The sequence below is a fragment of the Streptomyces sp. DT224 genome (assembly GCF_049844595.1).
Taxonomy (GTDB): domain Bacteria; phylum Actinomycetota; class Actinomycetes; order Streptomycetales; family Streptomycetaceae; genus Streptomyces.
This window is the reverse complement of sequence record NZ_JBNCLI010000008.1, coordinates 387,695-442,847: the sequence shown is the minus strand read 5'-3', so window position 1 is coordinate 442,847 and position 55,153 is coordinate 387,695. Positions and strand designations below refer to the sequence as shown.

Annotated in this window: 42 protein-coding genes and 4 pseudogenes (1 of these 46 only partly in view); 21 read left to right on the top strand and 25 right to left on the bottom strand. The window is 70.7% G+C overall.

Features of this window, described 5'->3' with window-relative positions; all coding sequences use genetic code 11:
- Positions 1-122: 122 nt before the first annotated feature.
- From ACLQ2N_RS22485 to ACLQ2N_RS22460, 6 genes are all read right to left on the bottom strand, one after another.
- Positions 123-413, bottom strand: coding sequence for a hypothetical protein (locus ACLQ2N_RS22485; protein ID WP_425815752.1), 291 nt, complete (start codon positions 411-413; stop codon positions 123-125).
- 353 nt (positions 414-766) lie between these two features.
- Positions 767-1,636 (bottom strand): AfsR/SARP family transcriptional regulator, encoded by an 870-nt coding sequence (locus ACLQ2N_RS22480; RefSeq protein ID WP_425815750.1) that lies wholly within the window; start codon positions 1,634-1,636, stop codon positions 767-769.
- Positions 1,637-2,123: 487 nt separating this feature from the next.
- Positions 2,124-2,585, bottom strand: coding sequence for a ScbR family autoregulator-binding transcription factor (locus ACLQ2N_RS22475; RefSeq protein WP_425815748.1), 462 nt, complete (start codon positions 2,583-2,585; stop codon positions 2,124-2,126).
- A complete protein-coding gene (locus ACLQ2N_RS22470) occupies positions 2,582-2,704 on the bottom strand; it encodes a hypothetical protein (RefSeq protein WP_425815746.1) in 123 nt (40 codons plus the stop codon). The genes ACLQ2N_RS22475 and ACLQ2N_RS22470 overlap by 4 nt, the downstream gene beginning before the upstream one ends.
- Positions 2,705-2,965: 261 nt before the next feature.
- Positions 2,966-3,247: a hypothetical protein gene (locus ACLQ2N_RS22465; protein ID WP_425815744.1), complete on the bottom strand. Its 282-nt coding sequence runs from the start codon at positions 3,245-3,247 to the stop codon at positions 2,966-2,968.
- A gap of 301 nt (positions 3,248-3,548) precedes the next feature.
- Positions 3,549-4,220 (bottom strand): ScbR family autoregulator-binding transcription factor, encoded by a 672-nt coding sequence (locus ACLQ2N_RS22460; RefSeq protein WP_425815742.1) that lies wholly within the window; start codon positions 4,218-4,220, stop codon positions 3,549-3,551.
- 124 nt (positions 4,221-4,344) lie between these two features.
- Here ACLQ2N_RS22460 and ACLQ2N_RS22455 point away from each other — a divergent pair.
- The 3 genes and pseudogenes from ACLQ2N_RS22455 to ACLQ2N_RS22445 form a co-directional block, all read left to right on the top strand.
- Positions 4,345-4,692 (top strand): annotated as a pseudogene (locus ACLQ2N_RS22455) (SDR family oxidoreductase); the annotation flags it as partial.
- A gap of 55 nt (positions 4,693-4,747) precedes the next feature.
- Positions 4,748-5,209, top strand: a complete 462-nt coding sequence (locus tag ACLQ2N_RS22450) for a hypothetical protein (RefSeq protein ID WP_425815778.1) — start codon at positions 4,748-4,750, stop codon at positions 5,207-5,209.
- A 935-nt stretch (positions 5,210-6,144) separates the two neighbouring features.
- Positions 6,145-7,279 (top strand): annotated as a pseudogene (locus ACLQ2N_RS22445) (IS630 family transposase).
- On the opposite strand, the gene ACLQ2N_RS22440 reads toward ACLQ2N_RS22445, so the two are convergent.
- Both ACLQ2N_RS22440 and ACLQ2N_RS22435 read right to left on the bottom strand, forming a co-directional pair.
- Positions 7,244-8,029: a class I SAM-dependent methyltransferase gene (locus ACLQ2N_RS22440; RefSeq protein ID WP_425815740.1), complete on the bottom strand. Its 786-nt coding sequence runs from the start codon at positions 8,027-8,029 to the stop codon at positions 7,244-7,246. The pseudogene ACLQ2N_RS22445 and the gene ACLQ2N_RS22440 sit on opposite strands and share 36 nt — an antisense overlap.
- Positions 8,030-8,460: 431 nt before the next feature.
- Positions 8,461-9,057: a DUF1772 domain-containing protein gene (locus tag ACLQ2N_RS22435; RefSeq protein WP_425815738.1), complete on the bottom strand. Its 597-nt coding sequence runs from the start codon at positions 9,055-9,057 to the stop codon at positions 8,461-8,463.
- A 134-nt stretch (positions 9,058-9,191) separates the two neighbouring features.
- Between ACLQ2N_RS22435 and ACLQ2N_RS22430 the strand changes: the two genes are divergently transcribed.
- On the top strand, positions 9,192-10,076 hold the full coding sequence (locus tag ACLQ2N_RS22430) for a LysR family transcriptional regulator (protein ID WP_425815736.1): 885 nt from the start codon (positions 9,192-9,194) through the stop codon (positions 10,074-10,076).
- 108 nt (positions 10,077-10,184) lie between these two features.
- Positions 10,185-10,316, top strand: a pseudogene (locus ACLQ2N_RS22425) (IS256 family transposase); the annotation flags it as partial.
- A gap of 149 nt (positions 10,317-10,465) precedes the next feature.
- On the opposite strand, the gene ACLQ2N_RS22420 reads toward ACLQ2N_RS22425, so the two are convergent.
- The 5 genes from ACLQ2N_RS22420 to ACLQ2N_RS22400 form a co-directional block, all read right to left on the bottom strand.
- Positions 10,466-10,885 (bottom strand): hypothetical protein, encoded by a 420-nt coding sequence (locus ACLQ2N_RS22420; protein ID WP_425815734.1) that lies wholly within the window; start codon positions 10,883-10,885, stop codon positions 10,466-10,468.
- Between the two features lie 248 nt (positions 10,886-11,133).
- Positions 11,134-11,337, bottom strand: a complete 204-nt coding sequence (locus tag ACLQ2N_RS22415; protein WP_425815732.1) for a cold-shock protein — start codon at positions 11,335-11,337, stop codon at positions 11,134-11,136.
- 392 nt (positions 11,338-11,729) lie between these two features.
- Positions 11,730-11,885, bottom strand: a complete 156-nt coding sequence (locus tag ACLQ2N_RS22410; protein WP_425815730.1) for a hypothetical protein — start codon at positions 11,883-11,885, stop codon at positions 11,730-11,732.
- A 267-nt stretch (positions 11,886-12,152) separates the two neighbouring features.
- Positions 12,153-15,002, bottom strand: a complete 2,850-nt coding sequence (locus ACLQ2N_RS22405; RefSeq protein WP_425815774.1) for a helix-turn-helix transcriptional regulator — start codon at positions 15,000-15,002, stop codon at positions 12,153-12,155.
- A gap of 119 nt (positions 15,003-15,121) precedes the next feature.
- Positions 15,122-15,640 (bottom strand): hypothetical protein, encoded by a 519-nt coding sequence (locus ACLQ2N_RS22400; RefSeq protein ID WP_425815728.1) that lies wholly within the window; start codon positions 15,638-15,640, stop codon positions 15,122-15,124.
- A 1,093-nt stretch (positions 15,641-16,733) separates the two neighbouring features.
- Between ACLQ2N_RS22400 and ACLQ2N_RS22395 the strand changes: the two genes are divergently transcribed.
- A complete protein-coding gene (locus ACLQ2N_RS22395) occupies positions 16,734-17,759 on the top strand; it encodes an acetylxylan esterase (RefSeq protein ID WP_425815726.1) in 1,026 nt (341 codons plus the stop codon).
- 236 nt (positions 17,760-17,995) lie between these two features.
- Positions 17,996-18,784 carry an IclR family transcriptional regulator gene (locus ACLQ2N_RS22390; RefSeq protein ID WP_425815724.1) on the top strand — a complete coding sequence of 263 codons (789 nt, stop codon included), beginning with the start codon at positions 17,996-17,998 and terminating at the stop codon, positions 18,782-18,784.
- Between the two features lie 69 nt (positions 18,785-18,853).
- Here ACLQ2N_RS22390 and ACLQ2N_RS22385 read toward each other — a convergent pair whose 3' ends face one another.
- On the bottom strand, positions 18,854-21,142 hold the full coding sequence (locus tag ACLQ2N_RS22385; RefSeq protein WP_425815722.1) for an FAD-dependent oxidoreductase: 2,289 nt from the start codon (positions 21,140-21,142) through the stop codon (positions 18,854-18,856).
- Between the two features lie 339 nt (positions 21,143-21,481).
- On the opposite strand from ACLQ2N_RS22385, the gene ACLQ2N_RS22380 reads away from it, so the two are divergent.
- The 4 genes from ACLQ2N_RS22380 to ACLQ2N_RS22365 all read left to right on the top strand — a co-directional run bounded on the left by ACLQ2N_RS22380 (position 21,482) and on the right by ACLQ2N_RS22365 (position 26,169).
- On the top strand, positions 21,482-22,408 hold the full coding sequence (locus ACLQ2N_RS22380; RefSeq protein ID WP_425815720.1) for a carbohydrate ABC transporter permease: 927 nt from the start codon (positions 21,482-21,484) through the stop codon (positions 22,406-22,408).
- Positions 22,408-23,328 (top strand): carbohydrate ABC transporter permease, encoded by a 921-nt coding sequence (locus ACLQ2N_RS22375; protein WP_425815718.1) that lies wholly within the window; start codon positions 22,408-22,410, stop codon positions 23,326-23,328. Before ACLQ2N_RS22380 ends, ACLQ2N_RS22375 begins: the two co-directional genes overlap by 1 nt.
- Before the next feature lie 53 nt (positions 23,329-23,381).
- The gene (locus tag ACLQ2N_RS22370; protein ID WP_425815716.1) at positions 23,382-24,680 is read left to right on the top strand and encodes a sugar ABC transporter substrate-binding protein; all 1,299 of its coding nucleotides are present in this window, start codon (positions 23,382-23,384) and stop codon (positions 24,678-24,680) included.
- A 181-nt stretch (positions 24,681-24,861) separates the two neighbouring features.
- On the top strand, positions 24,862-26,169 hold the full coding sequence (locus ACLQ2N_RS22365) for a BNR-4 repeat-containing protein (RefSeq protein WP_425815714.1): 1,308 nt from the start codon (positions 24,862-24,864) through the stop codon (positions 26,167-26,169).
- A gap of 128 nt (positions 26,170-26,297) precedes the next feature.
- Here the strand turns inward: ACLQ2N_RS22365 and ACLQ2N_RS22360 are convergent, their stop codons facing one another.
- A complete protein-coding gene (locus tag ACLQ2N_RS22360; protein WP_425815712.1) occupies positions 26,298-27,104 on the bottom strand; it encodes a ribonuclease activity regulator RraA in 807 nt (268 codons plus the stop codon).
- 109 nt (positions 27,105-27,213) lie between these two features.
- Between ACLQ2N_RS22360 and ACLQ2N_RS22355 the strand changes: the two genes are divergently transcribed.
- From ACLQ2N_RS22355 to ACLQ2N_RS22335, 5 genes are all read left to right on the top strand, one after another.
- Positions 27,214-28,473, top strand: a complete 1,260-nt coding sequence (locus ACLQ2N_RS22355; protein ID WP_425815710.1) for an alpha-L-fucosidase — start codon at positions 27,214-27,216, stop codon at positions 28,471-28,473.
- A 242-nt stretch (positions 28,474-28,715) separates the two neighbouring features.
- Positions 28,716-29,963 (top strand): ABC transporter substrate-binding protein, encoded by a 1,248-nt coding sequence (locus ACLQ2N_RS22350; RefSeq protein WP_425815708.1) that lies wholly within the window; start codon positions 28,716-28,718, stop codon positions 29,961-29,963.
- Positions 29,942-30,895 carry a carbohydrate ABC transporter permease gene (locus ACLQ2N_RS22345; protein ID WP_425815706.1) on the top strand — a complete coding sequence of 318 codons (954 nt, stop codon included), beginning with the start codon at positions 29,942-29,944 and terminating at the stop codon, positions 30,893-30,895. Before ACLQ2N_RS22350 ends, ACLQ2N_RS22345 begins: the two co-directional genes overlap by 22 nt.
- A gap of 6 nt (positions 30,896-30,901) precedes the next feature.
- Positions 30,902-31,816 carry a carbohydrate ABC transporter permease gene (locus tag ACLQ2N_RS22340; protein WP_425815704.1) on the top strand — a complete coding sequence of 305 codons (915 nt, stop codon included), beginning with the start codon at positions 30,902-30,904 and terminating at the stop codon, positions 31,814-31,816.
- Between the two features lie 41 nt (positions 31,817-31,857).
- Entirely contained in the window at positions 31,858-33,855 is a 1,998-nt protein-coding gene (locus tag ACLQ2N_RS22335) for a right-handed parallel beta-helix repeat-containing protein (RefSeq protein WP_425815702.1), read from the top strand.
- 78 nt (positions 33,856-33,933) lie between these two features.
- On the opposite strand, the gene ACLQ2N_RS22330 is transcribed toward ACLQ2N_RS22335, so the two are convergent.
- From ACLQ2N_RS22330 to ACLQ2N_RS22320, 3 genes are all read right to left on the bottom strand, one after another.
- On the bottom strand, positions 33,934-34,665 hold the full coding sequence (locus ACLQ2N_RS22330) for a GntR family transcriptional regulator (protein WP_425815700.1): 732 nt from the start codon (positions 34,663-34,665) through the stop codon (positions 33,934-33,936).
- Between the two features lie 109 nt (positions 34,666-34,774).
- Complete coding sequence (locus ACLQ2N_RS22325) at positions 34,775-35,761, bottom strand: acetylxylan esterase (RefSeq protein WP_425815698.1); 987 nt, start codon at positions 35,759-35,761, stop codon at positions 34,775-34,777.
- A gap of 75 nt (positions 35,762-35,836) precedes the next feature.
- Positions 35,837-36,682, bottom strand: a complete 846-nt coding sequence (locus ACLQ2N_RS22320) for an amidohydrolase family protein (RefSeq protein WP_425815696.1) — start codon at positions 36,680-36,682, stop codon at positions 35,837-35,839.
- 218 nt (positions 36,683-36,900) lie between these two features.
- Here ACLQ2N_RS22320 and ACLQ2N_RS22315 point away from each other — a divergent pair, with 218 nt between their 5' ends.
- Positions 36,901-38,742, top strand: a complete 1,842-nt coding sequence (locus tag ACLQ2N_RS22315; RefSeq protein ID WP_425815694.1) for a hypothetical protein — start codon at positions 36,901-36,903, stop codon at positions 38,740-38,742.
- Complete coding sequence (locus ACLQ2N_RS22310; protein WP_425815692.1) at positions 38,739-39,677, top strand: aldo/keto reductase; 939 nt, start codon at positions 38,739-38,741, stop codon at positions 39,675-39,677. Before ACLQ2N_RS22315 ends, ACLQ2N_RS22310 begins: the two co-directional genes overlap by 4 nt.
- A 417-nt stretch (positions 39,678-40,094) precedes the next feature.
- Here the strand turns inward: ACLQ2N_RS22310 and ACLQ2N_RS22305 are convergent, their stop codons facing one another.
- Genes ACLQ2N_RS22305 through ACLQ2N_RS22295 form a run of 3 tightly spaced genes read right to left on the bottom strand, consistent with a single transcriptional unit; the run spans position 40,095 to position 43,311 of the window.
- Positions 40,095-40,880, bottom strand: coding sequence for a DeoR/GlpR family DNA-binding transcription regulator (locus ACLQ2N_RS22305; RefSeq protein WP_425815690.1), 786 nt, complete (start codon positions 40,878-40,880; stop codon positions 40,095-40,097).
- Complete coding sequence (pdxA, locus tag ACLQ2N_RS22300; protein WP_425815688.1) at positions 40,877-41,929, bottom strand: 4-hydroxythreonine-4-phosphate dehydrogenase PdxA; 1,053 nt, start codon at positions 41,927-41,929, stop codon at positions 40,877-40,879. The genes ACLQ2N_RS22305 and pdxA overlap by 4 nt, the downstream gene beginning before the upstream one ends.
- Positions 41,929-43,311: a four-carbon acid sugar kinase family protein gene (locus ACLQ2N_RS22295; protein WP_425815686.1), complete on the bottom strand. Its 1,383-nt coding sequence runs from the start codon at positions 43,309-43,311 to the stop codon at positions 41,929-41,931. The genes pdxA and ACLQ2N_RS22295 overlap by 1 nt, the downstream gene beginning before the upstream one ends.
- A 260-nt stretch (positions 43,312-43,571) precedes the next feature.
- On the opposite strand from ACLQ2N_RS22295, the gene ACLQ2N_RS22290 reads away from it, so the two are divergent.
- Together ACLQ2N_RS22290 and ACLQ2N_RS22285 are read left to right on the top strand one after the other, a co-directional pair.
- Positions 43,572-44,567 carry an aldo/keto reductase gene (locus tag ACLQ2N_RS22290; protein WP_425815684.1) on the top strand — a complete coding sequence of 332 codons (996 nt, stop codon included), beginning with the start codon at positions 43,572-43,574 and terminating at the stop codon, positions 44,565-44,567.
- Positions 44,568-44,781: 214 nt separating this feature from the next.
- Positions 44,782-45,126 (top strand): annotated as a pseudogene (locus ACLQ2N_RS22285) (ISL3 family transposase); the annotation flags it as partial.
- Between the two features lie 121 nt (positions 45,127-45,247).
- Here the strand turns inward: ACLQ2N_RS22285 and ACLQ2N_RS22280 are convergent.
- Together ACLQ2N_RS22280 and ACLQ2N_RS22275 are read right to left on the bottom strand one after the other, a co-directional pair.
- Entirely contained in the window at positions 45,248-47,989 is a 2,742-nt protein-coding gene (locus ACLQ2N_RS22280; protein ID WP_425815682.1) for a family 78 glycoside hydrolase catalytic domain, read from the bottom strand.
- Positions 47,990-48,000: 11 nt separating this feature from the next.
- Positions 48,001-49,527 (bottom strand): alpha-L-fucosidase, encoded by a 1,527-nt coding sequence (locus tag ACLQ2N_RS22275; protein ID WP_425815680.1) that lies wholly within the window; start codon positions 49,525-49,527, stop codon positions 48,001-48,003.
- 72 nt (positions 49,528-49,599) lie between these two features.
- Between ACLQ2N_RS22275 and ACLQ2N_RS22270 the strand changes: the two genes are divergently transcribed.
- The gene (locus ACLQ2N_RS22270) at positions 49,600-51,816 is read left to right on the top strand and encodes a beta-galactosidase (protein ID WP_425815678.1); all 2,217 of its coding nucleotides are present in this window, start codon (positions 49,600-49,602) and stop codon (positions 51,814-51,816) included.
- On the opposite strand, the gene ACLQ2N_RS22265 is transcribed toward ACLQ2N_RS22270, so the two are convergent.
- Both ACLQ2N_RS22265 and ACLQ2N_RS22260 read right to left on the bottom strand, forming a co-directional pair.
- On the bottom strand, positions 51,759-54,770 hold the full coding sequence (locus ACLQ2N_RS22265; RefSeq protein WP_425815676.1) for a glycoside hydrolase family 2 TIM barrel-domain containing protein: 3,012 nt from the start codon (positions 54,768-54,770) through the stop codon (positions 51,759-51,761). The two genes, ACLQ2N_RS22270 and ACLQ2N_RS22265, sit on opposite strands and share 58 nt — an antisense overlap.
- 56 nt (positions 54,771-54,826) lie before the next feature.
- Positions 54,827-55,153, bottom strand: partial view of a family 78 glycoside hydrolase catalytic domain gene (locus tag ACLQ2N_RS22260; RefSeq protein WP_425815674.1) — the final stretch only. The gene runs 2,226 nt beyond the window's last position; 327 of the gene's 2,553 nt are visible here — the last part of the coding sequence; the start codon falls outside the window, past its right edge — the gene reads right to left on this strand; it ends in the stop codon at positions 54,827-54,829.

Genomic DNA, 55,153 nt, shown 5'->3' with positions numbered 1-55,153 from the left:
TGGCTGTCCCAGGTCCGGACGGACTCGGCGCTCTGGTTCACCCTCACCGGCGCCTCCCTGTACGCGGGCGGCCTGGTCGCCGCGATGGCGTCGATGAGGAAAAGGCCGGTGCCGGCCCGTTCCTACGCCCCGACCAGAGGGCGTTGCGGGCAGGTGCCGTCCGAGACGTGCAGCACCTTGACGATGACCGACTCGGGCAGAACCGTACGCAGGGCCCGGACACTGGCGGGCGGCCGGCAGGCGTGGAACTGGACGACGCGGATGCCGGTACGGCGCATGACGCCCGCGACCGCGTCCGGGTCACCGAGGAAGGCGACCAGGACGGGGCACAGAGTGCCGACGGTGCAGGGTGCCGGTGGCGCGGGCAGCCACCACGAGGGCGCCCACCACGCGCTCGGACACGTTGGCTGCACCGCCCGGGACACCGCGCCACAGACCGACGAGCCCGGCACCCGCCCCGGCCACCACCCCGATGCCGAGGGCGCGGGCGGCGCCGCAGACCTCGAGGGCACGCGGCGAGGCCAGGATGGTCATCGGCCCAGACCCAGCCTTGGACGCGAAACGGCTGCACTAAATCTCGCCGCCGCCCGAACAGAACGCGCCGCCCACGCCGATGCGGACGCCGATCCCAACCCGAACTCCCCCATGCAACCGAGACCACCGAAGACCTGAACAGCGGAAGCGAACTGGCAAGATCGGCCTCGCCTCGACGCACGGGCCGCACGCGGCACCGGCGCGAGGACCACCGCGGGCACCGGATCGTCACTCATCGGGGCCCTGTTCCCGCATACGCCGCATCACATGCCCTCCCCCGGCCGGCACGGCCGCCCTCTCGGGCGAGCCGCACTCCGCCCGCCCCCGCACCCTCGGGCCGGGCCATGAGGATGGAACGCTGCAGCTTGGCCAGCGCGGGCGAGGGTTCCAGCCCGAGCGTGCGCACCAGCGTGGAGCGCAGCCGCTGATAGGCGTCCAGCGCCTCACCGCGCCGCCCGGAGCGGTAGAGAGCCAGCATGTACTGGCCGCACAGGCTCTCATGCGTGGAGTACCTGCTGAGCAGGACGGTGAGCTCGGAGAGCAGTTCACGGTGGCGGCCCAGCCTGAGATCGGCCTCGATACGCTGGTCCAGAGCACACAGCCGGCTCTCCTCCAGCCGCTTGATCTGGGTGTCGAGGTGCGGCCCGGTGTGCACGTCGGCGAGCGCCGGACCGGTCCACAGGGCCAGCGCCTCACGCAGCAGCCGCGCACCCTCGGGAAAGTCCTCGGCATCCATCGCCCGGTACCCCATGCCGGCCAGCCGCTCGAACTCCTGCACATCGTGGCCGCCGCTACCACCCCTGAGTAAGTACCCCCCCGGCACGGTGAGCAGAACGTCCTTGGCCGTGCGGGTGCCCTCGCCGTGCAATTCGAGCGCGGCGGTGATCAGTTCGCGCAGCTGGAGGATGTAGGTCTGCAGGGTGGGCCGGGCACTGCGCGGCGGCTCACTCCCCCACAGCTCCTCGGTGAGAGCACCCACCGGCACCACCTCGTCGGCATGCAGAGCCAGCAGAGCGAGCACCTGCCGGGGCTTGGGCGCGGTCGGTGTGATCGAAGTTCCCAGCTCCCGCACGGCAAGCGTGCCGAGTACACAGATGTCCACGCCGTCTCCCCCGTCATCCCCCGGCCGCCGGGACGGCCGGGAACCTCTGCTGACCCAGCGATTAAAAAACAGCATGAGCGGTATGTCAATACCAAACCGTACGCCCTGTTTAGTCTCACGGGGAGACCCGGCAGCCCCCGAGGCACGGCCGCCATGACCCGATAAGTTTCCCCAAATACGGCCAAAACAGAGAGCATTCAGGGGCCCGCGCCCCGCGACTGGCGCCCGAATTACCAGACCGTGGGGACTGTTTTTCTAGGTGGTGCCAGAGGCGGAGCCGGGCCGGAGCGCGCCCGGCGGGCGGCCGGAGCCGGGGGCCGGGGCGGAGCCGGAACGGGGGCCGGGGCAGGGGGTGGCCGGGGCGGGGCGGGGGTGGAGCCGAGACGGGGCCAAGGCGGGGGCCTGGGCGGGGGCCGGTGGCCGGGGCGGGGCGCCCGGCGGGCGGCCGGGGCGGGGTACGTGAACAGCGGCGTCCCGGGCTGCGGCGCTATCGCACCGGGCTCAGCCGGGGCAGCGCGAACGACCACAGCTGGACCAGCCGCTCCGCGGAGCGCCAGTACCGGTCGGCCGCGCCGAGGGTTTCCAGGCCGAGGGTCGCCGCGACGATGACCACCGCCGCCGCCTCGGCCGAGACGTCCTCGGCCAGTTCCCCGTCGGCGCGGGCCCGGACGAGGGCGTTGCGCACCCACTCGTACCACCACTCGCGCAGCCTGGCCCCGCTCTTGCGCGAGGGGTCGCCGCCCAGCCGGAAGCCCGCGCGCACGACCGGGTCGTCGCTGACCGCGTCCATCAGCCGGCCCACGGCGGCGACGAGCCCCTGGAGCCCGCCCCCCTCGGCGCCGCGCGCGCTCTGCTCGGCCGGCGCGAGGGCGAACTCGGCGGCGGCCTCCACGGCGGCCGCCAGCGCGTCCTTGTTCGGGAAGTGGAAGTGCAGGGCGCCCGAACTCACTCCGGCCGGCCGCTGATGAACGGGAGCGTCGCCATCGCGTACCCGTCGGCGCCGAAGACCTCCGCGGCGGCCGAGATGAGGGCCTGACGCGCAACAGCCGCTCGCGCCTGCTTCACCATCGTGTCCTCCTCCGGGCGAGGTGAAAAAACCGGCACAAGCCGCCCGATTCACCCTGGATTCTCCATACTGACTCGTGCACACCTGAGCAAACCGCACGGCTGGTTGGTTTATAGGGCCCCGGGGCCGACGCGCACGGAGCCCGGAAACAGTTGGTTTCCTCCAGCCGCTCTCCCCCCGGGAAACGCACCGCAAACCAACAAAAGAAACCGCCCGACAGGTTTCTTCTCGCCCGGGCACCGGCATCCTCGACGCACTGAACCTCAACTGGAAACTCGCCCTCGCCAGTCGGCTTTCTTGTGCGGGAGCAGCAGGAGGGGCCGGCCGTCGTGGAGCAGGGCGATGATGCCGGTGTCGCCGTGCGGGGTCTGCAGTGCGGTGTTGGTGAGGTAGGTGCCGGCGGCGGGGCCGCCTGTGCCGGTGGGGTCGGGCAGGACGATGTCCTGCGCGCTGATCAGGCCGCTGAGGTGTGTGCTTGCGGTTTCGTCGGTGAGCAGGCCGGTGAAGAGTGTGCGCAGGGCGTTTGTCTCGGGGCCGGGGCGCATCAGGGCGAGCTGGGCGTGGGTGGCGTCGAGTACGCGGCGGGCGAGCGGGCGGCGTTCTGTGTCGTAGCTGGTCAGCAGGGCGGGTCCGGCGGAGCCGTGTATAGCCTCAAAAAGAAGCCCGCAACTGGGCCCCTCTCATGCACACCGTGCAGACACAGCCCACACCAGGCATCCCCCACGAGGCAGCACTCCTGCGGCCCGACGGCTACCTCGCCTGGCCCCCGGCCACGGCAGCCTCCGGCACACCCTGACCACCTACTTCGGCCCGGGCACCCACACACGACGGGACACCCCACCGCTCTCAGCCCGCGGTCTCCAGAACATCACGCAGACCGGCCGCCCTGACCGCCTCCGCATACACCTTGGCACCCCGCGACTCCGACAGATCCAGCGAAGCCAGCACCGACGGCACCACCGCACTGGGCAGCAGATGACGCATCAACGCCGACACCCGCACCACCAGATCACGGTACTCACACACCGCCTGCGACATCGACTGAATCCCCGCAAACGACCCCACAATGACCTCAGCAGTCTCCACCGGCGAAATATGCGGCAGCAACTCACCCTGCGCCTGTGCCCGCTGAAGCAGATCCACACCCACCTCACCCCACCGCAGGAACGGACCACTGCGGTCAATACTCTCCGTCAGCTGATCCATCGTCAGCCGCACACCCGCCCGCACCATCGGATCCGTCTGCAAACGGTGCGCCTGGAGCATCACGACATCCACGACCTCCTGCACCTTGGACGCACGGACCGGCACGAAAATCCGCTGGTCCTGCCCGGAAAGAACCCCCTGAGCCAGGTCCTCCTTCGAATGGAAATGAAAGTACAGCGCCCCCTTGGTCACCCCCGCCTCCGTGAGGATCTGGGAAATCGTGGCCGCCTGGTACCCATGCTCCTCAAAAACCTTGGCAGCCGCCGAAAGAATCGCCTGCCGCGTACGGATAGCCCGCAACTGCTCAGCCACTACGCCTCCTCCCTCCTCGGAACGGACAGCCACCCAGCAAAAAGAAACCGTCCAGTTCGTATCTTACAGGCCCGCCACTCCCCACCACCCGGGCCGGGAAAATGCCCGGCAGGAAAGGAAAACCATGATCCTCGTCACGGGCGCAACCGGGACGATCGGCCGCGAACTCCTCCGCCACCTCCCCCCGGCCAGCCCCTGCGCATCATGGCCAGACACCCCCCAACACCTCACCCACGCCCCACCGGCCGCCCACATCGTCCAGGCAGACTTCACCGACCCCGCCTCCCTGGCCCACGCCCTGCACAACGTCCACACCGCCTTCCTCGTCACCAACCCCGACGGAAAGGACGACACACGCTTCCTCAACCCCGCCCGCGCAGCCGGCGTCCGCCACATCGTCAAACTCTCAGCAGCCGCCGTCACCGACCCCGCCGCCACCGACCTCATCACCCGCCGCCAGCGCCACAACGAAAACCTCCTGCGCACCTCCGGCATGAACTGGACCCTCCTGCGGCCCCCGCGCCTTCATGTCCAACACCCTGGCCTGGGCCCACATCATCCGCACCAGCCACGTCGTACGAGCCCCCTACAGCACCTCCCCCAACGCCTGCGTCCACCCCGCAGACATCGCCGAAACCGCCGCCCTCACCCTCACCACACCCCACAACCACACCCACCAGGCCTACACCCTCACCGGCCCACAAGCCCTCTCACCCACTGACCAGACCACCCAACTCGCCCAACTCCTCGGCCACCCCATCCACTGCGAAGAACTCACCCCCCAACAAGCCCACACAGCCCTCCGCACCCGCTACCCACCCGACATCACCACCGCCCTCCTCGAAAGCGCCACACACCAACACACCAGCCCAAAAACACACATCAACCCCACGCTCCCCCGCCTCCTCCACCACCCCGCCCGAACCTTCCGCAACTGGGCAACCAACCACCTCCATAGATTCCGACCCGGCGCCGCCACAAACGAATAGGAACTGAAGCCCCTCAATCGGACCGGCCGGCCATGTCACCGAGACGATCTCCGGCTGCGGAGCTGCGGCCGCCTCACCGAGTGGTGCCACAACCGCTACGCACGGCGCCTCACCTACGTAACGCCCGTCGGCCGCCCTTTGCACACCGACCTGTCCGTACGCCGCCTGGTCGCCGGAGTCACCGGCGTGGCAGGGCCGGTCCCGGCAGCCTTCGCGTCCCGAGCGACCGGAACCGGAGAAGACCCTGACACCGCGGAGCAGACACCGGCGCAGCGGTGAGCACGGGCCCGGCCCCAGGGCGCTCTACCGCGGCCGCGACAGCCCGGCGACGGCCCGGGCCCCACTTCCCGCTTCCACCCGCAGGCCGCCTCCCGGGCCGTGCGGACGCTTCAGACGGATGTGCACCCCGGCCCCAGGCAACCCCGGAAGTGCATCCGGAGTTCGACCGGGCCGCGGTGACCGCCTGGCTCCTCCGCTACAAGAGCCCCCGTTCACAGGGCAGGCCCTGGAACCCTGACCGTGCCGGCGCCGGGGCGAGCAGCGTATGCACCCGTCGGCCTGGACCGCTCCGCGGCCGCTTACGAGGCCGGGTGTGTCGTGGCCGGCTCCCTTTCGTCGTTCCGACGCCCGCCCGGGGAGGGGCTGCGGCAGACGGCTGCCGTCCTCCGGCCCGGTACGGGCGCGCGCCCGTCCGGCACCACCTCCCGCGCGCCGGCCGCTTCGTCACTCCCGCCGTCCCTCACTTCGTTCCCCCACCGCGGACAGCGGACATGCACCCGTCGGGATCTGGTGGCACATACCGCAAACGGCTACGAGTGGGACCGAGAATGCCTGGATGACCGATGTACTCCCAGCCGCATCAGGCAACGTTGGCCCTGTTGTGACGCGCCGTCCGGGTGTCGGTCCGGACGGCGCGGAAACGCCATGCTGTTCCCGTGGCAGAACGAGTGCAGGTCCGGGAGATCGACGATGACGAGGGCGGGCGGCTGCTGCGGATCATCCGCAGGGGCACCGGGTCGGTGGTGACCTGGCGGCGGGCCCAGATGGTGCTGCTGTCCGCGCAGGGCATGCCCGTGGCGAGAATCGCCGAAGTGTCGTTCACCAGCGACGACCGGGTCCGCGATGTGATCCACAACTTCAACACCGACGGCTTCGACTCCCTTTATCCCAAGTACAAGGGCGGCCGACCGAAGACCTTCACGCTGCCCGAGCGCCGTGGGATCAAGAGGATCGCCAAGTCCCGGCCCACCGAGCACGGCCTGCCGTTTTCCACCTGGAGTCTGACCAAACTGGCCGGCTTCCTGGTCGCCGAGGGCGGTGGTCGACGACATCAGCCACGAGGGCCTGCGCATCCTGCCCCGCGAGGAAGGCGTCTCCTTTCAACGCCTGAAGACCTGGAAGACCTCCCGTGATCCGCACTGCGCGGCCAAGAAGGCGCACGTCGAGCACCACCACGCGATCGCCGACGGCGAGGTCATACCCGAGGACGGCGCACCCGAAGTCATCTTTTGCATGGACGAGTTCGTGCCCCTCAACCTGATGCCCCACCCGGGCCAGCAGTGGACCGAACGCGGAGGCAAGCACAGGGGCCCCGACCGCGAACCCCGCCGCAGACGCCGGGCGACCTACAACCGCTACGGCGGAGTGCGACACCTGTTCGCCGTCCTGAACCTGGCCAAGGACAAGCTCTACGGCCACATCAAGCCGATCAAGAAGCGCACCCAGTTCCTGGAGTTCTGCCGCTACCTGCGCAGCCTCTACCCGCTTGAGGTCCGTATCGCGATCGTCTGTGACAACTTCTCGCCGCACCTGACCACGAAGAGGTGCCAGCGGGTCGGCACCTGGGCGGCAGCGAGCAATGTCGAGATCGCTTACACCCCCACTAACAGCTCCTGGCTGAACCGCACCGAAGCCCAGTTCACCGCCCTGCGCTACTTCACCCTGGTTGGCACCGACCACGCCACCCACAAGGAACAGGGCAGCATGATCCGCCGCTACATCATCTGGCGAAACCGCCACGCCGACGACCGGCGCCTACGCGCCGTCGTCGACAGGGCCAACGTCGCCTGACACAGCCGCGCCACGACGAAACAATGCGGTCCACAGGAACGTCACGCCGAACAGTGCTGACTCAGGGGGTTCCTCGCGCATGCGGCGCAGTTCGACCTCTACCAGGTCAGAGAAGACCCAGCGCAGCGATTCGGGTGTGTAGGCGAGGCCGCCTTGCAGCTCGCGTTGCCGGTAGAGGTCAGCGTCGGTGAGTTCCGACCCCATTCCCGCATCGCCGGCGGCGAAGCTGGTGAGTGCGAGGTGGCCGCCAGGGGCGAGGACGCGGTCGAGGAGGGCCAGGTAGCTGACGCGGCGGTGAGGCGGTAGGTGGTGGAAGCACCCTGAGTCGACGACCAGGTCGTACGGGCCGTTCAACTCGTTGGCGGGGAGCGCGAAAGCGTCACCGCACATGAAGCGGATGTCGACTCCGGCCTCGTGAGCCCGGTCCTCGCCCCAGGCGACGGCAATGGGAGAGAGGTCGACGGCGTCTACCTCGAAGCCGCGCGCTGCAAGGTACAGAGCATTGCGGCCTGGCCCGCACCCCAGGTCCAGGGCTCGACCGGGAGCAATCAAGCCCTGGTCGAGGTAGGCGGCCAGGTTCTCGTCCGGCTTCGCCGCGAAGAACGGGACGGGCCTTGACCGGTCGGCGTAAAAGCGGTCCCAGAAGCCCTTGCCGTCGCCGGTTGCCGAGCGGCCAGCCTCGGATTGAGATGTGAAGAGTCCGTCCAGAAGCGCGAGAACGTCCTCGACGGTACGTACGGTCCGGTCCATCCGGCCCCCTTTCGACCGAGGTCGATGATAGGAACGGCGGGGAATGAAGGCCAGGTCAGGCAGCATATGGCGATGGGTGGAATGGGCTACTGCGGCCCCCGCAGCAGGCGGGGAAGGAACCCTCCAGATTCCGACCCGACATTCGCCCAAGCACCCATCAGGGGGCAGGAAGGGGCCATCCTCGGCCGTGCCGGGGAGACCATTTCGACGAGTTCTCCAGCGGTGCTACAGGGCGAACGTTGTCTGATGCGGCACTAGCTCTGGCTGAGAGCGTTGTCATTCTGGTCCTCGCTTTCACGGCTCGGGTGGTCCAGGTCAGGTCCGCACACCGCCGGAAGCGAATCATCCGATTGGTCCAGAATGGCAACGTCTCCGAAGAACGCGGCCGCTTGCTCACCGCTCCGACTCATGAGGGCAGTGGTCGCCAGGCCTCACCAGCGCGAGGCGGTGTGCTGGTACGGGCCCGGCTGCCAGAGCCCCGCAACAGGTGCCGGGATGCGCGGGGGCGCCGCGTCGTCCGTCTTTTCCGAGGCGCGGTGTGCTCCATGCAGGACCAGCGCCCACAGGAGGCAGCCGAAGGAAGCGGTGTGCAGGAGCGCGCGTACGACGTTCCAGGCGACCCAGCGGCCCTCGAAATCGCCGCGCACCGCTCCGAGACGGCGGATACGGTCCGGGTCACCGGCCCGGGCGAGCGTGTCGTTCAGGGGGACGTTGACGCCACTGGTGACGATGAAGGCAACGACGTACAGCACCAGTGCCGCGCACAGCCACGGCAGCGCGGAGCGGGTCTGGCCGCGCCACGCGAGGAACACAGCCAGCCCGAGCAGGGGGAGGGAACCCATGAAGAGGAGCATGAAGACGGGGTTGAGGATTGCTTTGTTGATGTCCTGCATCGCTTCGACGAAAGTACGGTCGGAGGATCGGCCGAGGCCGGGCATCACCGAGTAGGCGAAGGCCGTGAAGAGCCCGGCCATGAGCCCCGCGAAAAGGGTGGTGACGAGCATCGTGCCGGTCTGGAGGTGTCGCATGCCGAGTTCTTCCCACGATCCACTACGAGGCGCCCGGCAGGGCGCTGCCCCAGCCTCCGGCCGGCGGCCCGTTCCGGGCAACGCCTCTCTGGGACAGGCACGTTAACCTGCGGGTTAACGCAGAGGAGGAGAGCGTGGAACTCAGGGACATCGAGATCTTCCTGACGCTGGCGCGGGAACTGCACTTCGGCCGCACCGCCGAGCGCCTGTACGTGACACCGGCCCGCGTCAGCCAGGCGGTCAAGAAGCAGGAACGCGGCATCGGCGGCGCCCTCTTCGAACGGACCAGCCACCACGTCCGTCTGACCCCGCTCGGACAGCAGCTCCACGACGACCTTCTCCCCGCATACCAGGCACTGCGTCACGGCCTGGAGCGCGCCGCGCAGACCGCCCGCGGCCAACCAGATGTGCTGCGGCTCGGCATGATCTCCAGCAACACCGGTGACCTGCGGCCACTACTCGACGAGTTCGCCGCCCGGCGCCCCGCCTGCACCGTACAGATCCGGGCCATCCCCTACGACGACCCCTTCGCCCGGCTGCGCGACGCAACCGTCGACGTCCTGCTCGCCTGGCTGCCCATCGAGGAGCCCGACCTGACCGTCGGCCCGGTCGTATGCACCGAGCCCGTCGTACTCGTCGTCTCCGCCACCCACCGACTGGCCGCCCGTGCCTCGGTCTCGTACGAGGACCTGGCCGACGAAGCCGTGGTCACCGGAGCATCCCCCGCCTACTGGCGACAGGCCCTGATCCCCGCCCTCACCCCGAGCGGCCGCCCCATCCCCGCCGGCCCGTCCGTGTCGGACGGCACCCAACTGTTCGCCGTCGTCGCGACCGGCGAGGCAGTCTGCCCGGCCTTCGCACACGGAACCCGCTACTACCCCCGCCCGGACATCGCCTACGTCCCGATCCACGACGCACCCCTAAGCCACTGGGCATTCTGCTGGCGCAGCGACACAGAGACCGACACCATCCGCACACTCGCCTCCACGGCAGCAGACCTCGGCCCACTGACCCTGTAACCGGGCCGTTCGCCCGACGTGGCGTTGTGTGCGACCCGCGTCGCTCGGGACACCTTCTTCGAAGTCCGTGGGCGGCACCCCGTTCCGGAAGGAGGCGCGGTGACCGTCCGGGACGAACTGCTCGCGTTCAACAACTTCTCTGCCGAGCACTGGATTCACCTGCGGACCACCAACCCCATCGAGTCGGCCTTTTCCACGGTCAAGCTCCGCACCAAGGTCACACGCGGCGGCCGCGCTCGCGAGGGTGTTCAAGCTGGCCGAGTCCGCTCTGCTCCCCATGCCGATGCTGGGCGGCCTGCTCCGGGGTCCGCCGCGCCGGGCTCCGTTCAGCGGCGCGCGTAGCAGTGAGGACGCGTTCGGGCGACGAAGTCCCCGGAACGGCCAGGTCGTCAGGTCGTCTCGCGGCGCTGCTTCATCTCGGCTTCGGCAATGTGGGTGCGGCCGCCGCTCAGGGCGTCGCGCACCCGGCGTTCCACTTCGGTGAAGCGCCGGTGGTACCCGCCGTCGTATGCCTCGATGATCTGGTACGTCCACATGCCCGGCAGGACGTCGGTGCCCTGGACCTCGCGCTCGACCAGGGCGGCGTGTTCGTCGTGTCCGGCCTCCCGCAGCCGGCGCACCGCCTCGCCGACCGTCTTGTCGGCGTTCCCGGTCAGCTGGTGGAAGTCGTACAGGCGCCCGCGGGCCCGCTGCGTGGTCTCCAGAGCCTGGGACAGCAGCCCCAGCGCCTCCACCGTCGCGTCGTCCATTCCCGGTGGCCGCTCGTGCCGCCGCGGGCCCCGGTCTTCTCCGTGCACTTTGTCGGCCATCGCCGCCTGCCCTTCTTTGATCAGTTGGTCCATGCCCGCCCGCTGGTCCGACCGTGGCTGCTCCGGAGGCCACCCTCGGGCAGGCGCCCGCGGCGAGAAGGGCAGGCGGGGGTTCCCGTGGCAGGGCATAACGCTGGTGGCCGGCGGGGCCACCCGCTCAGCGCTGTCGGGCCCTTCGAGGTCTGCCATCCGGCCACCAGCGGGTCGTGCGAGGTGGCTGACGGCCCGGCAGCCACCTCTTCGCCCGGTCAGCCCCGGGTGACGTTCTGTGCCTGCGGCCCCTTTTGGCCCTGGCCGATGTCGAAGGTGACGTGCTCGACCTCCGTCAGCTCACGGTACACGCTGCCCTGGATCGCGGAGTAGCGCGCGAAGACGTCCGGGCTTCGGCCGTCCTGCGCGATGAAACCGAAACCCTTTTCGGCGTTGAACCACTTCACGGTGCCGCTGGCCATACTGTCGATCCTTTGTCCATCCCAGGAACAGCCCAGCCCTCCGGGCATGCTCCGGCCCCTGGCAGCAGGAGCCGCACCCGTTCTACCCCGTACCGACCCGCCTCTTCGACGGACGACACACCCACCCCGGCGCCGTCCGTGCAGATGCGGCGCAGCAGCAGGGGCAGACCCGCGGGGACGCCGTCCAGCGGGAGGGTGAGGCTGGTCATGGCGGCGCGGTCGGTGGCGCCCCCCACGTACTGACCCACCGCACGGCCCCGCACCACGGCTTTCCCCTGGTCCGCCCGGACGGCCACATAACGGCAAGCGACTCCGGCAGGGCCGTCCGGGAGGGACATTCGGGGAACGGACTGCGGGGCTGCCACGAGCCGATCACCGGTGTGCCGGGCCAGTCATCCGGCCTTCTTGTTGAACCATCCGAGCGAATGGGCGACGAGCGCGCCGAACACGAGGATGCCGGTGGGGACGAAGGTGAACCAGATGGCATCGGCGTTCATCGTCGCGAGAAGGACGATGACGGCGATGGCCAGTGCCAGGAGTACGAGCATGCCTAGAAGCACGCGAACCTTGGATACCACGGGGGACTCTCCCATGCGCAGGGCCTTGTTGACCAGACAGTGTTCACTCCCCGCCGGTCGGCCGACGACGGTTGCCCGGCAGGGAGTCGGCGAGCTTCCGCTGACAACACTGCTCCGTCGGGAAGCTCATGGCGTGAGTATCCCGGAGCTGTCCTCCCGGGGCGTCGGTGGAACTACGCACTCATATACGTAAGTTCGCGGGCAGGCCGCCCGGGGCGAGGCGGGGTGGCGGCCCGCTCACCCGGGCGATGTGGACCCCACCGATCGGGGGTGGGCCATCAGGGCGGCGAGGGCGGTACGGGTGGTCACGCCGGCCTTGCGGAACACCCGGGAGACGTGTGTCTCGACCGTTCGGTGGCTGAGGTAGAGCCTGGAGGCGATCGCCTGGTTGGTGAGGCCCTCGGCCACCAGTCCGGCGATCTCCCGTTCGCGCGGGGTCAACGTGGCCGGCCACGTCATGGCGCCCGTCGCATCGGGTGCCGGCGGACGGGTCAGTGCCGCCAGACCGAGCAGCAGGCCGGCGTCTCCAGCGGCTGCCAGCCGGTGTCCCTCGTCCCACATGGCCGCGGCCCGGGTCTCCATTCCGGCTGCCGTCATGGTGGGAGCCGCGAGCAGCAGCGACCGCGCCTCCCAGAAGACCGCCCCGGACCTTGCGCAGAGCGATGCCGCCTGTGCCAGCAGGTTCGCGGCCCTCCCGGGGTCGCCGTCGTGCAGTGCGAGCTGTGCCGCGCTCCGGATCGCGGAGGCGCGCTGCACCGGCAGGCCGAGCCGCTCGGCGTCCTCGTGCGCGCGCTCGGCCCACTGGGCTGCGGATGCGGCATCGCCCAGCAACAAGGACGCTGTGACGAGGAGTTCGAAGAAAAGGGGACGCATCGAGGGTTGCAGGCCCCCCAGGTCGTCGCCGCCGGCCCTCAGGAGCGCCGCACGGGCACGATGCGGGTCGCCGCCGGTCAGTGCGGCGTAGCCGAGCATGCACCACGCCATGGCCGCACGCCAGTTGGTGTTCGGGCCCATGAGCCTGACCGCCTCCTCAGCGGCCGTCAGCGCCTCCGGGTCCCCGGGGGCACTGCCCGCGATGCGCACCTGGGCCTTATTTGCGAGGACGAAGGCGAGGAGTTCGCTGCTGCCGATGCCACGGGCGATGTCCTCGGCCTCGTCCGCCAGGTCCATGGCCGACCGGAGCCGGCAGACCTGGATGCGGACGTGTGCTTTGCACAGCAACAGGAGTGGGAGGACATAGACCTGGCCGGTGGCCCGGGCGATCCGCAGTCCCCGATCGGCATGGCGCTCGGCGTCGGCGTAGCGGCCGAGAAACGCTTCTGACCACCCCAGCCTGCCCAGTGGTTCGCACAGAGCGGTGAGATCGCCGTCGGGCAGACCGTCCAGCAGCCTGGCGGCCTGTGTCGCATACCCGTTCGCCACCCCCACCCGGCCCTCGTATGCCTCGCCGAACGCGGCGATCGCGAGTGCCCCTGCCTCACCGTGCTCGTCGCCGAGGGACCGGGCATCCGCGAGCGTCCGGGTGACCTCGCTCCGCATGCCGGGATACGAGGCGTTGTGCGGCGCCGAGGAACTGAGCTCGAGCCCGATCGCGACGCGGTCGGACGGCGCCGGCTGCCTGTTCATCTCACGGTGGAGAAGGGCTGCCGCCTCCGCGTAATGGCCGAGGTAGCGTTCCACCCGGGCGCACAGTACGACCGCCGACGTCCGTACACCGGTTTCATCGGGTCCGGCCGTGCTGATTACCTCGTGCAACAGGGAACGCGCCTCGCGCAGCCCTCCGGAGATGCCGAGTGCACGTGCGCGGCGCAGCATCAGGTCGCGGCGTTCCCGATCGTGTTGGGGTGCGTCGGGCAGGAGCCGCAGGGCCGTCCGCAACCAATGCGCACAACTCGTCGGGGCCGTCGAAGCGGTCAGCTCGGCCGCCTGCTTCAGCACGGAGTGGGCCTGCGGGGTCCACGTGGTGACCGATCGCTCGATGTGCTGGGCCTGCTCGACGGGGGAGGCGCCGATACGAGCCAGCTCTACGGCGGCCGCGTGATGGATCATGGTGCGGCGCCGGGTGGACACTGACTCGTGCACCACCGTACGGAGCACGGGGTGACGTAACGCCGGTCGGCCCCCGGGGCCCGTTCGCACGAGGTCACGGCTCGCCAGGGCGCACAGGTCGTCATCGAGTTCGTCGTCGTTCCGTCCGGTCGCAGCACGTAGGACGGACGGGACTGTCTGGTCGCCGAGCACGGCGATGGCTTCCAGCGTACGCCGCTGCGACGGCGCCAGCGGTGCCATCTCATGGAGGAGCAGCGTGTCGATGCCGTTCGCCGCGGTGACCGAGGCGTCCGTTTCAGGGGCCTGCTCGCGGTGCGCGTGCAGGAGGGAGAGGAAGTAGAGGGGGTTGCCCCCTGCTGCGGCATGGAGTCGCGCGGTGTGTTCGCGTGGCAGGCCAGGAGCGATGCCTTCGGCACATGCCTGTTCCGCGAGCGGTCCCAGACCGATCCGGAGCACCGCCTCGGTGCCGAGTTCACGCGTGAGTGCCGCGGAGAGAGCGGCCGGGGTCTGTCGGTCCCGGCGGGCGACGACCAGGGCGACGGGGCCGGGCACGGGGTGTCGGACGAGATGGTCCACGAGTTCCACGGTGGCCGGGTCCGCCCAGTGCACGTCGTCCAAGGCGACCACCAGACCGCCGTTCCGACCGAGAAGTGCCAGTGCGTGTGCCACCGAGCGGTGCAGTCCGAAGCGGTCGGCGACGGTCGACTGCCGATCGGCGCCGGCGCCGGCGCCGGCAAGGACGCGTGCAACGACCTCCGGCAGATCGGGGTCCCGCGTCGGGCCCTCGTCCAGCGCGGCGAACGCGTCGGTGAAGGGGTGGAACGGGAGGTGCTGCTCGTACTCCGCCGCCCGGCCGCGCAGCACGGTCACCCCGCGGCGCCGCGCACGTAGACAGAACTCGGCCAGCAGCCGTGTCTTGCCGATCCCCGCCTCGCCGGTGATGTCGACGAAGGACGGGGTCTCGAGGTCCAGTCGATCGACCACCGTGTCGAGCAATCGCAGTTCAGCCATGCGACCGACGAGCCGGCTTTCGCCTATGTACGGCCGGCCAGTGCCCGGCGATCCCCTGTGCGTGCTCTTTTCGCCCAACTCCACGGCAATGTCTACCACGTTGGTCGACGCACTGTCCGGCACTCGCTCGGACACACGTGCTCGGATCAGCCGGACAGAGCGATGCCGAGCGAGACGGTGACGCCCGCGACGCATCCGAGTAGAAGCGAGATCAGTTCAGCCGCGATGAAGACCAGGACGTAATCCCCGTTGTGGCTCCACTCACCGTGCCGAGCCGAGGCGCGGAAGGACAGCGACAACGCCAGAAATGGCCCGAGAGGGAGCCCGCTGACCGTGACCCACGTCCCGACGGCGTATCCGGACAGCTCGTGGGCTCTGCCCCGCGCCAGCCGCACCTCGACAGTGCTTCCGGGCCGGTGTGACGTTGCCGCCTTGTCCAGCGTGATCCGGTGCCGGGTCCCGCCCTCGGCGTGAGGCGTGTACATGCCCGTGCAGTCGGTGCCGTCGTCATACCCCTCCGCATCGGTGGCCTCGTAGCACGACGAGATCGTCATGGTGCCGTCGACGGGGCCGATCCCCAGCACGGCCGCCAGATGAGGTCCGGGCAGCACCCGGATCAGCCACCCCGCGACGGCGAGGCTGACAACCGCCCCGGCTGTGCCCACCCTCCGTTGCCACCTCCCAGGCTCCCGTGCCACTCCCCCGACCCCTTTCGCACCTGACTGCCCCACAGGTAGCCCGCGCGCCGCAGCTCACCGGACCGGTCGCACATCTCCCACCGGCCGGGCACCGAGCGAATCCGTGGTTCCACTGACATGGGGCACGTAAGACGGAGCGCGGCCGGCCCGGGGAGTGAAGCGGGGATTCAACCGACGCCCTCGGAGACGGATCCGACGAGTGCCGGTGGGCTCCGCATCCTCCGAACGGCAGGTCTTGTCCCTCAGAACGCGTAGCGGATCGACGGCCAGGGGGCGAGCGTCTGCGTATGGTGTCCACGGCTGCGGCCTTGGTGGCGCCGCGGTTCCGGACGTTCAGACGGCCGTTCTGCGACCGCTTGGCCAGTTGGAATCTGCGAGCCACCGGCGTCAAGCACGGCGACGCCGTCCACGGTGAGGTCCGCGCAGGACCCCGCAGTGCCCGCCTGGCCGGACGCCCGGTCCGAAGCCGAGGGGCGGCTTCGCGTTCCGTCCCCAGGCAATGCCCTCGTCCGACGTCCACTCGACGTGCTGCTCGCCCGGCTCCGCGGTCTGGTCGCAGCACGGGCAAACCGCGGTCCGTCCAAGCGGGTCTGCATGTGAGCCAGTCAGGGACGCCAGAGGGTTTCACGGCAGATCTGGCCGTTCTTCTCCGGGCGACGGGCACGCACTTGTTGCGACGCGCAGGCATATCGCCGTAGGGTCGCGCGGGCGATGATGATCGCCGCGGGGACTTCGCCGGCGGGGCGTCGCGAGGCAACCGGGCCGATGGCCGACGACGGAGCGGGGCCGAAACCCTGTGGACCAAGCTGCCGTCCCGTCCGCGGTCCTCTCCCGGGCGGCGTCCCGCGGGTGCTCCGTGACCCGCGCGGCTGCCCGGCGGCCTCGGTCGTCGGGGCCCGGAACCGGGGACCGGGCGAGAGACTGACGTCTTCCTGGCCTCCAGCGCACCGCCACTCCCGGACCGGCCGCCCCTCGTCCTCGGGGACCGACCGCGGTGACCACACCACCCGACGGACGTGGCCGGCAGGCCGGATCCGCGCACACCGAACAAGGAGAGATCGTGCCCACCCATCCGCTCACGTCGCACGACGGTGAACTCAGCCCGCTCCACCATGATTTCCCCTTCGACCCCACCCATGGACACGACCTGCCGCGCCTCCTCGCGGTGGACGCTCCGCAAGGGCCGGACGACTTCGCCGACTTCTGGCGGGAGCGCCACGCGCGTGCGATGAGCGTCGATCCGGAGCCCCGGATCGAGGGACCCTGGACCACGGTGGGCGGTGTGCGGGTCGCCGACGTCTCGTACATGTCGACGGACGGCGTCCGCATCGGGGGCTGGTTGACCGTCCCCGCCGACGGCCGGGTCACGCAGGGCTGTGTGTCGACGCACGGATACGGAGGCCGGGCGGCCCCGGACCTCGGGCAGGCGCCGCCGGAGACCGCGACCATCTGGCCCTGTCTGCGTGGGCTCGGAACGCGGAGCCTGCTGCCCGGTGTGCCCCCCACATCGGCCGGCCACGTGCTGCAGGGCATCGGCGCCCGGGAGTCGTACCTCATCGGTGAGTGCGTGGCGGACGTCTGGTGTGCGGCCACCGCACTGCGGCGGCTGGTGCCGGAGACCGCCGGGCGGCTGACGTACCTGGGGACGAGTTTCGGCGGCGGCATCGGGGCGCTGGCGCTTCCATGGGACGACCGTTTCCAGGCCGCCGGCCTGACGGTGCCGACCTTCGGGAACCATCCGCTGCGGGTGACACTGCCGTGCACGGGCAGCGGGGAATCGGTGCGAGCGCGATTCGCCGAGGACCCCTCGGTACTCGAAGTCCTGGCATACTTCGACGCCGCGACCGCCGCCCGCCACCTGCGCATTCCCGTCCATGTGGGTGCCGCCCTCTTCGATCCGTCGGTACCGCCGCCGGGTCAGTTCGCGATTCACAACGCGCTGGCCGGGCCGCGCGAGCTCCTCGTTCTGCGGGCGGGTCACTTCGACCACCCCGGCGAGCCGGCCGAGACAGCGACGCTGGAAGAGGCTCAGCGACACTTCCTGTCGACGGCGGGCCGGGCGGAAGCGTCGCGCCCCACCGCCTGACAGCCCGCAGGCCGGCATCCGCACCGTCTGACAGAACGTAGCGTGACCGGGCCCACACCGGGTCGGGCCACCCCCCACGTCTTCACCCCCGCGACCTGGCGGTTCCGCGACGTCGGCGCGCGCGTTCGCGCATGCCGACGCGGAACTGCTGCGGTCGCCGATTCCCAGTACGGGCGTCAATCATGCACGATATGCTGATGCAGATTGTGCAAGCCGTTTGCAAAACAAGGAGGGTCATGGCTACGCGGGGGACTGACGCCGGCACGAACCAGAGCGTCGAACGAGCGGTCTCGGTGCTGCGCGCACTCGACTCCGGCCGACCCGAGCTCCGCGTCTCCGACGTCGCCGAACTGACCGGGCTGGGCTCGTCGACCACGTCTCGCCTGCTGTCCACTCTTGAACGCCTCGACATGGTCGAACGCGATCCGGTCAGCAACCTCTACCGGCTCAGCCTCGGCCTGCTCCCCCTCGCCGCCACCGCCACCAACCGCCACCCCGTGCACCGGGCGGCCCGCACGGTGCTCCAGGGCCTCGCCACCCGCACCGGGCTCGGCGCCAACGTGGCCGTACGCCGAGGTGGCGAGCTGATGTTCCTGTGCAATTTCGAGGGCCCCCGCGCCCCCAAGTCCTACACGCAGGCAGGACACACCGCCCCGCTGCACGCCACGAGCATCGGCAAGTGCCTGCTCACCGGTCTCTCTCCCAAGGAGCGTCGCAGGCTGCTGGGAGATCCCCTCGACGCGCACACCGAGTACACGACCACCAGTCACGACCTCCTCGACACGGAGATCGAGACCGTCCGGCGCACCGGGTACGCCGTCGAGGCCGAAGAGCGCGCCCTGGGCCGCGCGTCCCTGGCCGCGCCCGTCCGTGACGCTTCGGGGGACGTGGTCGCCGCCATTTCCCTGTGGGGTCCTGCATCACTGCTCGGGGAGCGCTCCGACACCGAGGGGCAGCGTCTCGCACTCGTCCGCGAGGTCATCGAGGCCGCCGACGCCATCAGTCAGGCGCTCGGCGCGCTCTGACGCGCACAGCGCAGGGGGCCGGTGGGGGCCGATCGGCTCCCACCGGCCCCCTGCGCGCCTGCCGTGCGGTTACGCCCCGTACGCCTTGAAGGCGATCACGTGGGCGTGCGGTGCCCCGTGCGTCGCGTCGACCACGAGCCGCAGCGCCCGGGTACGTACGGGGCCGCCGTCCGCGGCCCTCAGCTCGTGCACACGGTGGCGGCGCCGGTTGTCGGTCACCGTCAGGAGGGTGTGCCACGTACCGGCCGCATCCCGGCTCTGGACGCGGTAGTCGCGCACCAGTTCCGGCATGACGTCGTACGGGGTGCGGTGGCGGTGCAGGTTGTTCAGGTACTCGTCGACGTCGTCGTCGAACACCAGGCGTGTCTCGGTGAGTTCCTGCTCGTCGTGCCAGTCGAGACGGAGCCACTCTCCGGTGCCCTCCGGCGCGGAGGACCACATGTTGGGGCCGCCGTAGGGCCGCTGGTATCCGCCCACGCCCCGCTCGGGGTGGAACGCCGCGGTGCCGGGGGCCGCCCGGAAGGCGAAGGTCTGGCGGCGCAGGCCGCGCGCCTGCCATTCCAGGACCAGCTGGCCGTCCTCCTCCGGGATGTCGTGGTCGACGGCCGCATCCCCCTCGGCCTTCCTGCGCAGGGCGAGGACGCCGTCGGTGCGCTCGGGGAGCAGGACCAGGGCCGTGTCCGCGCAGGCCCGGACGATGAGGACCGCGTTCCGGGGGGTGTCGGGGCGGTGGCCGAGGCGGGCCGTGACCCAGTGGGGACCGCCGGACGGGACCGTGACGGTGGTCGTGAGGAGGTGGTCGGCGGGGACCGCGTTCTCGGGGGCGCCCGTGCCCCACAGTTCGACGGTGAGTTCGCGGTCGGTGCCGTCCTGGGCGCCGTGGACGAGGAGGTCGACCGTGTCGAGGGCGGGGTCGACCGGCAGGAGGAGGGCGAGGTCACGGGCGAGCGGGTACGGGGTGCCGGGCTTGCCCTCGGTGGGCTCGGCGGCCAGCCGGTCCAGGTGGGAGGAGGCGCTGACGCGGGCCGTGCGCGCCAGGTTGCCGGGGTCGTCGTCGGCGACGCCGATCACGGAGGCGTCCTGGCGCAGCAGGGTCCGAAGCACCAGCCGCGGTCGCTCCGTGGCGAGTTGGCGCGGTGTGAGGCCCTCGGCGACGCACAGCGCGGCGGCGGTGCCCGCGGCCTCGCCGAGTGTGGCGCAGGTGGCCATGACGCGAGTGGCCCCGAAGGCGATGTGGGTGGCGGAGATGTTGCGCCCGGCGAAGTGCAGGTTCGTGACGTTCGCCGAGTAGAGGGAGCGCAGCGGGATGTGGAAGATGCCGTCGGCGTACCTCTGGCGCGCCCCTGGCTCGTCGGCGTACATGCCCTGAACGGGGTGGAGGTCCACGGACCAGCCGCCGAAGGCGACGCGGTCGGTGAACTGGCGCTGCTGAAGAATGTCCCGCTGGGTGAGGACGTGGTCGCCGACGAAGCGGCGGTACTCGCGCTTGCCGGGGAGGCTGCCGACCCATTCCAGGGTGAGGTTCTCCGCGTCCGGGAACTTGCCGGAGTTCTTGATGTGGTCCCAGATGCCCATGATGACGGCCTGGAGCTCGTCGCGGATGCGCTCGTTGTCGTGGACGGTGTCGAGTTCGCCGCCCCACTCGATCCACCAGTAGTCGCAGCCGTTGTCCCCGGTGCGCAGGATGCGGTTGCGCAGGATGGGCGTCGTCGACAGGTCCTTGGCGTAGGCGGGCGGTACGAACTTCGCCGGTGCTCCCGTGTCCCTGGTGTGGAAGAGGATCGTCGAACCGAGCAGCGCCCGGTCGGCCTCCACCGGCGCCCAGGGTTCGTCGAACTCGGCTTGCGCCTCGCGGCCAATGCGGTAGTGGGCGCCGGCGAGGTGGCCGAGCAGGCCGTCTCCGGTGCAGTCGAGGAACTGGCGCGCGTGGAAGGTGATGCGGCGCTCCGAGCCCATCATCCAGCCGGTGCAGGAGTGCACCTCGCGGCTGTCGTCGGAGCCGCTCGCGTCGACCTCGCGCACGTCGGTGTTGAGGTAAAGGTCGATGTTCGGTTCCGCGCGGACGGCGTCGAGCACGACCTGGTCCCAGTAGTACGGGTTGCCCTCGGGGTTGCGGTACTGGTTCTCGGTGTACAGCTCGCCCATGATTCCGGTCTCGCGGGCCCAGCGGTGCACGCCGTGTGCGGAGGCGCCGCAGACCCAGACGCGGATCTCGCTGCTGGCGTTGCCGCCCAGGACGGGCCGGTTGTTGACCAGGGCGACGCGCCGGCCGAGCCGGGCCGCGGCGATGGCCGCACAGGTCCCCGCCAGTCCGCCGCCGATCACGGCGATGTCGTAATGGACCTCTTCTTCCCGCACGTGCGGCCTCCTCGATGTGGTGCTCGGACACTTCCCGCCATAGCGGAGCAGCCCTGAACGTACATCACATCCATATTGTGCAACCACTATTCAGCTAGCGGGATTCGTTGTAAGTTCCGTTGCGGCCACCGATTCGGTCACCACGCACCGGAGCGCGTGTTCGCTGCAGGTGGCATGAGTTCGCGGGTCCTGCACAGAACCGGCGATTCACCGACCAAAAGGGTTGACTCCATCGCGCGATATGGAGAACGATCCCGCATGCTGCAACTTGCATTCACTGGAGCAGGGTTGGCGTTCACACGGGCCCGGCGCTCCCGCACCGTTCGAGAGGACTGACCCATGAGTACGGCCGCACCTCCCCAGAAGGCGCCCCCGCCCCGCCGGCGGACGGGCGGGCGGCTCTCCAACGGTGCGTTCGCCCTGCTGCTGACCGCACCAGGACTCGCCCTCTTCGCGGCGATCATCTTCTACCCGCTGCTGTCGGCGCTGTTCACGGGCTTCTTCAAGCAGGACCTGCGACTGCCGGGCCGTCAGTTCGTGGGCCTGGACAACTTCACGTACTGGCTGGACGGCGACTTCCTCACCATCCTCAAGCAGACGCTGGTCTTCACCGTCGGCGCGACGCTCGTCCCCTTCGTGGTCGGCTTCGCGCTGGCGCTCGCGCTGAACACCGGTCTGCGGGGCAGCGGCTTCCTGCGCGGTCTGTTCCTCTTCCCCTGGGTGATCCCGGGCGTAGTGGTCTCCTTCCTCTGGATGTGGATCTTCAACGCCAACTACGGGGTGCTCAACGGCGTCCTCATGAAGGCCGGGATCATCGAGGAGTCCGTGGCGTGGCTCGGGCAGCCCGGCACCGCGATGCTCGCCGTCATCGTCACCAAGACCTGGGCCAGCTTCCCCTGGATAATGGTGATGCTCCTGGCCGGCCTGCAGACCGTGCCCAGGGAGCTGCACGAGGCGGCTTCGATGGACGGGGCGGGCTCGATCCGGCGCTTCTTCGCCGTCACCTGGCCGCAGGTCCGCGGTGTCGCCTCGATCGTGCTCCTGCTGGAGTTCATCTGGAACTTCCAGCACTTCGACACCATCTACGTCCTCACCGGCGGCGGTCCGGCCGGCACCACCGAGACCTTCGCGACCGCCGTCTACCAGACCGCGTTCAAGGGCTTCGACATCGGCCGGGCCACCGCGCTGGGCGGACTGTGGATGCTGCTCCTGCTGCTCCTCGTCGTCGTCTACCTCAGGATCACCGAGCGGAAGGGCGACGCCTGATGACCTCCACCACCTCCACCCCGCTGTCCGCCGTGGACCGGTCCCGATCGTCGGCCACCCGGGCTGGGGGCAGCACCCGGCGCCGCATGCGCAAGGATCTGCTGCGCTCGCGGATCGCCGCCTGGAGTGCGGTCGTCGTCATCGGCGCCTTCGGTCTGCTGCCGGTCTACTGGCTGCTCGCCACCGCGCTGAGCACCCCCGAGTCGACGTTCCGGTTCCCGCCGAGGCTGATACCCACCGACCTCACGCTCGACAACTTCACGGCCCTGGCCGAGAACGACCAGTTGATCAAGTACATGGTCAACTCGCTCATCGTGGCCTCGATCACGGCCGTGCTGAGCGTGGTGGTCGCCACGTACATGGGCTACTCGTTCTCCAAGTTCCGCTACACGGGCCGGCGGTCGCTGATGCACCTGGTGCTGGCCTCCCAGATGTTCCCCCAGGCCCTTCTGCTGGTCACCCTGTACACGGTGTTCTCCAGCTTCGGCATGCTCAACACGTACACCGCCCTGGTGCTCTCCTTCACCACGTTCACCATGCCGCTGTGCGTCTGGATGCTGAAGGGTGTTTTCGACACCATTCCGGACGCCCTGCTGGAAGCCGCGTCCATCGACGGCGCGTCCCGGTGGCGGACGCTGCACTCGATCGTGGCACCGCTGGCCGCACCCGGGATGATCGCCGCCGGACTCTTCGCCTTCGTCCGCGGCTGGAACGACTTCATCTTCGCGCTGACCCTGGCCGACAAGGAGAAGCAGACCCTGCCTCCCGGCCTCGTCTCCACCTACATCGGCGAGTTCCAGACCGCCTGGCCCCAGTTGATGGCGGCCTCCCTCGTGGTGTCCGTGCCGGTGATCGTCGCCTTCATGTTCCTGCAGCGCTACCTCGTCGGCGGCATGACCGCCGGCTCGGTGAAGAGCTGAACCGCGGGCCCCGCCCGCACCGCCCCTCCCGCTCACTCCCCCATGGAGACATCATGACCACCTCTGGCATCAGCCGGCGCGGCGCGCTGCGCATGTTCGGCATCGGCGCGCTCGGTGTGGCGGGCGCCGGTGTGCTCGGCGCCTGCGCCCCGTCCGGCGCCGGCTCCGCGACCAGCGGCGACACCAAGTCCAAGGACTTCGACTTCACCTCCTGGTCGCTCAACGAGGAGGCCGCCAAGCCTTCCATCGAGAAGATCATCGCAGCCTGGGAGAAGGCCCACGACTCCAAGATCCGCGCGGTCTCCTACCCGTACAACGAGTACCTGAGCCAGCTCACCCTCAAGCTCGGCGGCGGCCAGACGACGGGCGCCGTGCACCTCGACATCGCCTGGCTCGCCGCGATGGCGCAGATGGGCAAGCTGGCGGACCTCGGCACGGTGGCCGGCAAGGGCGGCTACACGGACGTGGCGCTGAGCAGCGGCACGTACGACGGGAAGCAGTACGGGCTGCCGTGGAACACCGGATCGATCGGTCTGATCGCCAACTCCAAGCTCCTGGAGAAGGCCGGCATCAAAAAGCACCCCACCACCGTCGAGGAGTTCGAGGCCGCGCTGCGGGAGCTGAAGGGGCTCGGCGGTGGTGTGGTGCCGTATGCCGCCGCCACCAAGGTCGCGCAGCTCAAGGACATCTTCCCGTGGATGCAGACCTTCGGCTGCACGCTGCTCGACGGAGGGAAGGTCACCATCGGCGACGACGCCTCGATCGACGCGGTCACCTGGTACCAGAAGCTGCACGACGAGAAGCTGATCGCCGCCGACGTGGACCGCTTCGACGCGCGTGCCCTGTTCGGGCAGGGCAAGGCCGCCTTCTACGACGACGCGATCATAGGCAAAGGCGTGACCTCCGCCCAGTCGAAGGACAAGACGCTGGCCGACGCCATGCAGCCGGTGGAACGACCGGTGCTCAAGGCCGGGGACACGCCGCAGGCGCTGCTGTGGGGCGGTGTGATCGCGATCGTCAAGGGCAAGGGGCAGGACGCGGCGACCGAGTTCGCGCTGCACACCACCACCGACCTCGCCACCACCTCCCAGTACTTCGCCGAGCGTGCCCTGCCGCCGTCCACGACCGCGGGTCTGGCCGCTCCCGAGGTCGCGAAGGACACCTTCTCCACGGAGTGGACGAGCAAGATCACCAAGACGGCGACCGGCAGCCCGTTCTGGCAGTTCGCGCAGAACGCCCAGATCGAGGAGGCCGTTGCCAAGCAGGTGCAGGCTGTCCTCGTCGGCACGTCGAAGCCGAAGGACGCGATGAAGCGGGCCGGCGAGGAGGCCGCCGCACTCATCAAACGCTGAGATCTGGGGAGACACGGCCTGCGGCACCGCCCTCCGGGCTGGCCCGGCGAACGCGGCACGGCCCTCGCCGGGCCCCGCCCCCGTGCTCCATCCCGCACGACGACCGCGCCGGCCGGCCCCCGGGCCGCCGCCGTCCGCGCACTCTCCACGCCCGCACCCGCGAAGAGCAAAGGAGCTCATCATGCGACGCCCCACGGTACGCATGTACACCGCCTCCGCCACGGCCCTGGCCGCCCTCCTCCTGGCCGTACCGGCCGCCGGGGCGGCCGACGCCCCGCAGGGCGCGGCAGCCGCGGCGACGGCGATCGAAAGAGTCCCGTACGCGATGGACTCGTCGAACCAGGCCGCCTGGTGGACGCCGGTGGCCACGTACAAGGGCCGGGGCCAGTACGCGTACTTCGCCTTCAACGAGCCGGGATCGACGGCGGCGACGCACCGGCCCGCCATCGCCCGGCGTGATCCGGACGGGGTCTGGAGCCGGCTGCCGCTGCTGAACAGCGACGGGCAGCAGGCCGAGTTCGCCGACGACAACGGACACAACCAGCCGTCGGTCGCCCGCGACGGCAGCGGCCGGCTGCACGTCTTCACCTCCATGCACGCCAACGCCTGGCGCTACTACCGCACCGAGGCCCCCGGCGGCGACATCACCGACCACGCGTCCGAACTGCCCGACCAGGGCGTGGGCATCACCTACCCGGTCGTCACCACCGCACCCAACGGCGACCTGTACCTGGCCGCTCGCGTGGGTGCGGGCTCCGACCAGCGGCCCGGCAAGCTGTACCGCTGGGACAACGCCAACTCCAGCTGGAGCACGGTCGCGACCTTCGCCGGCGCGCTGAACCGCTCCGTGTACCCCGACGACATCACGGTGGACGTCTCCGGACGCGTCCACCTCCTCTACGAGTGGGCGAAGGCGCCGGCGACCGCGTTCCGTCACCAGCTCTCGTACCTGACCTACGACCCGTCGACCGGCGCTTTCGCGGACAGCACCGGCGCGACCGTGACCACCCCGGTCACGCCCGCGACCTCCGACGTGATCCAAGACCTCACCTCGGGCGAGGAGTGGAGCAACGACAACGCCTACACCGGTCCGGCGGTGCAGAGCGCCAAGCTCACCCTGGACGGCACCACCCCGAAGGTCGCCTACCGCTACCGCTCGGCCGACAGCGGCGGCGACTTCCGCGTGTACTACGCCTATCCGAGCGGCAGCGACTGGGTGAGAAAGCTGGTGTACGCCGGCGGTCAGACCGCGGCCGCACTCGGCATCACCTGGGACGCGACGGAGCTCAAGCGGATCTACTACGTGACCACCTCGGGCACCGACCGGGTCTACTCCGCGACGCAGTCGGCGGACGGGGCCTGGACCGCCCAGTCCGCCGCTCCGGGTGTGAGCGCGGACCGGCTCGCGGTGCAGCAGGACTCGGACGGTCACGACGTTCTCTATCTTCCGGACACCGCGCACACCTCCCTCTATTACGGGGTCCGTTGATCTAAGGACTGTCCAGGCAACGCGGCGAGCGCGGATGCCGGCGTCGCCCGACAGGCGGGTCTTCCGGAACGCGCCCTGGAGCGCGCCGTGCTCACCGTCTCCGCGGACGGTGAGCACGGCGCGGGCGGTCAGGTCGCCGTCCTGCTCGCCAGGTACTCGTCCAGCCCCGCACCGGTGAGCGGGTAGTAGTCGGAGAGCAGACCGCCCTCGTCGAGGCGGCGGCGGGCGAACGCCTCGCGGTCCTGGTGCAGGAGCGAGTCCTCGGCCAGCGGGACCGCCCGCTCCTGCGGTACGACCACGGCGCCGTCCTCGTCGGCCACGATCAGGTCCCCCGGCGTGACCAGAGTGCCGCCCACACCGACCGGAACATTGAACGCGGAAGGGAAGAGCTCTGTCTGCGAGGCGTAGTGCGGGGTGACGCCGGTGCACCAGACCGGCACACCGAGGGCCCGGATCCGGGCCGCGTCGCGCACCCGCCCGTCCACGACGATTCCGGCGCCGCCGCGCAACTTGAAGTAGCGCACCAGCATGTCGCCGAGACAGCCGGTGAAGTGGCTCCCCTGAGCGGCGATCACCAGCACGTCGCCGGGCCGGATCGACTCCAGCACCCCCCACAGCGGGGTCTTGCGCTCGATGTCCTCCTGTTCGGCACCGTTGAAGACGTCCTCGCGCTGCGGAAGGAACTGCAGGGTCACCGCGCCACCGGTGACCTTGACTTCGGGCTCCCGGTGCAGCGGCACGGGCCCGTCGATGAAGGTGCGGGTGATGCCCATCTGGTGGAGCTTCGCGCAGGCGGTCGCCGCACTCACGTCCGCGAGCGCGTCCACCATCCGCCGGGTCGGCCTCCGGTAGGACGCGGTGTGTACCGGGGACCGCATCGACTCGTAGACCGGGGTCTCCCCCGCCGCGGGCGCTTCTTGGTTGCTCGGGTTCATGTCCGTGCCTCTCCGCGCGCTCTCCGCACGCAACACCAGTGACACCATCGTCTATCGATGGTAGATAACCTCCTATCGATTAGTGCTGTCAAACCGTCAGGAGTCCTCCGTGCCCACTGCATCCGACGGCTGGTTCGAGACCGCCCGCTTCGGACTGTTCGTCCACTTCGGCCTGTACAGCCTCGCCGCGCGGCACGAGTGGGTACGCAGCAGGGAGGCCATGTCCCAAGCGGAGTACGACCGTTATCTGGAGCGGTTCGACCCGGACCTCTTCGACGCGCGACAACTCGCGCGCGCCGCCAGGGAAGCGGGGATGCGTTACGCCGTCCTCACCGCCAAGCACCACGACGGTTTCTGCCTCTTCGACTCGTCGCTGACCGACTACACCTCGGTGCGCGCGGCCGGCCGGGATCTGGTGGCGGAGTTCGCGGAGGCGATGCGCGCCGAGGGCCTGCGCGTCGGCCTCTACTACTCGCTCCTCGACTGGCACCACTCCGGGTTCCCGGTCGACGAGCACCATCCGCTGCGCGGCTCGGCGGGCGCGCGGGAGACAGCGGACCTGGCGGGCTACCGGACGTACATGCGGGGCCAGGTGCGCGAGTTGCTCACCTCCTACGGAGAGATCGACCTGCTGTTCTTCGACTTCACGTATCCGGGCATGGGGCCGGAGCAGTGGGGGGCGGAGGAGCTCATGGAAACGGTCCGCGCGCTGCGGCCCGAAATCCTGGTGAACGACCGGCTGGGCATACCCGGCGACTATGTGACACCCGAGCAGTACCAGCCCGACCGGCCACTGGAGCGCGGCGGAGTGCCGGTGCGCTGGGAGGCGTGCCACACGCTCAACGGCTCCTGGGGCTACGACCGCGACAATCACGACTACAAGGACCCGTCCCAGTTGGTCCGCATGCTGGTCCAGTCCGTCTCCTGCGGCGGCAATCTGATTCTCAACGTCGGCCCCGACGGGCGGGGTTCGCTCGACCGGCGGGCGCGGGAGACCCTGCGGGCCATCGGGGAGTGGAGCACCACGCACTCCCGCGCCGTGCACGGCGCGGGACCGTCCCCCTTCCGGGCTCCGGCGAACGCCCTCTACACACAGAGAGGCCGCCGCCTCTATCTGCACCTGCTCGCCTGGCCGCTCAGGCACCTCCATCTTCCCGGCCTGGCCGGACGTGTGCGCTACGCCCAACTGCTGCACGACGGCTCGGAGATCGGCTTCCACGAGGTCGACGGCACCCGCCACGAGCACAACAACCTGGCCCCGCCGAGCCAGCCGCCGGGCACCCTGACCCTGACCCTGCCCACCGCTCGGCCCGACGTACTGCCGCCGGTCATCGAACTCTTCCTGACGGACGCCGAGTTGGACTCATGACGGAGTCCGGGACCGGTGACCGGGCAGCGGGACGACGGAAGGAAAGCGGTTTCGGCAGCACCCTTGAACATGCGGGATGCCACCCCTAGCATCAGCAATCGATAGGCGATTATCGCCACGCCTACCGGAAGCCGCCCGCACCGCTCGGACGCGGCCCCCTCCCCTTCGCACCGAACCCGAACGAACGCCTGCACTGCACGTCGGCTATCGATTATTCATGACTACGCAATGGAGCGTGTCCGATGAGAACCATGTGGCACCGAGCCTCCGCACTCGCCATGGCTCCGCTGGTGATGGCAACCGCCGTCGCCTGCGGAGGAAGCGGGTCCGACGAGGCCGCGGGGGGCACCACTCTCCGCATCATCGTCAACATCTCGCCCAACCTGACGGAGCAGTACTGGAAGGGCCTCTTCGCCACGTACGAGAAGAGCCATCCCGGCGTCCACGTGAAGCTGGAGCTGACGGGCACCGTCTCGGCCAACGCCAAGCTCACCCAGGACCTCGCGGCCGGCGACCCGCCCGACGTCGCCCAGCAGATCGTCCCGACCCCCGACACCGCCAAGCTCTTCGCCGACCTGTCCGACCAGCCGTGGGCGAAGGAGACACCGCTGGTCGATCAGTACGCCGTCGGCGGCAGGACGTACATGGTCGGCGTGGGCGAGCAGATCCAGTCGCTGGTCTTCTACAACAAGGCGGCCTTCGCGAAGGCCGACGTGGACGCGAAGGATATCCGGACGCTGGATCAGTTCACCGCCGCCATGGGCCGTGTGAAGTCGGCGGGCTACGAGCCCCTGCAGACCGCCGGCCAGTGGGTGACGGGCGGTCAGTTCTCGATGATGGCCGACGCCGGTGTGCTCACCGAGAACCCGCAGTGGATCAAGCAGCGCAACGACGGCGAGGTCTCCTTCGCCGACAGCGGCTATGTGCCGTACCTGAAGCGCTACGAGGAGTGGATCGACAAGGGGTACCTGAAGAAGAGCGCGCTGGGGCTGACGTACGCCGACGGGCAGACGTCCTTCCTCAACGGCAAGTCGGCGATGTACATGATGGGGTCCTTCTTCGTGCCCGCGGCGGACGCGGCGAAGAAGAGCGACGAGATCGGTGTCTTCACGATGCCGACCGACGGCGCCTACCCGTCCGGCCAGTTCGGCAACGTGGCGAACTCCTACACGGTGGTCAACCAGTCGCACCACAAGGCCGAGGCGATCAAGTTCGTGAAGTGGCTGGTCACCGACAAGGCAGCGATCCGCAGCCAGCTCGCCGCGGACGGCAATCTGCGCCCGGGCTTCAGCTATCCGATGTCCAGCCTCGGCACCGCGGTGCAGAAGATCCTCGACGCGACGCCGTCGGTGCTGGTGAAGTCCGGCGAGAACCAGCCGGTCGCCGGGTTCAGTGACGAGCTCAACACGCAGATCCAGTCCCTGTACACGGGCACCTCCGCGAAGGATGCCGCTCGCGGATTGGACAAGTGGTGGAACTCGCAGAACTGACGCCGCGGACGCGGCGCTCCGTCGCCGCCTCCCCGCGTGCGGACGCCGGCCGCGGACGGGCCCGATTCCGCGAGGCCGCCGTCACGTTCGGCATGATCGGCCCGGCCGTGCTCCTGTACACGGTACTGACGATCGTGCCCGTGGGCGTGGCGGTCTACCTCAGCTTCACGGACTGGGACGGATTCTCCCCCGCGAGGCTCATCGGGTGGGAGAACTACCAGCACCTCTTCGACGACCCGAGTTCGACGGAAGCCTGGTACGTCACCGCGCTGATCACCGTGATCGGCACCGCCCTGATGGTGGGCGCGGGCCTGGTGTACGCGCTGCTCCTCAAGGGGCGGTCCCGTACGAACTCGTTCTTCCGCGCGGTGGCCTACTTCCCGCACGTGATCAGCGCGTTGATCCTCGGCTATCTGTGGGCGGCGATCCTCGGGACGAACGGGGCGGTCAACAACACGCTCGCCAAGTTCGGCATGGAGCCCATCGGCTTCCTCTTCGACGAGCGGTACGCGCTGTACACGCTGATCGGCGTCATCGTGTGGGCCGGATTCGGCTTCAACGTCGTCCTGTTCGTGGCCGCCCTGCAGACCGTCCCGGCCGAGCTTCTGGAGGCTGCCGCGATCGACGGCGCCACCAGGCGGCAGACCAATCTGCGCATCGTGATCCCGATGATCGCACCCGTGGTCACCGTGGCGACCGTGCTGAACCTGGTCGGCCTGCTCAGGGCGTACGACATCGTGGTCAGCCTCACCGGCGGGGGTCCGGCGGGTTCGACCCAGACCTTCACCTACCTCATTCTCGCCCGGTCCTTCGAGGGCACCAAGGTCGGCTACGCGACGGCCCAGGCGGTCTTCCTGATGGTCGTCTCCGCCGCGCTCGCCCTCGTCGTGACCGCGCTGCGCAACCGCCAAGACCAAGCTGCGACCGGTTAGGAGCCGATGGTGGTCGTCACCGAACGAAGGGCCCACGACAGGCCGCGGACCGCACCGGTCCCCGCCCGCGAGGTCTCTTCGGCGAAACGGCGGGAGTCCCGCTCGCCGCTGCGCCGGGTCCTCCTCGGCCTGCTGTTCTTCGTCATGATCGTGCCGGTGTACCTGCTCGTCGTGAACGCCTTCAAGTCGCAACAGGACATCCTCGACAGCCCCTTCTCGATCCCGCTGAGCGGTCTCACCTTCGAACACATGTCCGCCGCCCTCGGCAACCCCCAGTACAACGTCATCGGAGGCTACGGCTTCACGCTCTTCCTCGTCGTCACCGTGGACGTCCTCTGCATCGCGCTGGCGGGACCGGCCGCGTACGCGATCGCGCGGAGCCTCAAGAGGCGGACGCAGCTGGTGCTGCTGTACTTCCTGGCCGGCACGTTCATCCCCGGCGCGGCCGTGATCATCCCGGTGATCTACGTACTGCGCGAGGTCGGGCTCGCCAACACCGTGACCGGCCTGGTCGCGCACGACGTGGCCTCGACCCTGCCGGTCAGCATCTTTCTCTTCGTCGGCTTCATCCGCGCGATCCCGGTGGACATCGACCATGCGGCCACGATCGACGGGGCGGGCCGCTACCGGACCTTCTGGACCATCATCTTCCCGCTGATGCGTCCGGCGCTCGTCACCGTCCTGATCCTCAACTCCATCGGGATCTGGAACGACTTCATCTCCCCGCAGATCCTGCTCAGCCCGTCGTCCGGTCACTACACGGTGACGACCGCGATCTACGCGGGCATCAGCCAGTACTCCACCGATCTGACGAAGGTGTTCCCCAACCTTCTGCTCGCCGTCGCACCCGTGATCATCTTCTTCGTCTACATGCAGCGCCACATCATCAGCGGTCTGACGGTGGGCGCGGTGAAGGGATGAGCGGGCGCATCGTTTCCCTCTGGAGAAAGAAGGACCATTCAGTGTCGAGGAGATGGTGGCCACGCCCCGGTACGGGCTCGTGGTCCGCAGCCGCCCTGCTCGCTTCGCTGGCCGTCGTGACGGCCGCCGTTCCGGCCGCCGCGCACCCGCATCCGCACAAGTCCCGGGCGGGCGCGGTCTACTACGTCAGCCCGTCGGGCCAGGACTCCCGCACGGGCACCAGCGCGGGTCAGGCGTTCCAGCACATCCAGCGGTGTGCCGACGTCATGGGGCCCGGCGACACCTGTCTGATCCAGTCCGGTACGTACGCCGAGACGGTCGTGCCGGCCCGGTCGGGCACCGCTGCGCTGCCGATCACCTACCGGGCAGCGCCGGGGGCGGAGGTGACGCTGAGCGGGACCGCGCCGGTGCGGGGTTTCACGCCCGTCACCGGCGCGGACGTCGCCCGGATCGCCGAGACCGATCCGTACGCCCAGGACTCGGCGTTCAGCGCCGCGGTGGCGGCCGGACACGTCTACAGCACAGCCGTCGACCTGGGCTCCGACGTGACGACCGTGCAGGTCTTCACGGACGGGAAGGCGGGCGTCGAGGCTCAGTGGCCCTACCCGGGGCTCGACCTGCTCGACCCCGCGCTCCAGTACGCGGACACGGGGAGCGCGGACGCGACGATCGCCGACGCGGCCCTGACCCGGCCCGCGGGGTACTGGGACGGCGCGCGGGCCCTGACCGGCTACTGGTACATCTCGGCGACCGGCACGGTGAAGAGCTCCGCCGTCGGCTCGGTGACGCTCGACGTGGCACCCCCGTGCGCGCACAAGATCGTGCCGAAGGAGACACGGTACGCCCTCGCCGGAAAGATCGGTGAACTCTCCCGCCCGGGCGAGTGGTTCTACGACCCCGCCGCCAGACGTCTGTACCTCTACAGCGAGGACGGCCCGGCCGCCCACACCATCGAGGCGAAGACCCGCACCCTGGCCTTCGACCTGACGGCCACGAGTCACACGACGGTGGCGGGCATCGGGCTGTTCGCCTCCACCATCAGGACGGGACCGACCAGCACGGGTGTGACGCTGGACGCGATCGACGGCACGTACCTGTCGCACTACACCGACATCACGCGCGGCGCGACGGACTGCGGCAGCACGGTGACGCGCGGCGTCGGCGACACCGGCATCGTCCTCGACGGGACGTACAACACGATCATGAACAGTGATCTGTCGCTGAGCGCGGGCAACGGCATCGCCCTGCGCGGCCAGAACAACACCGCCACGAACAACGTGATCCACGACGTCGACTACATGGGGACGTACGCGGCGGGCATCGCCGTACAGGGCAACAGCCAGACGGTCACCCACAACACGATCAGCCGGGTCGGCCGCAGCGGCATCAACCTCCAGTGGAACACAGTGGAGGGCCTCACCCCGGGCAAGGATCTGATCGCGTACAACGACATCTCGGGGTACGCCCGCCTCAGCCTGGACGTCGCCGCGATCTACACCTGCTGCAGCGCCTCCATGATGGGGACGTCCATCGACCACAACGTGCTGCACGATCCGGAGCCGGCCACGACGCTCACCACCTTCGGGATCTCGGGCGTCTACGCCGACAACGGGCAGAGCGACCTGGTGATCGCGAACAACGTGGGCTGGGGCAACCGGGAGGGCACCGTGATGCTGAACGGTCTGGGCACCGGCTCGCACGACAACGGGGTGTACAACAACACCGGTGGGATGACCCTGTTCTACGTCAAGGAGCCGGGGCAGTCGACCGGAACGAAGATCTACAACAACGTCGGCGCCATCCGCGGACTGACCGGTGCCACCGACGGCGGTCTGGTGCTCTCGAACAACCTCCCGGCGGAGTCCGATCCACTCTTCGTCGACGCGGCCGGGCACGACTTCCGGCTGACCGCCGACTCGCCCGCGCGAGGGCAGGCGATCGCGCTGCCGGGCATCAACGACGGCTCGACGGATGCGGTGCCGAGCCTCGGCGCCTACCAGTACGGGGCGCCGAAATGGGTGGCAGGGGCAACCCGTTGAGTGCGAGCGCGTAAGGCCGCACCCCCGACGCGAGAAGGCCCGAGCCGGATGTTCGGCTCGGGCCATCGACGCGCGGGCTCAGTTGTCGGCTGCGGTCCCGCGCGGCTTCCTCTTCGTCCCACGCGCGTCCGGGACCGGTCCGCGGCCGGCCGCGTGGTCGGCGAACGCCTCGGCCGCCGATTCGGCGTCGCGGGACCGCAACAGTCCGACGAGCCGGCCGTGCTCCTCCGCCATCGCGCTCCAGTCCCCCTCGAAGAGGGGGTCGGAGATGGCACGCAGCGTGCGCAGGCTCGGTTCGACGACCTCCCACATCCGGGCCAGGAACGGGTTGCCCGCGATCCGGCTGACCAGGGTGTGGAACTCGATGTCGGCGTCGCGGAACAGGCTCACGTCGTTCGCGGCGACGGCGTCCCGCATCCGGTCGACCAGCGCGTCGAGTTCGCGGAGGTGGTCGTCGGTGAGGTGTTCGGTGGCGAGCCGGGCGGCGAGCCGCTCCAGCGGTTCGCGCACCTGCCGGGCGTACTCGGCGTCCTGCGCGGAGATCTCGACGACGAAGTGGCCGCGGCGGGGGACGTGCATGAGGAGGCCCTCGCGGGCCAGGCGCTTGACCGCGTCCCGCACCGGAGCCTGGCTCACCCCCAGGCGGCGGGCGATCTCCGACTCGACCACGCGGTCGTTCGGTCCGAGGTCGCCGTCGACGACGGCCTGCCGGAGCAGCTCGTAGACCTGATCCGAGATCAGGGTCTTGCGGAACCGGTCCTTGTTCGTGGCCAGCGTGGAGACGAATCCAGCCGACGCGGTCGATGCCATGTATTCCCAATCCTGCGACGGGTGACCAGTTGTGACATGGTACGCGCTCATCGTCTATCGATGGAATCCAAGTGGAGGATGCACGAAGAACGAGGGACGGCCCCGGACATCAGGCCGGGCCGTCCAGCCGCTTGGCCAGCCAGTCGAGTTTCACGACCTCGTGCGTGGGGCCTCCGCCCTCGTGGTCGTTGAACGGATAGGCACGTATGTGCTTGTCCGCCTGGTCGACCCCGGCTATGGCGCCGTAGTGGTTGAACGCCGCGTACCCTGTCGAAGGCGGGCAGATGTGGTCCATGAGCCCGACCGAGAACAGGGTCGGCGCGTTCGCCCGGCGGCCCAGGCTGACGCCGTCGAAGTACGCCAGCGTGCGGGCGACCGTGCCCGCGTGCTCCCTGTGCCGCTTCACGAACTGGGTGACCTCGGCGAACGGCGGCTTGTCGGTGATCGTGGTGGCGCGCGGGAAGTGGCAGAGGAACGGCACGTCCGGCATGACGGCCACGAGGTCCGGGACCAGACCCGCCGCAGCCAGTGCGATGCCGCCGCCCTGGCTGGTTCCGGTGACCACGACGCGCGTGGGGTCGACCGAGGGATGGGTGCGTACGGCGGCCACCGCGCGCACGGCGTCGGTGTACACGCGCCGGTAGAAGTAGCGCTGCGGGTCGAGCACCCCGCGGGTCAGGAAGCCGGGGACGGCGATGTCGCCGGAGGCCGGATCGGGGTCGGGTGTCTCGGCGCCCTGCCCCCGGGTGTCCATCACAAAGTGCGCGTAGCCCGCACAGGCCCACAGCGTCTTCTCGTGCGGGGCCCCGCGCCCGGTGCCGTATCCGAGGTACTCCACGACGGCGGGCAGCGGTCCGGAGCGGGTCGCGGGCAGGTGCAGCCAGCCGCGTACGGGGTGCCCGCCGAATCCGGCGAACGTCACGTCGTACGTCTCGATGGTGGCGAGCCCGTTGTGGACCGATTCGAACGTCACGGTGGGAGCGAAGTCCCGCTGTGCGTCCAGGGTTTCGCGCCAGAACACGTCGAAGTCCTCGGGCTCGTCCAGAGCCGGGCGGTACCGCTCCAGTTCGTCCAGGGGCAGGTCGAACAAGGCCATGTCGCATCTCCGCTGAGGTCGGGGCCGGTGGGCCCGTGGGATTTTCATCGTCTGTCGGTCGTCGAAGTAATCGGATCAGGGGGGGTCCGACGGGTGCCGGACACGGCCGAGGCCGTACACCCGGACGGCGTTGGTGTGCAGGACCCTCCGGCGCTCGTCGTCGGGGAGGCGGCCCAGCCCGAGGCAGGCGAGTTCCAGGGAGTGGGTGCGGCTGCCGCGCGGCAGGCAGATCGGCCAGTCGGAGCCGATGAGGCACCGGTCGGGCCCGACCACGTCCACCACGCGCCCGACCAGTTCCGCGATCCGTTCGGGCGGAACGCCGTGCTGCTGGGTGAGCAGGCCGGAGACCTTGACGACCACGTTCGGCGTGGAGGCGGCCCGCTCCAGGTCCCGGAACCAGTCCCCGGGGTCCAGGCGGAGGTTCGGCGGGTTGCCGAGATGGTCGACGACCACGGTGAGTTCCGGGTGCCGGTCGGCCACCTCTGCCGCGGCCCGGAGCGCCCCGGAGCCCAGGTTGAGCTCCAGCACCAGCCCGGCGGAGGCGAGTTCCGGCACCAGCGCGCGGGCGGAATCCGGGCAGTCCGCCCAGCCCGCCCCGCCCATCCGCATGCCGTTCGGCCGGGTGTCGCCCAGGTCGGCCAGCAGCTCCCGGAAGCGTCGGGGGCCGCCCTTGCCGTGGACGTGCAGATTTCCCACGTACCCCACGACGAGGTCGGGGCGGCTGGTCCGCCATGCGCGCAGGTCGAGCGTCTCGCCGGCGTCGCCTCGGGAACTCTCCACCAGGATCGCGCCGGACACCTCGGCGTCCTGCGTCGACGCCTCCAGGTCCTCGATGCGGAACGCCCGGTGATGGGGGCCTCCCGGGCGGATCCAGGGGAAGCCCAGAGCCGGGTCCCACAGGTGCACATGGCAGTCGATCACGGTCGGGATCCTCCTGAGGTGCCGTTCCCGAGTATTGACAGGCCGACTCACTCCGGTGAGTCTAACCATCGGCTATCGATGGTCGATTGTGAAGGGCGGATGTTCTTGATGTCCAGGGACCGGCGGACCAGTGGGGCGAACTTGCTTGATGGGGTGGGCCGATGACAGCCGTCACCGTGCCCGGTCCCCGGCTCCGGGCGACCCGCACTCTTACCGAAGTGCCTCTCTGGGCCTCGCTCCAAAGGGAGTTGTTCGCCCGTCAAGACAGGGCGTGGCGGCTCTTCTCCGACCGCTACACCGAGGGCGACGGCCGCCTCGTATTCCGGGACACGCTCGGCGTGGGGCCGGACGGCCGCGATGGCGTGGACGACTTCTACGAGCCGTTCTTCAACTGGCCGACGCTGTACCTACTCGGCGGCAGCGCGGATCTCCTGGCGGCGGCACGGCGGCACTGGAGCGGCGTGTCCGCGCAGCTCACGGAGATGGGCATGCTCCGGGACGGGCTGGAGCGCGGCTACGACTGGTTCCACCAGGGCGAAGGGCTGCTGCTCTTCTACGGCCTCTGCCTGGCAGACCCCGACGACCGCCGGCTACGGCAACTGGCGCACGCGTTCGCCGACTTCTATCTGCCCGGCGGACCGAACTACGACCCGGTGCACCGGGTCGTACGCGCACCGCACAACGGATCGGCGGGCCCGCGCGAGGGGTTCGGCGACGGGGAGCCGTACTTCCCGTGGAGCCTCGCCCTGCGCCCGTACGGGCTGCCGCTCGACGCGATGGACGACGTCACCTCCTTCGACCGGCTCGCGGCCGACCCCGAGCGCGCCCGCTCCTACGGCCGTGCGATGTGGGACCGGATGGGCCGCGGTGACACGATCGTCAATCTGGCCGCGACAGGGCTGGCCACGAACGCCTTCCTCCTCAGCGGCGAGCAGCGCTACGCGGACTGGGTGTCCGAGTACGTCGGCGCATGGCGGGAGCGGCTCGACGGACACGACGTCGTGCCCGACAACGCGGGCCTCAGCGGCAAGGTGGGCGAGTACCTGGGCGGTCGGTGGTACGGCGCGCACTACGGCTGGTCCTGGCCGCACGGCCTCTCCCCCGTGGGCAGCGCCACCCTCGTCGGAGCCTCGAACGCGGCCCTGCTGACCGGCGACCAGGGCTACCTCGACCTGGCCCGCAACCCGCTCGACGCCGTGCTGCGGCAGAGCGAGCAGCGTGGCGCCGACGGCCGGGGCACCCTGGGCGAACGCTGGGATCCGCACGTGGACGCGATGGACGCCGACCGGACGCTGATGGTCCCGCAGCGGCACAACGACTCCGGCTGGTTCGACTTCACCGTGATGCCCGGCCAACTTCCCCTCTCGCTTTGGCACTTCAGCCGGGAGGACGCGGATCAGGAACGTATCGAGCGGCTGCGTGCGGGCGCCGGCTGGGACTGGACCACGGTGCACACCCAGCGCATCAAGGACGAGGCCGGCCACGAGGAGCCGTGGTACGAGTTCCTGCAGGGCCGGAATCCGGGCTTCCCCGAGCGCATGCTGCGCAGCGCCCTCGACTCCTGTGCCGCACGCGTCGAGGCCATCGAGAACGACCCGGTGGACCCGGCGGTGGGCCCCGGCGTCCTCGACATCCACCACTGGCAGAACCTCAACCCGGTGGTCACGGAGGCGCTGCTGCAGCTGACCACCGGCTCCCCCCAGGTGCTCTACAACGGGGGACTCACCCACATGCATCTGCGTTACTGGGACGCGGCCGGGCAGCGGCCGGGGCTCCCCGCGGACGTCGCGGCGCTCGTCTCCGACATCCGCCCCGAGCGCACCGTCGTGGACCTGGTCAACCTCGGTGGCACCGCGTGCTCGCTGGTGGTGCAGGCGGGCTCGTTCGCCGAACACACCGTGCACACCGCGCAGGTCGACGACGGTCCCGTCGAGGACGTGGGCGGCCCCCACTGCCGCGTGGAACTGCCCGGAGGCACCCAGGTGAGGCTGACCCTGACGATGACCCTGCGCGGCACCCGGCCGACCTGCGGCACCCCGTTCCGGGAGGAGGCGCGGTGACCGTCCGGTTGCCCTTCGACCTGCCCCGCCTGGGCATCGGAACCGCCCCGCTGGGTGGCCTGTTCGAGGAGGTGTCCGAGGCTGACGCGGTGGCCATGCTGCAGGCCGCGGCCCGCGAGGGGATCACGTACTTCGACACGGCACCGCGCTACGGGCACGGCCAGGCGGAGGACCGGCTCGGTCGCCTGCTGGCTCCGGCGGGCATCACGGCGCCGCTGATCTCCACGAAGACGGGCTGGCTGCTGCGGCCGAAACCCGACGGATCGCCGGGCGAAGTCGTCACGGACTGGACGGAGGCCGGGATCCGCGCGTCCCTGGAGTCGAGCCTCGACCGCCTGGGCCGGTCGTCGGTCGACGTCCTCTATCTCCACGACCCCGACGCCTTTCCGGACGAGGTCCGGCGATCGGCCTACCCGGCGCTGCGTCGGCTGCGGGACGAGGGTCTGGTACGGGCAATCGGGTTCGGCATGAACAACACTGCGCCGCTCGCCGCGTACGTGGCGGAGTTCGACGTGGATGTCGTCCTGGTCGCGGGCCGGTTCTCGCTCCTGGACCACGACGCGCTGGGAACGCTGTTGCCGCTGTGTCTGAGGACCGGCACCTCGGTCGTGGTCGGCGGGGTCTTCAACACGGGTCTCCTCGCCGACCCCTCCCCCGGCGCGATGTTCAACTACCGTCCCGTTCCGGAGGGGGACCTGGTCCGCGCGCGACGGTGCCGCGACCTGTGCGCGGAGTACGGAGTGCCGCTCGCCGCGGCCGCGATTCAGTTCCCCTTCCTGCATCCGGCCGTCGCGTCGGTCGTCGTCGGCTGCCGTTCGGCCGGCGAGGTCACCGCGAACGCCGCGGCATCGCGGTTTTCCGTGCCGGACACGTTGTGGCAACGGCTGGGCCAAGCGGGTTTCGTGCCGCCGGAGCTGGTGCCCGGCCTGGCATGACGCCGCCGGGCGACCAGGGCGTCACGGCGGAACGACGTCGCGACGCCGACGAGGGTGAGGGCCCTGCTGCCGGGGCCCTCATGCCCGTCGGCAGGGACCACTGGGCGGGGCGGCCAGTACAGCCACCTCTCCACGACGGCGGAGATTCCGCCATGGAAGAGCTGCGGTTGCGGCCCCGACACGCCATCAGACAGTCACCCACCCAACAACCTGACAACGCCCGTTGAACTCATTGCCGATCGCCGGCAGCCGCGGCAGGCGGCAGGCGGAGTCGATCGCGGCTTGGGTGGCGTTCTCGGTCAAGCCTCGCCGGCCGGCGGGAGAGGCGCACCGGGCCTCTCCCATGGTGGCCGCCGCCCGCTCGTGCGGCGGCCACGTACGTTCGGCCGCACGGGTGTTGGGCGCCGCTGTCGCAGGTCAGTCGGACGTCGGTGGCGCGAGCAGCAGTTCGATGTCGCGGGCGCGCAGCGCTTCGAGCAGGGCCGGGTGGGCCGAGGTGTCGGTGACGAGGGTCCAGCCTGGCTGCCAGGGGGCCCAGGCGTGGAAGGGGGCAGTTCCCAGCTTCGCCGCGTGGGCGAGGACGTACACCCGGTGCGACCGGCGCGCCATCAGTTCCTTGAGCCTGATCTGTTCCGCGTCGGCCTCGCAGATCCCGAGTTCGGGCGAGACGCCGTCGGTGCCGAGGAACACCGCGTCGAACGTCATGCGCTCCAGCGCGGCTTCGGTGAGCGGGCCGACGAACGCGTGGCTGAGCGGCCGGTAGTGGCCGCCCAGGCAGGTGAGGCGCACGCCGTCGGCCCCGCCGAGTTCGCACACCGCGGACAGGCTGGGGGTCGCGACGGTGACCCCGTCCGCCACTGCGCGCAGGGCGCGGGCCAATGCGGCCACCGTGGAGCCGGCGTCGAACAGGACCGTGGAGCCCGGTGCGATGAGGGTCACCGCGAGTGCCGCGATGGCCCGCTTGGCCTCTGCCGCCTCGGCAGTACGCCGCTGCAGGGACGTCTCGGCGGACGCGGTCAGCGCCATCGCCCCGCCGTACGTGCGGGCGAGGCGTCCGTCGGCGGTGAGGCGGGCGAGGTCGCGGCGGATCGTGGACGGGCTCACCTCGAAGCGCGCGCTGAGCTCGTCCACTCCCGTCGGGCCGGCTTCCTCGGCCAGCTCCACGATGCTTTCGCGCCTGGCGCGGGCTTCCGCACTGGTCATCGGTGCCTTTCGGTGGCAAGGGCGACCGCCTGGCGAAGCGCCTCGACCATGCTGCCGCCCCGGGCGGTGCCGGTTCCGGCGATGTCGAACGCGGTGCCGTGGTCGACGGAAGTGCGGATGACGGGGAGTCCGACGGTGACGTTGACGCCGTTCTCGATGCCGAGGACCTTGACCGGGGCATGGCCCTGGTCGTGGTACATCGCCACGATCAGATCGTAGTCCCCCCGGGCGGCCAGGAAGAACGCCGTGTCCGCGGGAAGCGGACCTTGGGCGTCGATGCCGTCGGCGCGCAGCGCCGCGAGGGCGGGAGCGATCTTCGTCTCCTCCTCGCCGTTTCCGAAGAGGCCGTTCTCGCCCGCGTGCGGGTTGATTCCGCAGACGCCGATGACGGGGTCGGCCGTCCCCGCCCGCACCAGGGCCTGGTGACCGCGGCGCACGGTGCGCTCGACCAGTGGCGGATCGATGCGGTTCACCGCGTCGATGAGGCCGATGTGGGTGGTGACATGGATGACGTTCAGCTCAGGGGTGGTCAGCATCATCGACACCTCGTCCACGCCCGTCAGCCACGCGAGCAGTTCGGTGTGTCCGGCGTAGTCGTGGCCGGCGAGCCGCAGGGCCTCCTTGTTGAGGGGGGCCGTGCAGATGGCGTCGACGTCGCCGCGCACCGCCAGCCGCGCGGCCTCCTCGACGTAGCGGTAGGCGGCCTCGCCCGCCTCCGGGGCGAGCCGCCCCCACGGCAGGCCGACGGGGAGCAGGTCCAGGTCGACGACGTTGACGCGGCCGGGAGTCCAGTCGGCGTCCCCGGGGCCGGACACCGTGACCACGGTGTCGCCGCTGCCGACGAGGACGGCGGCCTCCCGAAGCCTGCGGGCGTCACCGATGACCAGGGGTCGGCAACCGTGGACGATGTCGGGGTGGCCGAGCGCCCTCATGACGACCTCGGGGCCGACACCCGCACCGTCCCCCATGGTGACCGCGACCAGGGGGCGGTTGTCGTCGGCCGGCATGGCCGTCCGGGTGCGGTCGGGGCTGTGTGAGGGGGCATTCATCACGGTCCTCCATCGGATGGGATGTACGTACCTTCTGGCGTTCGGAGCGTTATTGCGGCGCGGGCCGGGCTGATGCGGTCCGGGAGCAGTGCCTCGACCATGCGCACCAGCGAGTCCGGGCCGCCGTGGCTGCCCGGACGGATGACGACGCCGCGTCCTTGCGGGGTGCGGCAGAGCGCGGCGCCGTGGTGTACCTGTCCGACAGGCAGCAGCGAGGTGACGGCGAGCGCGTCCAGTAGCGTCCGGGCGGTCTCGCCGCCGGTGAGGACGAGATCGGCGTTCGACGGCAGCCGTCCGGCGACGGCACGGCACAGGCCGCGCACGAGGCGGGACGCCGCCGACGGATCGACCGTGCCGGTGGCGGCGATGCTGAACACCGTGACCGGGGCGGGCAGTCGGACGGGGCCGGGACCCGTGTACAGATCCCGAGCGCGGACGTGCCCCACGGCGGGGACGTGGTGCCCGGTGTCCGGTGCGCCTGGGCGTCCGCTCCAGCGGTCGGCGATCAGGGAGGGGGCAGGAAGGGCGATGTGCTGGGCACCGCGCGCGGACAACTGCGCGATCTGCGCAGCCGCGCCGCGGTGTGCGGTGCCGACGACGACGGCGACCGGACGGGGTGTATCCGGCCCCGGCCGGCCGGGGCCGGGGTGCTGTCCCCCGGGGCCGATGCCCTGCCCGCCGGCCGCGGACCGCCGGCCCAGGGCGGCGACGATGCCACCGGCGCCTATGGTCCGTACGGACCTCGGCAGCCTGAGCAGGGCTGCTGCGAGGGTGTCCAGGTCGGCGTCCGTCTCCGCGTCGCATACGAGGGCCGTGCCGGCGGCGAGACCGGAGCGCAGCCGGTGTTCCAGGCTCCGCGCCCCGGACCGCACGTCATCCAGGCTTACGGCGACGGTAAGGGCAGCGCCGAGCGCCTCGGCCACCGACCGGGGCGCCGGTCCGGACTCCGCCTGCCAGGCGTCGGTGCAGTGCAGGGGGACTCCGTGCAGCCATACGACCCCGTCGCGGACGGTCCGGCCGGCCGCGGGGAGCGCGGGTATCACCAGGAGGCCCTCCGCCCCTTGGCCGAACGCCCGTGCCTCTGAGGCGAAATGACCCCGCAGCAACGAGTCGGCCTTCTTCACCAGCCGTACGCCGACCGGTTCGTGGCGGCGCACCGCGTGCGCCACGAGCAGCGCCGCCCCGGCGGCGCTGCTCCGCCGCGAGTCGAGGTCGATGACCCGGGTCCGCCCGGGGCGACCCGGGGCGGTCGGGTCGAGATCGATCGCGCGGCAGCCGGGCAGCAGGGCCGCGCACTCCGCCGCACCGGACAGGTCGTCCGCGATCACCACGAGCGAAGACCCCACTTCGTCGACGAACCCTTCGAGCGGCGCGGGCGGCACGTGCGGCCTCCTTCTCTCCTCCGTCGCCCGTGGCTTACTCGCCTGCGGGCATGCCCGAACGACCGCCGGGGCCACGCACGATGCACCCTGACACAGCCCCGCGGCGGTCCAGGTCTTCGCGGCCAGCATGACAGCCCTGCGCACTTCGCGCGAGACCCCTTGCGTGAAGTGCGCAGGCCTGCCACCGTCGACTGCACGCCCCGCGGCCCGGAGTGCCGTGCGGGTTCGGCACCATCGCCGCCCTTGTGGAAGGAATCCCCATGGTCACCGCCCGCGACGTCCATCTCCCGGGCATAGCCGTCCCGTTGTCCCCTCTGGTGCTCGGCACCATGACGTTCGGTGACACCGTCGACCGGGCGGGCGCCGCCGATCTGCTCGACATGGCACTGGACGCGGGCATCACAGGGGTGGACACGGCGAATGTCTACGCCGGCGGTGAGACGGAGCGCATTCTCGCCGGGCTGCTGCCGTCACGACGCGACCGGGTGGTACTGGCCACCAAGGCCGGCATCCCGCATCCGGACCAGGAGGGCCACGCCCCGCTGTCGCGTGAGGGACTGCGGGCCGCGCTGGAAGGCAGCCTGAAACGGCTCGGAACGGAGTACGTCGACCTCTTCTATCTGCACCAGCCCGACCATGCGACACCTGCGGCCGAAACGATGGAGGCGGTTGCGGAGCTGGCGTCCGAGGGCCGCATTCGCGCACTGGGTGTCTCCAACTTTCCTTCCTGGCGGGTGGCCGAACTCATGCGGCTCGCCGACGAGATGAACGCGCCGCGGCCCGTTGTGGCCCAGCAGCTGCACAATCTGCTGGCCCGCCGCATCGAGGAGGAGTTCATCGAGTACGCCGCACACCCGACGGCACGCGGGATACGCCTGATGGCCTTCAACGCCCTGGCAGGCGGCTTGCTGACGGGGCGCTACTCCGGGCGGGAGAAGCCCGGCGCCGGCCGGTTCACCACCTCCCGTCTCGCCGACGCCTACCACGACCGCTACTGGAACGACGAGCTCCTCGCGGCCGTGGACCGGCTGACGGACGTGGCCGGGCAGGCCGGCATCCCGCTCGCCGCCATGGCGCTGCGCTGGCTGCTGCACCAGGACTCCACCCACGCGGTCCTGATCGGCTCGTCCAGCACCGCCCAGCTGCGCAGCAACCTGGAGGCGGCCGCGGCAGGCCCGCTCCCCGAGGACGTACTCGACGCCTGCGAACAGGCAAGCAATGGCCTGCGCGGCCCCATGCCGCCGTACCACCGCTGAGGGCTGTCCCGCCACGACGCCCCGCAGACGCCCCCACCCGCACCCGGCGCCGGCGCTCGGCGGAGCAGGCGACGCCTGCTCCGCCACTACTGGAACCCCGGCCGCACTCCCCCACAACGGGTCCGTCGAAAGAGCGGCTCTGTTCCGTAGTCGGTGGTGACGGCTGGTAGCGGGCGTCGTCGAGGTTGTATGCGAGATGCCAACTCTCTCGTGGGTGCCGACGGGGACGGTGCACCGATACCACCCCCGGGCGGTTGCGGAAGTGTCGGTCGATGGCCGCCGGGGCGTGTCAACGTCCGGGTACGACGTCTGGTCTGCCCGGTCCCGGGCTGCCGGCGGCAGACGTTCCGTGAGCAGGTCCCTGGGCTGATCGAGCGCTTTCAGCGCCGCACCACACGCCTGACCAGCCAGGTCTCGGGGGTGGTCAAGGAGTTATGCGGCCGGGCGGCTGCCCGGCTCGCCCGCATACTGGCCGTGCCCGTCTCGTTCGCCACCGCCCTGCGGATGCTGTGGATCCCCCCCACCTGCGGTGCGGATCCCGCGGGTTGTCGGGGTCGAGATCACCCGCAAACGCAGCGAGCCGTGAATCAAGGTCCCCCTCTCCACTGGGTATGCAGGAGAAGCCGGAGAACCTGGTCGGCATCGAGCGGGTGGCGGTCAGCGGCAGGCACGGCGAGAGTTCAGCGATCGGAGACTGGACCGACCCCGGCGCAGGGATCACAGACGGGCGTCGCCGGTCCCGGACCCGGGGAACCGCAGCCGCAGTCCTCGTCGCTGCACGCGACGAACGGGTGGCCCGTCACCGTCGCCCTCCGGGCGTCGGCAACGTACGGCACTTCGAACACATGGCGTCCCGCGCCCCTGGTCAGTGGCGCTCCGCCGCCCGGGAGGTGGATGTCGGCCTGCGCCCCGGGCGGTACCAGGACCTCCACGATCAGGGTCGTCGCTTCGATGCGCCAGCCGGCCTCGGCCCTTCCGTAGGGCGTGAGGTGGGCAGCTCGCGCACGCGTCAGCGTGCCCCCGGGCGTGGGTGCCACCCGTATGCGGCGCCAGCCGGGTGCGCCGGCGGCGAGACCTGCCACGGTGCGGTGGAGCCAGTCGGCCACCGAGCCGAGCGCGTAATGGTTGAAGGACGTCATCTGCCCCGGGTTGACGCTGCCGTCGGGCAGCATCGAGTCCCAGCGCTCCCAGATCGTGGTGGCCCCCATCGTGACGGGGTAGAGCCAGGACGGGCAGTGCCGTTCCGCGAGCATGCGGAGGGCCAGCGGAGCATGCCCGGCCAGGCAGAGGGCCTCGCAGATCAGCGGGGTTCCGGCGAAGCCGGTGGCGATGCGGAACCCGGCCCGGCGCACGAGCTGCGCGAGACGGTCCCCGGCGTGCCGCCGCTGTGTCTCCTCGGGGAGCAGGCCGAAGCACAGCGCCAGCGCGTAGGCGGTCTGGGAGTCGGACGAGAGTCGTCCGGCCGGGGTGACGAACTCGTCGGCGAACACGCCGCGAAGGCGGGCGGCGAGGGCGCGATGGCGGGCGGCGTCGTCCTTCTCGTCGAGCAGTTCTCCGATGTCGGCCAGCAGGTCCGTGGAGTGGACGAGGTGGGCCAGGGCGACGAGCCCGGCATCGGTGCGCGCCGCGGCGGGGTCATCCGGTGGCGCCGCCGGGTCGAGCCAGTCACCGAGCTGGTCAGGGTCCCGCCACAGCCCGCCGCCCTCGGCGCCGTGGCCGGACGCGCACGCGATCCACGCGGTCATGGAGGGGTACTGGGTGCGCAGGAGCTCAAGATCACCGGTCTCCCGGTACAGCGCCCACGGGACCAGGACCGCGGCGTCACCCCACAGGGCGTGCGGCTGCCCGCCCATGGACGGGTCGAGTATGTCGGGGACCACGAGGGGCACCGAACCGTCGGGGCGGGCCAGTTGTTCGGCGGCGAGGTCGCGCAGCCAACCGGACAGCATGCCGGTGCAGCCGTACAGAAACGCGGCGGTGGGAGCGAACACGGCGAGGTCGCCGGTCCAGCCCATCCGTTCATCACGCTGTGGGCAGTCGGTGGGGAGGTCGACGAAGTTGCCGAGCAGCGAGTGGACGACGTTCTCGTGGAAGCGGTTCACCGTCGCGTCCGAACTGTCGAACCATCCGGTGCGCTCCAGGTCGGTGTGGAGGACGACGGCCTCGACCGCGGTCTCGTCGAAGGGGCTGGGCCAGCCGTCGAACTCCGCGTACCGGAACCCGTGGAAGGTGAAGCGGGGCTCCCAGATCTCGGACTCCCCCGTGCCGCGCAGCACGTAGGTATCGGTGGCAGCGGCCCCGCGCAGAGGACGCACCGCGAGTTCGCCGTCCTCAAGGACCTCGGCGTGGCGCAGGGTGACGGTGTGCCCGGCGGGACCCGTGACGCGTATCCGGAGCCGCCCCACGAGGTTCTGACCGAAGTCGGCCACGGTGCGGCCGGAGGGTGTGGTGAGCACCTCGCGAACGGGGACCGTGCGCGTACGGCGGACCGGTGGGCCGGTGGGTGCGGCGATCCGGGTGGTGGGCGGTGGGAGTTCGCGCACCCGGGGCCAGTCACGGGTGTCGTGTCCGGGCCGGGACCAGCCGTCCCGCTCCAGTCGGGCGTCGTAGTGCTCGCCGTCGTAGAGCTCGGAGCGCAGCACGGGGCCGGTGGCCCAGTGCCAGGCCGAATCGGTGGCGACGGTCCGGACGGTGCCGTCGGTGTGGTGCAGCTCCAGCTGGGCGAGGAGCGCGCGCCGGCGCCCGTAGTGGTGGCGGGTGCCGCCGTCCCAGCCGAGGCGTCCCGTGTACCAGCCCTCGCCGAGGAGGGCGCCGATCGTGTTGGGGCCTGGCCGCAGCAGCGCGGTGACGTCGTGGGTGCGGTGGCGCAACCGGTGGTGGTAGGAGGACCAGCCGGGTTCGAGTACCTCGTCACCGACGCGGACTCCGTTGATCTCGGTCTCGTAGACGCCCAGGGCGGTGGTGTAGAGGCGGGCGGAGGCGATGTCCGCGTCGATGCGGAAGTCCCGGCGGAGCAGAGCCGCCGGCAGTGGGCCCTCGTCGTCGCCGGTGTCGGGGGTGACGAACGCGGCGTTCCAGTCGGCGGGGTCCAGCAGACCGGTCTCGACGTCGGCGGGCACGGACCAGGGGCTGGGGGTGTCCTCGGCGCCGCCCCACACCCGTACCTGTACGGTGGCGCGGGTCCGCGAGGCGAGCGGGGGGCCGGGCCAGGGAACCAGCACGGACTCGGCGCCGGGAGTGCGCCCGGTGTCGGCGAGGATCACGCCGTCGGCTCCGGCGATCCGTACCTGGTAGGCGCGCTGCGTCCAGTCGGGTTTGTCGGTGAGGGTCCGCCAGCTCAGGCGCGGGGCGGGTTCGCCGATGCCGAGGGCGTGGCGGTGGTGTTCGAAGGTGGGGGCCGTCACCTTCGCCGGGTACTCCACGGTGGGTCCTCTCAGTCCAGTTCGACGCGCAGGACCTGCGCGTACGGGGTGGGGGGCCGTCCAGCGGGCAGGTGGACATCGAGGCTGTTCCGGCCCTCGGTCCAGCGGACCGGGATGTCGGTGCCGAGCAGGGTGATGCGGCGGGGCGGGGCACTGACCAGGCCCCGCGAAGGGGCGAGGCTCTCGATGCGGACGGTGCGGTCGTCGGGCCAGGCCATCAGGAAGACGTAGAGGGTGCGGCGGTCGGCGCCGACGGTGAAGCGGAGGTCCTGCGGGGTGTAGACGAGCGCCTTCTCTCGCGCGCGGTCGCCGGTGACGTTGGTGGGGCCTTCTCCGTAGACCTTCCAGGGGCGGCTGCCGAAAACCGCTTCGCCGCACCTGTCGGTCCAGGCGCCGAGCGAGTCGAGGACGGCGCCGGTCGGCTCGTCGATCGTGCCGTCCGGGAGCTGGGGGACGTTGAGGAGCAGGCAGCCGTTCTTGGACACGGTGTCGACCAGCAGGTGAACGATCTCCGGGGCTCGCTTGTAGCGCTCGCCGTCGGCGTAGAACCAGTCGCCGATGCTGGTGTCGTACTGCCAGGGGTGCGGGTCGAGACCGCCGAGCTGCCCGCGTTCGACGTCGAGGAGTACGGCACCGCGGTCCTCGTCGGCGATGGTCTTGATGGAGACGGTCCCCTCCGGCCTGCGGGCGTAGTAGTCGGCGAGGAACTCCAGGCCGCGGCGGCTGGGCGGGACCGCCTCGCACACGCTCCCCTCGTCGAAGGGCATTCTGGAGTCGTCCAGGTAGACGAGGTCGGCGTCGTGGCGGAGGGCGACCTCGCGCAGCCTCGCGTAGAAGTCGTCGACGAAGGCCTGGTCCGGCTTGTCGCCGGGGCGCCGGGGGCGGCCGTACAGGGCCCGCGGGTCGAGCCCTTCCCACCAGGTGCCGGTCCCGTCGGCCGCGGTGAGGTGCCCGTCGTACGGAACGCCCGCGTAGGGGCCGTCGATGTCCCGGCCGAAGGCCGAATCGAGCCAACGCCACGTCCAGGAGCCGGCGTGCATGCTGACGCCGAAGCGGAGTCCGGCGCCGCGGGCGGCATCGGCCCAGCGGGCGACGATGTCGGTGCGCGGTCCGACGTTGACGGAGTTCCACGGCTGGCGGGAGGAGTCCCACAGGTCGAAGTTGTCGCAGTGCGCCGCTAGGGAGACGAAGTAGCGGGCGCCGGTCCTGCGGAAGCGGTCCATCAGCTTCTCCGGGTCGAACCGTTCGGCCTTCCAGGAGTGGCACAGGTCCTTGTGGCCGAAGACGGAGGGGTGGCCGAAGTGTTCGCGGTGGTGGACCGCCTGACGTGCTGTCCGCTCCCGTTCGAATCCTTCGGTGCCTTCGTAGGGGCCGTAGAGGTGGCGGGCGTACCAGTCGCCTCTGCGGGCCGCGGACTGTGGGCCCCAGTGGGCCCAGATACCGAGCTTCGCGTCACGGAACCAGTTTGGTACCCGGCGGCCGCGCAGCGATTGCCAGTCGGGTCGGTAGGTGTTCCTCGGGGCGTGGTCGGCGGTCATGCAACTCCCTTTCCCTTGACGGCATTCAGGTGGCATGCCACCTTCTGGGCCATGTCTGACTTCCTCGAACGAATGAAACGACCGGAACGGGGCGATCGACGCGACCGCCGCGAGCCAGCAGCCGCGGACACCGACCGGGTCCGGGTGGGGGCCGCGTATTACCACGAGTACCAGCCCACCGACCGCCTGGAGACGGACCTCGACCTGATGGCCTCGACGGGGCTCTCGCTGATCCGGGTCGGCGAGTCGGTGTGGTCCACCTGGGAGCCCGAGGACGGGGTCTTCGACGTGGACTGGGTGGTGCCGGTCCTGGACGGGGCGCACGCCCGCGGTATCCGCGTGCTGCTCGGCACTCCGACCTACGCGGTGCCGCCGTGGCTGCAGCGCGCCCATCCGGAGATCGCGGCGGTACGGGCGGACGGCGGCCGGGTGCCTTGGGGCGCCCGGCAGGAAGTCGACTTCACCCACCCGGTGTTCCGCAGGTACGCGGAGCGGGTGGTGCGCCGTGTCGCCGCGGCGCACGCGGACCACCCCGCGGTGGCCGGGTTCCAGGTGGACAACGAGCCGGGTCTGCTGCTGTTGCACAACGACGGGGTGTTCGAGGAGTTCCTGTCCCGGCTGCGGGCACGGTACGGGAGCGTCGAGAGGCTCAACTCGGCGTGGGGACTGACCTACTGGTCGCACCGGCTGTCCTCCTGGAACGAGCTGTGGAGGCCCGGCGGCAACACCACGCCGTCCTACGACCTGGCCTGGCGCCGCTGTCAGGCGGATCTGACGTCCGAGTTCATCGCATGGCAGGCGGACCTCGTGCGCGAGTACGCCCGGCCCGGTCAGTACGTCACGACCTGTCTGGCGGTGACCCGCCCGGCAGTGGACGAGGAGGCCCTGACGGCGGCACTGGATGTGACGGCCGGCAACGTCTACTACGTGGCGCAGGACGAAGTGGCGCTGCCCGACGAGGGCCGCCGGCACGAGGGCGGCTGGTTCGGCCAGGGAGTGTGGCAGGTCCACCTGTCGGCGGACCGGCTGTGGGGCGCCCGTCAGGAGCCGTTCCTGGTCACCGAGACGAACGCCTCCTCCATCAACGCGTCGCACGCCAGCCATCCCGGCTACGAAGGGCAGTTGCGGCAGGCCGCCTGGACGCTGGCCGCGCGGGGCGCGCGCCTCGTGCAGTACTGGCACTGGCACACACTGCCGTACGGTGCGGAGACCTACTGGGGCGGTGTCCTCGGGCACGACCTCGAACCCGGCAGGGTTCAGCGAGAAGTCGCCCGGGTGGCTTCGGAGTTCGAGGCGGCCGGGGACTTCCTGACCGGGCTGGTGCCGGACGCGGACGCGGTGTTCGTCCGGTCCGTGGAGAGCGACTGGGCGATGCGGTGCCAGCCGCCGCTGTCGCTCCCGGGGACCTTCACCCCCGGTCCCCGGTCGTACGAGCGCATCTTCGGCGCGTTCTTCAAGGGGTTCTTCGACGCGGGCGCGCAGGCCCGGATCATGTCGCCCCGGCAACTCGCCGACTCGCTGCGCCGCTCCCCCGGCACGCTCCCGGGCATCCTGGTGGTGCCCGCTCTGTATCTGTGCGACAGCGAACTCCCGGATCTTCTCGACGGGTACGCGCGCTCCGGCGGCCACCTGGTGCTGACGTTCCGCACCGGTTACGCCGACGAGGAGGCGCGGGCCCGCGCCGAGACGGCCCCGGGTGCGGTGCTGCGGGCGGCGGCCGGGGTGCGCTGCGTGGAGTACTCGAATCTGACCGGCCCGCTGACCGTCACGGCGGCCGAAGGGTCCGGGCTGGCGCTCGCATCCGGTGCGCGGGCACTGGAGTGGGCCGACGGCCTGGAGGCGGACGGCGCCCGGGCGCTCGCGCACTACGTCCACCCGCACTTCGGACAGTGGCCTGCCGCGACCGTCCGGGACCACGGGCGGGGCCGGGTGACCTATGTCGGGACGCTGCCGGACAGCGCCTTCGCCGAGGCGCTGGCCCGGCATGTGGCGGGCCGTAGGACCGCGGCGGCGTGCTGGGGCCCGCTGCCCGCCTCGGTGCACGTGACGTCGGCCCGCAACGGGCTCGGCGAGCGCCTGTGGTTCGTCCACAACTGGGCGTGGGAGCCGGTGCGGGTCGCGGTACCCGAGGCGGTGTGGGACGTGCTCGGCGAGGAGCGTCTCGCCCCGCGTGCGGAGCTGCGGCTGGGCGCGTGGGACGTCCGGGTGCTCCGTGCGGACGGCGGCGCGGGTCACGCCGGACCGCTGAGGGTGAGGGGACACAGCAGGAACTCCATCCGCCAGGGCTGAGGCCGCAGCTGGTGACGGTCGAGGGGTGCCGGCCCGCAGGAGGCGCTGCCGAGTCCGTGCTGGGCGACGTCCAGGTGGACGTGGAGGTGCTCGCCCGGCACGAGATCGTGCGGATGGGCGGCCGCTTCGAGCTGCTCGACGGACCAGGGGCGGACGGTGAGGCCGAACGCTCCCGTCCCGCCGGCCGCCTCCACGCGAAGCCCCCGGCCGGTGTCGGGGTCGGTCAGTTCGGCCCAGCGGACGTCGGCCCGCCGTCCGTTCTCCTGCGGGACGACGTAGGGGGTCTGGAGGGCGGCGACGTTCGCGGTGAACAGTCCGACGCGGGCGGCCTGTGCACTGTCCGGGTACGCCTCTCCCGGGCCCTTTCCGTACCAGCGGACCCGGTCGTGGCGGGCGGGCAGCGTGAAGCGCACACCCACGCGCGGCAGTGTCAGCCCGGCCCAGGGGCCGTCCGGGGTGATCTCGACGGTCAGCCGCAGCGCCTCGCCGTCCGGGGCCCAGGTGTGGCGGACGCGCAGACCGTGCGGCAGCCCCTCCGGCGCCGACCTGGACCGCACGAGCGACTCGTGCGGTCGCCGCTCGACGCTCTCGGTGCGCAGGACCAGGCGGTCCAGCCCGGCGTTGCGCCACAGGCGCAGCACGGAGTTCGCGCCCATTCCCCGGTCGTTGTCGGTGGGCGCCCGCCATACGTCGAGGTACGGGCCCTCCAGGTCCAGGCCGGCCAGGACTGCCGGCAGTCCGGTGCGCTCGTCGAAGGTGCCGGCCGCCGGGGTTCGCCCGGACCCGGTGGCCGCCGGGCGGGGGACGGGCCCGCCGACGCGGGCCTGGGCCCAGGCGACCTCCTGACCGGCGGGCGCCCACGGTTCGTCGGCCGCCAGCACGGCCCGAACGGTCAGCCAGGTCTCCCCCGCGGGCCCGGCAGCCCGGCCGGGCGCTTCCGGCGGGCGGGGCAGTTCCGGGAAGGGCATGTCCGCTTCCTGGCGCGCGGGCACCGGTGGCGTCTTCAGCTCGCCGTCCGCGACGGGGGCCCCGTCCGTCTCCAGGGTCCAGCGGAACACCAGGTGCCCCAGGTCCCGTGCGTCGTACCGGTTGCGCAGTACGATCCGGCCGGCCTCGGGGTCGAGGCCGATCCCGACCGGCTCGACGGCCTTCTTGTACGCCGCGAGGCCGGGCGAGGGGGTGCGGTCGGGGAAGAGCAGCCCGTCGATGCAGAAGGTGCCGCCGTGGGGGCTGTCCCCGAAGTCGCCGCCGTAGGCGAAGTACGTCAGGCCGTCCTCGCCGGTGCGACGCAGGCCGTGGTCGATCCACTCCCAGACGAAGGCTCCGGCGCAGCGCGGGTGCGATTCCAGGGTGCGCTGGTACTCGGTGAGCGAGCCGGGGCCGTTACCCATGGCGTGCGCGAACTCACAGAGAAGGAAGGGAAGTTGCCGTCTCCGGGCCTCCACCTCGGGGGTGTCGGCCGTCTCGGGGGGTGTCTCCTCCTCATGGCGGCCGATGCGGTCCACCTCGTCCACGGGGGCGTACATCAGACTGTAGAAGTCGGAGTGGCGGTAGGTGCGGTCCCGTTCGTAGTGCAGCGGCCGCGACGGGTCGCGCTCCCGGGTCCAGTCGGCGAGGGCCTGCAGGTTGGTTCCGTGGTGGCTCTCGTTGCCCAGGGACCAGATGACGACGCTGGGGTGGTTCTTGTCGCGCTCGACGGTGCGCCGCATCCGGTCCAGGATCATCGGGTGCCACCGGGGGTCGTCGGCGGGGTTGCCCACCCAGTCGGCGTGGATGAAGCCGTGGGTCTCCAGGTCGCACTCGTCCACGACCCACATGCCGAGTTCGTCGCAGAGGTCGAGGAAGGCGGGGTGCGGGGGGTAGTGCGCCGTGCGCACCGCGTTGATGTTGTGCCGCTTCATCAGGAGCAGGTCCTCGCGCATGGTGTGCTGTCCGATGGCGCGGCCCCGGTCGGGGTCGTGCTCGTGCCGGTTGACGCCGCGCAGCAGCACGGGGACGCCGTTGACGGTGAAGCGGCCGTCGCGGATCGCCACGGTGCGGAAGCCGATGCGCAGGCGGACGGGTGCGGCGCCGGAGAGGGGGGCGAGGTCGGCGGCGTACAGGCGGGGCAGCTCGGCGCTCCACGGTTCGACGCCGGGCAAGTCGATCGGCCGGTCGGCGGGGTGGTCGTGGACGCCGAGGCCGGGCAGCGACACGAGTGCGGGGACGTCGGACTCGATGCGCAGGGTCCCGCTGCCCCGTTCGTGGTCGTAGGAGGCGTGCACGAAGTAGTCGCCGATCGATCCCGGCGGGACCTCCAGCAGCGTCACGTCGCGGAAGATGCCGGGCAGCCACCACATGTCCTGGTCCTCCAGGTAGCTGCCGGAGGACCAGCGGTGGACGCGTACGGCGAGGTCGTTGCGGCCGCGGCGCAGCGCGGGCCCGGCGTCGAACTCCGAGGGCAGCCGGCTGCCCTTCGATGTTCCGAGTTCGACACCGTTGAGCCAGACCTTGAAGCAGGAGTCGACACCTTCGAAGCGCAGCACGGTGGAGCCGCCGCCGCTGACCGGCCAGTCGTCGGGCAGGTCGAAGGTGCGGTGGTGGTCGCCGGTCGGGTTGGCGTCGGGGACGTGCGGCGGGTCGATGGGGAACGGGTAGGCGGTGTTCGTATAGCGCGGCAGGCCATGGCCCTGGAGGACCCAGTGGCCGGGGACGGTCAGCGGTGACCAGGAGGGGGCGTCCTCGGCGGGGCCGCCGGGCGCGAGGAAATCGAGGGGCGCGTCGGCGGCCGGCGACAGACGGAAGGACCAGGTGCCGCCGAGGTCCAGCCGCCGGCCCCCGAGGGGGAAGTGGGCGCGTGGCGCGCGGCGGCCGCTCCCCGGCGTCAGATCGGCCCAGTAGGCCGCGGAGGCGGTGGTGTCCGTCGGGTCGCCGTGGTGCGGTGCGGTCGCCGCCGATTGGTCCGTGTCCGTCATCGGTCCCTCTCCTTCGGCCGGTGGCCGCTGTGGCACTCGTGGTAGCGGTCGCCCACTCATCGCGTCGTCCAGTCGCCGGGGACCGTGAACTCGCAGGTCCCGGGCTCCACTTCCCGTACGTCCCGGCCGCCGCCGGGCAGGGGCAGTTCCACCCTTGAGGGTGCGCCGGGCGGGAGCGTGACAGTCAGCCGGAATGCGTCCGGCCGTCGGTGCCAGGCCACGGAGGCGCGGCCTCGCGGTGTCTCGTACCAGGCGCTCGCCCGGGTGAGGCCGCCGACCGGGGCGGGCCGGACGACGATGTGCTCGTACGCGACGGAGTCCGCCGCCTGCCGGAGTCCGGCCAGGGAGGCGGTGAGCCATTCGGATGCGGCGCCGAGCATGAA

What these genes read in the sequence shown, in the direction of transcription:
- ACLQ2N_RS22390 (WP_425815724.1), top strand. Translation starts at nt 17,996, where the DNA reads ATGGCTACGCGGGGGACTGACGCCGGCACGAACCAGAGCGTCGAACGA.
- pdxA (WP_425815688.1), bottom strand. Translation starts at nt 41,929, where the DNA reads ATGAATGCCCCCTCACACAGCCCCGACCGCACCCGGACGGCCATGCCG.
- ACLQ2N_RS22325 (WP_425815698.1), bottom strand. Translation starts at nt 35,761, where the DNA reads ATGGCCTTGTTCGACCTGCCCCTGGACGAACTGGAGCGGTACCGCCCG.
- ACLQ2N_RS22330 (WP_425815700.1), bottom strand. Translation starts at nt 34,665, where the DNA reads ATGGCATCGACCGCGTCGGCTGGATTCGTCTCCACGCTGGCCACGAAC.
- ACLQ2N_RS22360 (WP_425815712.1), bottom strand. Translation starts at nt 27,104, where the DNA reads ATGAACCCGAGCAACCAAGAAGCGCCCGCGGCGGGGGAGACCCCGGTC.
- ACLQ2N_RS22375 (WP_425815718.1), top strand. Translation starts at nt 22,408, where the DNA reads ATGACCTCCACCACCTCCACCCCGCTGTCCGCCGTGGACCGGTCCCGA.
- ACLQ2N_RS22470 (WP_425815746.1), bottom strand. Translation starts at nt 2,704, where the DNA reads ATGGTGAAGCAGGCGCGAGCGGCTGTTGCGCGTCAGGCCCTCATCTCG.
- ACLQ2N_RS22340 (WP_425815704.1), top strand. Translation starts at nt 30,902, where the DNA reads ATGGTGGTCGTCACCGAACGAAGGGCCCACGACAGGCCGCGGACCGCA.
- ACLQ2N_RS22435 (WP_425815738.1), bottom strand. Translation starts at nt 9,057, where the DNA reads ATGCGACACCTCCAGACCGGCACGATGCTCGTCACCACCCTTTTCGCG.
- ACLQ2N_RS22305 (WP_425815690.1), bottom strand. Translation starts at nt 40,880, where the DNA reads ATGACCAGTGCGGAAGCCCGCGCCAGGCGCGAAAGCATCGTGGAGCTG.
- ACLQ2N_RS22440 (WP_425815740.1), bottom strand. Translation starts at nt 8,029, where the DNA reads ATGGACCGGACCGTACGTACCGTCGAGGACGTTCTCGCGCTTCTGGAC.
- ACLQ2N_RS22415 (WP_425815732.1), bottom strand. Translation starts at nt 11,337, where the DNA reads ATGGCCAGCGGCACCGTGAAGTGGTTCAACGCCGAAAAGGGTTTCGGT.
- ACLQ2N_RS22420 (WP_425815734.1), bottom strand. Translation starts at nt 10,885, where the DNA reads ATGGCCGACAAAGTGCACGGAGAAGACCGGGGCCCGCGGCGGCACGAG.
- ACLQ2N_RS22290 (WP_425815684.1), top strand. Translation starts at nt 43,572, where the DNA reads ATGGTCACCGCCCGCGACGTCCATCTCCCGGGCATAGCCGTCCCGTTG.
- ACLQ2N_RS22465 (WP_425815744.1), bottom strand. Translation starts at nt 3,247, where the DNA reads ATGCGCCCCGGCCCCGAGACAAACGCCCTGCGCACACTCTTCACCGGC.
- ACLQ2N_RS22370 (WP_425815716.1), top strand. Translation starts at nt 23,382, where the DNA reads ATGACCACCTCTGGCATCAGCCGGCGCGGCGCGCTGCGCATGTTCGGC.
- ACLQ2N_RS22365 (WP_425815714.1), top strand. Translation starts at nt 24,862, where the DNA reads ATGCGACGCCCCACGGTACGCATGTACACCGCCTCCGCCACGGCCCTG.
- ACLQ2N_RS22380 (WP_425815720.1), top strand. Translation starts at nt 21,482, where the DNA reads ATGAGTACGGCCGCACCTCCCCAGAAGGCGCCCCCGCCCCGCCGGCGG.
- ACLQ2N_RS22275 (WP_425815680.1), bottom strand. Translation starts at nt 49,527, where the DNA reads ATGACCGCCGACCACGCCCCGAGGAACACCTACCGACCCGACTGGCAA.
- ACLQ2N_RS22350 (WP_425815708.1), top strand. Translation starts at nt 28,716, where the DNA reads ATGAGAACCATGTGGCACCGAGCCTCCGCACTCGCCATGGCTCCGCTG.
- ACLQ2N_RS22450 (WP_425815778.1), top strand. Translation starts at nt 4,748, where the DNA reads ATGTCCAACACCCTGGCCTGGGCCCACATCATCCGCACCAGCCACGTC.
- ACLQ2N_RS22270 (WP_425815678.1), top strand. Translation starts at nt 49,600, where the DNA reads ATGAAACGACCGGAACGGGGCGATCGACGCGACCGCCGCGAGCCAGCA.
- ACLQ2N_RS22410 (WP_425815730.1), bottom strand. Translation starts at nt 11,885, where the DNA reads ATGCTCGTACTCCTGGCACTGGCCATCGCCGTCATCGTCCTTCTCGCG.
- ACLQ2N_RS22265 (WP_425815676.1), bottom strand. Translation starts at nt 54,770, where the DNA reads ATGACGGACACGGACCAATCGGCGGCGACCGCACCGCACCACGGCGAC.